General features: G+C 67.7%; 57 protein-coding genes and 2 tRNA genes (2 of these 59 running past the window's edge). 40 read left to right on the top strand and 19 right to left on the bottom strand.

The annotated features are described in order from the left end of the window. From SPI01S_RS05360 to SPI01S_RS05340, 5 genes are all read left to right on the top strand, one after another. A protein-coding gene (locus SPI01S_RS05360) for a FadR/GntR family transcriptional regulator (protein ID WP_066719304.1) crosses the window boundary here: on the top strand, positions 1 to 463 show its 3' portion. The gene continues 308 nt to the left of window position 1, outside the view; only the last 463 of its 771 coding nucleotides appear in the window; its start codon lies off the left edge, out of view; the stop codon is at positions 461 to 463. A 95-nt stretch (positions 464 to 558) separates the two neighbouring features. Next, on the top strand, positions 559 to 969 hold the full coding sequence (locus tag SPI01S_RS05355) for an acyl-CoA thioesterase (RefSeq protein WP_066719353.1): 411 nt from the start codon (positions 559 to 561) through the stop codon (positions 967 to 969). A gap of 31 nt (positions 970 to 1000) precedes the next feature. After that, on the top strand, positions 1001 to 1678 hold the full coding sequence (locus SPI01S_RS05350; RefSeq protein ID WP_066719301.1) for a hypothetical protein: 678 nt from the start codon (positions 1001 to 1003) through the stop codon (positions 1676 to 1678). 64 nt (positions 1679 to 1742) lie between these two features. Then, positions 1743 to 2705 (top strand): bile acid:sodium symporter family protein, encoded by a 963-nt coding sequence (locus tag SPI01S_RS05345; protein ID WP_066719298.1) that lies wholly within the window; start codon positions 1743 to 1745, stop codon positions 2703 to 2705. Beyond that, a complete protein-coding gene (locus SPI01S_RS05340) occupies positions 2705 to 3679 on the top strand; it encodes an NAD-dependent epimerase/dehydratase family protein (protein ID WP_066719296.1) in 975 nt (324 codons plus the stop codon). Before SPI01S_RS05345 ends, SPI01S_RS05340 begins: the two co-directional genes overlap by 1 nt. An 11-nt stretch (positions 3680 to 3690) precedes the next feature. Here SPI01S_RS05340 and SPI01S_RS05335 read toward each other — a convergent pair whose 3' ends face one another. Then, positions 3691 to 4029 (bottom strand): hypothetical protein, encoded by a 339-nt coding sequence (locus SPI01S_RS05335; RefSeq protein ID WP_066719294.1) that lies wholly within the window; start codon positions 4027 to 4029, stop codon positions 3691 to 3693. 271 nt (positions 4030 to 4300) lie between these two features. Between SPI01S_RS05335 and leuC the strand changes: the two genes are divergently transcribed. The 4 genes from leuC to SPI01S_RS05320 all read left to right on the top strand — a co-directional run bounded on the left by leuC (position 4301) and on the right by SPI01S_RS05320 (position 7595). Then, a complete protein-coding gene (gene leuC / locus SPI01S_RS05330; protein WP_066719291.1) occupies positions 4301 to 5743 on the top strand; it encodes a 3-isopropylmalate dehydratase large subunit in 1443 nt (480 codons plus the stop codon). A gap of 20 nt (positions 5744 to 5763) precedes the next feature. Then, complete coding sequence (locus SPI01S_RS22135; protein WP_157084572.1) at positions 5764 to 5904, top strand: hypothetical protein; 141 nt, start codon at positions 5764 to 5766, stop codon at positions 5902 to 5904. 97 nt (positions 5905 to 6001) lie between these two features. Beyond that, on the top strand, positions 6002 to 6631 hold the full coding sequence (leuD, locus tag SPI01S_RS05325) for a 3-isopropylmalate dehydratase small subunit (protein WP_066719289.1): 630 nt from the start codon (positions 6002 to 6004) through the stop codon (positions 6629 to 6631). Further along, entirely contained in the window at positions 6594 to 7595 is a 1002-nt protein-coding gene (locus tag SPI01S_RS05320) for an NADPH:quinone oxidoreductase family protein (RefSeq protein ID WP_174539076.1), read from the top strand. Before leuD ends, SPI01S_RS05320 begins: the two co-directional genes overlap by 38 nt. Here the strand turns inward: SPI01S_RS05320 and SPI01S_RS05315 are convergent. Further along, positions 7592 to 8758 carry an alpha/beta fold hydrolase gene (locus tag SPI01S_RS05315; RefSeq protein ID WP_245653486.1) on the bottom strand — a complete coding sequence of 389 codons (1167 nt, stop codon included), beginning with the start codon at positions 8756 to 8758 and terminating at the stop codon, positions 7592 to 7594. The genes SPI01S_RS05320 and SPI01S_RS05315 overlap by 4 nt on opposite strands. Before the next feature lie 129 nt (positions 8759 to 8887). On the opposite strand from SPI01S_RS05315, the gene SPI01S_RS22130 reads away from it, so the two are divergent. The 14 genes from SPI01S_RS22130 to SPI01S_RS05250 all read left to right on the top strand — a co-directional run bounded on the left by SPI01S_RS22130 (position 8888) and on the right by SPI01S_RS05250 (position 20010). Next, entirely contained in the window at positions 8888 to 9040 is a 153-nt protein-coding gene (locus SPI01S_RS22130; RefSeq protein ID WP_157084571.1) for a hypothetical protein, read from the top strand. Between the two features lie 105 nt (positions 9041 to 9145). After that, entirely contained in the window at positions 9146 to 9469 is a 324-nt protein-coding gene (locus tag SPI01S_RS05310) for a DUF1476 domain-containing protein (RefSeq protein WP_066719345.1), read from the top strand. Position 9470: 1 nt separating this feature from the next. Then, positions 9471 to 9710, top strand: coding sequence for a BolA/IbaG family iron-sulfur metabolism protein (locus SPI01S_RS05305; protein WP_066719286.1), 240 nt, complete (start codon positions 9471 to 9473; stop codon positions 9708 to 9710). A gap of 3 nt (positions 9711 to 9713) precedes the next feature. After that, positions 9714 to 10046, top strand: a complete 333-nt coding sequence (gene grxD / locus SPI01S_RS05300; RefSeq protein WP_066719283.1) for a Grx4 family monothiol glutaredoxin — start codon at positions 9714 to 9716, stop codon at positions 10044 to 10046. A gap of 215 nt (positions 10047 to 10261) precedes the next feature. Beyond that, positions 10262 to 11314, top strand: a complete 1053-nt coding sequence (locus SPI01S_RS05295) for an acyltransferase family protein (protein WP_066719279.1) — start codon at positions 10262 to 10264, stop codon at positions 11312 to 11314. Between the two features lie 416 nt (positions 11315 to 11730). Next, positions 11731 to 12099 (top strand): BlaI/MecI/CopY family transcriptional regulator, encoded by a 369-nt coding sequence (locus SPI01S_RS05290; RefSeq protein WP_066719270.1) that lies wholly within the window; start codon positions 11731 to 11733, stop codon positions 12097 to 12099. Then, positions 12096 to 13751 (top strand): M56 family metallopeptidase, encoded by a 1656-nt coding sequence (locus SPI01S_RS05285; RefSeq protein WP_066719268.1) that lies wholly within the window; start codon positions 12096 to 12098, stop codon positions 13749 to 13751. The genes SPI01S_RS05290 and SPI01S_RS05285 overlap by 4 nt, the downstream gene beginning before the upstream one ends. Positions 13752 to 13873: 122 nt before the next feature. Beyond that, entirely contained in the window at positions 13874 to 14740 is an 867-nt protein-coding gene (locus SPI01S_RS05280) for an MBL fold metallo-hydrolase (RefSeq protein WP_084253272.1), read from the top strand. A 163-nt stretch (positions 14741 to 14903) separates the two neighbouring features. Continuing rightward, positions 14904 to 15587 (top strand): hypothetical protein, encoded by a 684-nt coding sequence (locus tag SPI01S_RS05275; RefSeq protein WP_245653485.1) that lies wholly within the window; start codon positions 14904 to 14906, stop codon positions 15585 to 15587. A 51-nt stretch (positions 15588 to 15638) separates the two neighbouring features. Then, complete coding sequence (gene nadA, locus SPI01S_RS05270; RefSeq protein WP_066719261.1) at positions 15639 to 16640, top strand: quinolinate synthase NadA; 1002 nt, start codon at positions 15639 to 15641, stop codon at positions 16638 to 16640. A 412-nt stretch (positions 16641 to 17052) separates the two neighbouring features. Continuing rightward, on the top strand, positions 17053 to 18015 hold the full coding sequence (locus tag SPI01S_RS05265) for a helix-turn-helix domain-containing protein (RefSeq protein ID WP_245653484.1): 963 nt from the start codon (positions 17053 to 17055) through the stop codon (positions 18013 to 18015). A gap of 32 nt (positions 18016 to 18047) precedes the next feature. After that, complete coding sequence (gene nadC / locus SPI01S_RS05260; RefSeq protein ID WP_066719259.1) at positions 18048 to 18893, top strand: carboxylating nicotinate-nucleotide diphosphorylase; 846 nt, start codon at positions 18048 to 18050, stop codon at positions 18891 to 18893. A gap of 11 nt (positions 18894 to 18904) precedes the next feature. After that, the gene (locus SPI01S_RS05255; protein ID WP_066719256.1) at positions 18905 to 19621 is read left to right on the top strand and encodes a ribonuclease T2 family protein; all 717 of its coding nucleotides are present in this window, start codon (positions 18905 to 18907) and stop codon (positions 19619 to 19621) included. Further along, a complete protein-coding gene (locus tag SPI01S_RS05250) occupies positions 19618 to 20010 on the top strand; it encodes a putative quinol monooxygenase (protein ID WP_066719253.1) in 393 nt (130 codons plus the stop codon). Before SPI01S_RS05255 ends, SPI01S_RS05250 begins: the two co-directional genes overlap by 4 nt. A gap of 150 nt (positions 20011 to 20160) precedes the next feature. On the opposite strand, the gene SPI01S_RS05245 is transcribed toward SPI01S_RS05250, so the two are convergent. Together SPI01S_RS05245 and SPI01S_RS05240 are read right to left on the bottom strand one after the other, a co-directional pair. Further along, positions 20161 to 20580 (bottom strand): DUF4112 domain-containing protein, encoded by a 420-nt coding sequence (locus SPI01S_RS05245; protein WP_066719251.1) that lies wholly within the window; start codon positions 20578 to 20580, stop codon positions 20161 to 20163. An 8-nt stretch (positions 20581 to 20588) separates the two neighbouring features. Further along, positions 20589 to 22049 carry an ABC transporter substrate-binding protein gene (locus SPI01S_RS05240; protein WP_066719250.1) on the bottom strand — a complete coding sequence of 487 codons (1461 nt, stop codon included), beginning with the start codon at positions 22047 to 22049 and terminating at the stop codon, positions 20589 to 20591. A 100-nt stretch (positions 22050 to 22149) separates the two neighbouring features. On the opposite strand from SPI01S_RS05240, the gene SPI01S_RS05235 reads away from it, so the two are divergent. Continuing rightward, positions 22150 to 22653, top strand: coding sequence for an NUDIX domain-containing protein (locus tag SPI01S_RS05235; protein ID WP_066719248.1), 504 nt, complete (start codon positions 22150 to 22152; stop codon positions 22651 to 22653). A 12-nt stretch (positions 22654 to 22665) separates the two neighbouring features. Here SPI01S_RS05235 and SPI01S_RS05230 read toward each other — a convergent pair. From SPI01S_RS05230 to aroA, 5 genes are all read right to left on the bottom strand, one after another. Beyond that, positions 22666 to 22752 (bottom strand) — tRNA-Leu (locus tag SPI01S_RS05230). Between the two features lie 47 nt (positions 22753 to 22799). Beyond that, positions 22800 to 23078, bottom strand: a complete 279-nt coding sequence (locus SPI01S_RS05225) for an integration host factor subunit beta (RefSeq protein ID WP_066719245.1) — start codon at positions 23076 to 23078, stop codon at positions 22800 to 22802. A 179-nt stretch (positions 23079 to 23257) separates the two neighbouring features. Next, positions 23258 to 24970 carry a 30S ribosomal protein S1 gene (gene rpsA, locus SPI01S_RS05220; RefSeq protein WP_066719243.1) on the bottom strand — a complete coding sequence of 571 codons (1713 nt, stop codon included), beginning with the start codon at positions 24968 to 24970 and terminating at the stop codon, positions 23258 to 23260. Between the two features lie 284 nt (positions 24971 to 25254). Continuing rightward, the gene (gene cmk / locus SPI01S_RS05215; protein ID WP_066719240.1) at positions 25255 to 25884 is read right to left on the bottom strand and encodes a (d)CMP kinase; all 630 of its coding nucleotides are present in this window, start codon (positions 25882 to 25884) and stop codon (positions 25255 to 25257) included. 59 nt (positions 25885 to 25943) lie between these two features. Continuing rightward, on the bottom strand, positions 25944 to 27272 hold the full coding sequence (aroA, locus tag SPI01S_RS05210) for a 3-phosphoshikimate 1-carboxyvinyltransferase (RefSeq protein WP_066719237.1): 1329 nt from the start codon (positions 27270 to 27272) through the stop codon (positions 25944 to 25946). A 104-nt stretch (positions 27273 to 27376) separates the two neighbouring features. Here aroA and SPI01S_RS05205 point away from each other — a divergent pair, with 104 nt between their 5' ends. Together SPI01S_RS05205 and SPI01S_RS05200 are read left to right on the top strand one after the other, a co-directional pair. Further along, positions 27377 to 27703 (top strand): TIGR02300 family protein, encoded by a 327-nt coding sequence (locus SPI01S_RS05205; protein WP_066719235.1) that lies wholly within the window; start codon positions 27377 to 27379, stop codon positions 27701 to 27703. Positions 27704 to 27784: 81 nt separating this feature from the next. Next, positions 27785 to 27860, top strand: a tRNA-Ala gene (locus SPI01S_RS05200). 204 nt (positions 27861 to 28064) lie between these two features. Here SPI01S_RS05200 and SPI01S_RS05195 read toward each other — a convergent pair. Continuing rightward, entirely contained in the window at positions 28065 to 29744 is a 1680-nt protein-coding gene (locus SPI01S_RS05195; RefSeq protein WP_157084570.1) for a hypothetical protein, read from the bottom strand. Positions 29745 to 30332: 588 nt separating this feature from the next. On the opposite strand from SPI01S_RS05195, the gene SPI01S_RS05190 reads away from it, so the two are divergent. Together SPI01S_RS05190 and SPI01S_RS05185 are read left to right on the top strand one after the other, a co-directional pair. Next, positions 30333 to 31199, top strand: coding sequence for an alpha/beta fold hydrolase (locus tag SPI01S_RS05190; protein WP_066719338.1), 867 nt, complete (start codon positions 30333 to 30335; stop codon positions 31197 to 31199). Between the two features lie 126 nt (positions 31200 to 31325). Next, positions 31326 to 31742 (top strand): flagellar basal body rod protein FlgC, encoded by a 417-nt coding sequence (locus SPI01S_RS05185; RefSeq protein ID WP_066719227.1) that lies wholly within the window; start codon positions 31326 to 31328, stop codon positions 31740 to 31742. 40 nt (positions 31743 to 31782) lie between these two features. Here the strand turns inward: SPI01S_RS05185 and SPI01S_RS05180 are convergent, their stop codons facing one another. Then, positions 31783 to 32208, bottom strand: coding sequence for an organic hydroperoxide resistance protein (locus tag SPI01S_RS05180; RefSeq protein WP_066719224.1), 426 nt, complete (start codon positions 32206 to 32208; stop codon positions 31783 to 31785). A 140-nt stretch (positions 32209 to 32348) separates the two neighbouring features. On the opposite strand from SPI01S_RS05180, the gene SPI01S_RS05175 reads away from it, so the two are divergent. The 3 genes from SPI01S_RS05175 (at position 32349) to SPI01S_RS05165 (ending at position 36484) form a co-directional block, all read left to right on the top strand. Further along, positions 32349 to 32780 carry a MarR family winged helix-turn-helix transcriptional regulator gene (locus SPI01S_RS05175; RefSeq protein ID WP_066719221.1) on the top strand — a complete coding sequence of 144 codons (432 nt, stop codon included), beginning with the start codon at positions 32349 to 32351 and terminating at the stop codon, positions 32778 to 32780. 259 nt (positions 32781 to 33039) lie between these two features. After that, positions 33040 to 34650 carry an NAD(P)/FAD-dependent oxidoreductase gene (locus SPI01S_RS05170; protein WP_066719210.1) on the top strand — a complete coding sequence of 537 codons (1611 nt, stop codon included), beginning with the start codon at positions 33040 to 33042 and terminating at the stop codon, positions 34648 to 34650. A 70-nt stretch (positions 34651 to 34720) separates the two neighbouring features. Further along, positions 34721 to 36484, top strand: coding sequence for a putative bifunctional diguanylate cyclase/phosphodiesterase (locus SPI01S_RS05165; protein WP_066719208.1), 1764 nt, complete (start codon positions 34721 to 34723; stop codon positions 36482 to 36484). Positions 36485 to 36524: 40 nt separating this feature from the next. Here the strand turns inward: SPI01S_RS05165 and SPI01S_RS05160 are convergent, their stop codons facing one another. Beyond that, on the bottom strand, positions 36525 to 38303 hold the full coding sequence (locus SPI01S_RS05160) for an ABC transporter transmembrane domain-containing protein (RefSeq protein ID WP_066719206.1): 1779 nt from the start codon (positions 38301 to 38303) through the stop codon (positions 36525 to 36527). A 153-nt stretch (positions 38304 to 38456) separates the two neighbouring features. Between SPI01S_RS05160 and SPI01S_RS05155 the strand changes: the two genes are divergently transcribed. Beyond that, a complete protein-coding gene (locus tag SPI01S_RS05155) occupies positions 38457 to 39689 on the top strand; it encodes a polyhydroxyalkanoate depolymerase (RefSeq protein WP_066719203.1) in 1233 nt (410 codons plus the stop codon). A gap of 214 nt (positions 39690 to 39903) precedes the next feature. Here SPI01S_RS05155 and SPI01S_RS05150 read toward each other — a convergent pair whose 3' ends face one another. Then, positions 39904 to 42837, bottom strand: coding sequence for an L-glutamate gamma-semialdehyde dehydrogenase (locus tag SPI01S_RS05150; protein WP_084253276.1), 2934 nt, complete (start codon positions 42835 to 42837; stop codon positions 39904 to 39906). 130 nt (positions 42838 to 42967) lie between these two features. Between SPI01S_RS05150 and SPI01S_RS05145 the strand changes: the two genes are divergently transcribed. From SPI01S_RS05145 to SPI01S_RS05120, 6 genes are all read left to right on the top strand, one after another. Continuing rightward, positions 42968 to 43426, top strand: a complete 459-nt coding sequence (locus SPI01S_RS05145) for a MaoC family dehydratase (protein ID WP_373278304.1) — start codon at positions 42968 to 42970, stop codon at positions 43424 to 43426. 99 nt (positions 43427 to 43525) lie between these two features. Further along, complete coding sequence (locus tag SPI01S_RS05140) at positions 43526 to 44701, top strand: acetyl-CoA C-acyltransferase (RefSeq protein ID WP_066719195.1); 1176 nt, start codon at positions 43526 to 43528, stop codon at positions 44699 to 44701. Positions 44702 to 44741: 40 nt separating this feature from the next. Then, the gene (locus SPI01S_RS05135) at positions 44742 to 45233 is read left to right on the top strand and encodes a DUF805 domain-containing protein (protein WP_066719184.1); all 492 of its coding nucleotides are present in this window, start codon (positions 44742 to 44744) and stop codon (positions 45231 to 45233) included. A gap of 115 nt (positions 45234 to 45348) precedes the next feature. Further along, positions 45349 to 46299 (top strand): glucokinase, encoded by a 951-nt coding sequence (locus SPI01S_RS05130; RefSeq protein ID WP_066719181.1) that lies wholly within the window; start codon positions 45349 to 45351, stop codon positions 46297 to 46299. Positions 46300 to 46345: 46 nt separating this feature from the next. Further along, positions 46346 to 46825 (top strand): pyridoxamine 5'-phosphate oxidase family protein, encoded by a 480-nt coding sequence (locus tag SPI01S_RS05125; RefSeq protein ID WP_066719177.1) that lies wholly within the window; start codon positions 46346 to 46348, stop codon positions 46823 to 46825. Between the two features lie 67 nt (positions 46826 to 46892). Beyond that, positions 46893 to 47261, top strand: a complete 369-nt coding sequence (locus SPI01S_RS05120) for a YkvA family protein (RefSeq protein ID WP_066719175.1) — start codon at positions 46893 to 46895, stop codon at positions 47259 to 47261. A gap of 77 nt (positions 47262 to 47338) precedes the next feature. Here the strand turns inward: SPI01S_RS05120 and SPI01S_RS05115 are convergent, their stop codons facing one another. After that, a complete protein-coding gene (locus SPI01S_RS05115; protein WP_066719172.1) occupies positions 47339 to 47728 on the bottom strand; it encodes a winged helix-turn-helix transcriptional regulator in 390 nt (129 codons plus the stop codon). 91 nt (positions 47729 to 47819) lie between these two features. On the opposite strand from SPI01S_RS05115, the gene SPI01S_RS05110 reads away from it, so the two are divergent. Further along, positions 47820 to 48668 carry an NAD(P)H-binding protein gene (locus tag SPI01S_RS05110; RefSeq protein WP_066719169.1) on the top strand — a complete coding sequence of 283 codons (849 nt, stop codon included), beginning with the start codon at positions 47820 to 47822 and terminating at the stop codon, positions 48666 to 48668. A 124-nt stretch (positions 48669 to 48792) separates the two neighbouring features. On the opposite strand, the gene purL is transcribed toward SPI01S_RS05110, so the two are convergent. Then, entirely contained in the window at positions 48793 to 51009 is a 2217-nt protein-coding gene (purL, locus tag SPI01S_RS05105) for a phosphoribosylformylglycinamidine synthase subunit PurL (protein WP_066719167.1), read from the bottom strand. A 98-nt stretch (positions 51010 to 51107) separates the two neighbouring features. Between purL and SPI01S_RS05100 the strand changes: the two genes are divergently transcribed. Continuing rightward, entirely contained in the window at positions 51108 to 51482 is a 375-nt protein-coding gene (locus tag SPI01S_RS05100; RefSeq protein WP_066719163.1) for a PAS domain-containing protein, read from the top strand. A gap of 5 nt (positions 51483 to 51487) precedes the next feature. Here SPI01S_RS05100 and SPI01S_RS05095 read toward each other — a convergent pair whose 3' ends face one another. The 4 genes from SPI01S_RS05095 to SPI01S_RS05080 all read right to left on the bottom strand — a co-directional run. After that, entirely contained in the window at positions 51488 to 52189 is a 702-nt protein-coding gene (locus SPI01S_RS05095) for an LrgB family protein (RefSeq protein WP_066719159.1), read from the bottom strand. Next, on the bottom strand, positions 52186 to 52536 hold the full coding sequence (locus SPI01S_RS05090) for a CidA/LrgA family protein (protein ID WP_066719156.1): 351 nt from the start codon (positions 52534 to 52536) through the stop codon (positions 52186 to 52188). The genes SPI01S_RS05095 and SPI01S_RS05090 overlap by 4 nt, the downstream gene beginning before the upstream one ends. A gap of 122 nt (positions 52537 to 52658) precedes the next feature. Beyond that, positions 52659 to 53825, bottom strand: a complete 1167-nt coding sequence (locus SPI01S_RS05085; protein ID WP_066719148.1) for a mechanosensitive ion channel family protein — start codon at positions 53823 to 53825, stop codon at positions 52659 to 52661. Between the two features lie 9 nt (positions 53826 to 53834). Continuing rightward, a protein-coding gene (locus SPI01S_RS05080; RefSeq protein WP_066719145.1) for a DNA topoisomerase IB crosses the window boundary here: on the bottom strand, positions 53835 to 54759 show its 3' portion. Its footprint extends 92 nt past the window's final position; the window shows 925 of its 1017 coding nt (coding positions 93-1017); the start codon falls outside the window, past its right edge; the stop codon is at positions 53835 to 53837.

The raw sequence follows: 54759 nt of genomic DNA, 5'->3' as shown, positions 1-54759 counted from the left end.
CGAGGCGGCGGCGCTGGCGGCGGTGTCGATCACCCCCGAGCAGCTGGCCGAACTCGATCAGATCGCTGCGGAAATGGCCGATCCCGCGATCGGCAACGCGACGCTGTTCGATGCCGACCACCGCTTCCACATCGCGGTGGCCAATGCGACGGGCAATGCGGCGATCCGCAGCGTGGTGGAATATCTGTGGGAGCTGCGCACCCGCTCGCCGCTCTGCGCCAACATGTTCGATCGCGCGCGTCGCAACGGCGTGAACCCGCGCTATGACGAGCACCGCCCGATCCTCGACGCCCTCCATGCGCGCGATCCGCACGGCGCCCGCGCGGCGATGCGGCGGCACCTGCGCGGCGTGGTCGACGACTTGCTCGAAGCGACCGAGCTGGAGCTGCTGGAGCGCGCCCGGCACGAACTCGATGCCCGGCGCGACACGCTGGCAAAGCGGCTGGAAATCGGCCCGGCCTGACGGTCTGCCGCTACGGCATCCCCGCTTCGCATGTTTATCGCCGATTCGGTGGCCGGTGAGTCGCTTGTTGGGCGCGGTTGGTCTATGATGCCCGGGTGAGCAACACCGCGATTCCTTTCGAATTCCGGGTCGACGTCGCCCAGGACGACATCGACTTCATGGGACATGTGAACAACGCCTCCTACCTGAAATGGGTGCAGGCGGCGGTGGTGAGCCACTGGCAGGCGCTGGCCCCGGTGGAGGCGGTGGCCGAGCATCTGTGGGTCGCGCTCAAGCACGAGATCACCTATCGCCGCCCGGCCTTCCTGGAGGACGACGTGGTCGCCACCGTGCTGCTGGAAAAGGTGCAGGGCGCGCGGGCGTTCTACGAGACGATCATCCGCCGCGGCTCCGAGGTGCTGGCCGAGGTGAAGTCGAGCTGGTGCTGCCTCGATGCCGAGACCAAGCGGCCGGCGCGGCTCGCCAAGGACGTGATCGACCATTTCTTCATCAAGGTGGCTGATTGACGGAAACATTTCAGACGCATAGCGTCTGACGATGTTGTCCGCGTTCCGCCGCCGCTATCTCGACCTGCTGGGGTCGATCTACATCTATAACGAGCATCGCGGCTATACGAGCATCGATCGGGTGCTGGAGGCAGTGCGTGTTCGTTCGCCCGACGATCATGCGCTGATCGCCGCGATCGAGAAACACCGCGCCGACGAACGCAAGCACTACCAGATGTTCAAGCGCTGGTTCGAGCTGCAGGGGCGGATGCCGCTGACGGTCGACCGGACCTGCGGACATATCGACCGCTTCGTCGAGATCATGTTCCGTCGCACCATCGATGCACTGGATACGCAGAAGCTGATCGAGGACGATGCCCAGTTCGAGAAGCTGTGCCGGGTGATCTCGCTCACCGAGCGGCGCGGCCACCGCCAGGTCCATGTCCTGCTGAACCATCCGGCCGTGCTGGGCGACAAGGTGCTCACCCGCATCTTCCGCATCATCGAGAAGGACGAGCCGAGCCACTGGGCGCCCTATGATGGCTGGCTGCGCGCGAACGGCAAGCGCGAACCCCGCTGGTGGGAGCGCGCGGTCGACAGCTTCATCCATTCCGAGCTGCTGTTCGTGAAGCTGCCCTTCCTGTTCCTCAACCCATTCGTGCGGCGGCGCACCGACTGGGCGGACGCGGGCGAAGGATTGCATCCGGTGCAGGCGTTGGCTGCGGCCTGAACGCTTGCGCGCACGCACGGTCGCGCGCATTGGCGCGCGCAGTTTCCATGGTGCGAGTACCCGCATGGCTGCCCTTCGTCGCTGGATCGATCCCTATCTGCTGCTGCTGCTGGGCACGGTGGGGCTGGCCGCGCTGTTCCCCGCACGCGGCATCTGGGCGAGCATTTCGGACGAGGCGGTGACGATCGCGGTGGCGCTGCTGTTCTTCCTCTACGGCGCGCGGCTGGCACCCGCGGCGATCTGGGCGGGGCTCACCAACTGGCGGCTGCAACTGACGGTGTTTCTCAGCACCTTCCTGGTCTTCCCGCTGCTGGGCATCGGCGCCTATGCGATGGCCGGCCAGTTGCTGCCGGGGGGCATCGCGCTCGGCATCCTGTTCCTGTGCCTGCTGCCCTCCACCGTGCAGTCGTCGATCGCCTTCACCTCGATCGCGCGCGGCAATGTGCCTGCCGCCCTGTGCAGCGCCTCGCTGTCCAACCTGATCGGGGTGATCATCACCCCGCTGCTCGCCGCGCTGTTGCTGCCGCACGGCAGCGGCGCGGGCTTCTCGCTGGCGCAGCTCGAATCGATCGCGATGCAGATCCTGCTGCCGTTCGCGGCGGGGCAGGCGGCGCGGCCGCTGATCGGCGCCTTCATCCTCAAGCACCGCACGCTGACCATGGTGGTCGATCGCGGGTCGATCCTGCTCGTCGTCTATGCGGCGTTCAGCGAGGGCATGGTCGCGGGCGTGTGGAGCCGGGTGTCGCTCACCGATCTCGCGCTGGTGCTGGCGTTCAACGCGGCGCTGCTCGGCATCGTGATCGCGGTGACGATGATCGGCAGCCGCAAGCTGGGCTTCTCGACCGAGGACGAGATCGCCATCGTCTTCTGCGGCTCGAAGAAGAGCATGGCGAGCGGCATCCCGATGGCGACGATCCTGTTCCCCGGCGGCGCGGTGAGCCTGATCGTGCTGCCGCTGATGATCTTTCACCAGCTCCAGCTGTTCGTCTGCGCGGTGCTGGCGCGGAAATATGGGGCGCGGCCCTGATGCGGGTGCTGCTCACCGGGTCGTCGGGCTGGCTGGGGCGCTTCCTCGCGCCGATGCTGCGACAGGCGGGGCACGCGGTGATCGGGCTCGACATGGCGCCGGGCACGGACACGCAGGTGCTGGGATCGGTCGCCGATCGGGCGCTGGTCGAGCGGGTGTTCGCCGAGCACGGCATCGAGGCGGTGATCCACGCCGGCGGCCTGCACAAGCCGGACATCGTACGCTATCCGGCGCAGAACTTCCTCGACGTCAACGTCGCCGGCACGCTGAACCTGCTCGAATGCGCGAAGGCGGCGGGGCACGACCGGTTCGTCTTTACCTCCACCACCTCGCTGATGATCAGCCAGGCGATCCGCGACGAGGGCGGCGACGCGGCGGTGTGGCTCGACGAGGCCGGCGGCTCGCTCGCGCCGCGCAACATCTACGGCGTCACCAAGCTCGCCGCCGAGGGGCTGTGCCGGATCGCCTGGGCGGAGCATGGTCTGGCGACGATCGTGCTGCGCACCAGCCGCTTCTTCCCCGAGGACGACGATACCCACGCCGTCCCCTCGGGCGAGAACCTAAAGGCCAACGAACTGCTCCACCGCCGGCTGACGGTGGAAGATGCGGCGCGCGCGCATCTGGTGGCGCTGGAGCAGGCGCCCGCGGTGGGCCACGGCGTGTTCGTGATCTCCGCACCAACCCCGTTCGCGCGGGCGGATTGCGCCGAACTGAAGCGCGAGGCGGCGGCGGTGATCGCGCGGACCTTTCCCGATGCGGCGGCGCTCTACGCCGCGCGCGGCTGGACGCTGCCCGCCAGCATCGGCCGGGTCTATGATGCCGGGCTCGCCGAGCGCGTGCTGGGCTTCCGCTGCGAGACGGACTTCGCCGCGGTGCTGGCCGCGCTGCGGGACGGCGCACCGCTGCCGTTCGCGCACGATCCGGCCTATGTCTCGCCCAAGGAACGTGGCGGCGGGCAAGGGATCGGTCGCTGACGAACCGCCGGTCAGTGGCCGCGCGACATGACGAACAGGTACAAGAACATGCCGAGGCCGACCGAGAGCAGCAGCGGCGCTGCGTGGCGATACCGGTTGATGTCCTTGCGGATCGGTTTGCCGGTGAAGCGAGCGTCCACGATGCTGCCGGTGGCGTAGAAGGAAGCAAATCCCGCCAGCCCGATCACGAGGAAAGTGAGCACCAGCGGCAGCAGCGATCGCGCCGCCAGCTTGTCGGCGAGCGCCGCCACGCCCCCCAGCGAGAACAGGCACAGCGCGGTGAGGTGCTTGAAGTAATCGTACAGCAGGGTGGCGCCGTCATGGTTGGTCGAGGTTTCTTCTTCGTCCATTGCTCTGCCCCAAAAGCACCTTGTGCAGCAGCTATGCGGCCTTGGAGGCAAGGTTCGCAAGAATAAGCTCGAACGGGACCATCCGGACCCGATCCGCAGATGTTTCGGCGCGGGCGAGTCCGCGTGTTATTCGAGCGGAGGACTGGATGTAGACGATCTTGGATGCGACGCGCCGGCGATGCTCAACCCCATCCCCGCTAGATGCGACGATCGGCAGCAGAAAATGTCTCCAAAGCTTGCATATGCGCACGATTCGATTAAAGCGCCGGCCATGTCGCGTGAACCCCGCACCCTGTACGAGAAGATCTGGGCCGACCATGTCGTCGAGCGCCGGGACGATGGCACCTGCCTGATCTATATCGATCGGCACCTCGTCCACGAAGTCACCAGCCCGCAGGCCTTTGCCGGCCTCCGCGCGGCGGATCGCAAGGTGCGCCGCCCCGATCTTACCCTCGCGGTGCCCGATCACAATCTGCCGACCACCCCGCGCGTCGATGCCGCCGGCAACGCGCTGCCGATCGCCGATCCGGCCAGCGCCGGCCAGCTCTCCGCGCTGCGCGGCAATGTCGCCGAATTCGGCGTGCCCTATATCGACGCGCTCGATGCGCGGCAGGGGATCGTCCATGTCGTCGGGCCCGAGCAGGGCTTCACGCTGCCCGGCGCGACGCTGGTCTGCGGCGACAGCCACACCTCGGCGCATGGCGCGCTGGGGGCGCTGGCGTTCGGCATCGGCACCAGCGAGGTCGAGCATGTGCTCGCCACCCAGACGCTGCTGCTCAAGCAGTCGAAGACGATGGAAGTCCGCGTCGACGGCAAACTCGGCCACGGCGTCAGCGCCAAGGACGTGGTGCTGGCGATCATCGGCAAGATCGGCGCGGCCGGCGGCACCGGCTATGTCATCGAATTCACCGGCGAGGTGATCCGCGACCTTTCGATCGAGGGGCGGCTGACGATCTCCAACATGTCGATCGAGGGCGGTGCGCGCTCGGGCCTGATCGCGCCGGACCAGAAGACGTTCGATTACCTGAAGGGCCGCCCGATGGCGCCGACCGGCGAGGCGTGGGACCGCGCCGTCGCCTATTGGAAGACGCTGCCGACCGATCAGGGTGCCGTCTACGACAAGGTGGTGACGCTCGACGCGGCCGACATCGCGCCGTCGCTCACCTGGGGCACCAGCCCCGAGGACGTGGTGCCGATCACCGGCTTCGTGCCTGATCCGGAGAGCTTTGCCGATCCCTCGAAGCGGGCCGCCGCGCAGCGCTCGCTCGACTATATGGGCCTCACCCCCGGCACCGCGATGCAGGACATTCCGGTCGAGCACATCTTCATCGGATCGTGCACCAACAGCCGGATCGAGGATCTGCGCGCCGCCGCCGCGGTGGTGAAGGGTCGCAAGGTCGCCGATCGCATTCGCCAGGCGCTGATCGTGCCCGGTTCGGGGCTGGTCAAGCGACAGGCCGAGGCCGAGGGGCTCGACCGCATCTTCGTCGAGGCGGGCTTCCAGTGGCGCGAGCCGGGCTGCTCGATGTGCCTGGCGATGAATCCGGATAAGGTTCCCGCCGGAGAACGTTGTGCTTCCACTTCGAATCGCAATTTCGTAGGACGCCAGGGGCCGGGTTCCCGTACCCACCTCGTCTCGCCCGCGATGGCGGCGGCGGCGGCGGTGACCGGGCACCTGACCGACGTTCGCGAGTTGATGGCGAACAACGCGTAACGGATAAGGGGAGAGACGCCGTGAAAAAGGCGCTCGTCGCATTGATTGCCGGAACGATTCTGAGCGGGGTCGCCGCTGCCTATGCGGGTGCCTACCCGCGGCCGGAGACGCCGATCAAGACCATACCGGCGCTCGAACGGGTCGTCGCCGCACCGCGCTGAGCGGGCGGCCGATTGCCGGAAACTGGGATGGCCGCCGGCCATTCGTTAGGAAAGCTGTGCCCATGCATCTGAACACCGTGTCGGCGGAGCGCCGCTGATGGAGCCGATCCAGCAGGTTTCGGGGCGCGCCTACCCCTGGGGCGCCAAGAACATCGATACGGATATCATCATCCCCGCGCATTGGCTGAAGACCACGACGCGCGAGGGGCTGGGCAAGGGCGCCTTCGAGAGCGTGCGCGCGGAGCCGGGCAATCTGTTCGACGATCCGCGCTATGCGGGTGCGCCGATCCTGGTGGCGGGCGAGAATTTCGGCTGCGGCTCCAGCCGCGAGCATGCCGCCTGGGCGCTGGCCGATATGGGCATCCAGGCGGTGATCGCGCCGAGTTTCTCGGACATCTTCTCGGGCAACGCGTTCAAGAACGGCATCGTCACCGTGGTGCTGCCCCAGGAGGCGATCGACCGGCTGGTCCAGGTAGCGACCGCCAACAATATCACCGTCGACCTCGAGACGATGACCGTCACCACCGACTTCCAGGACCGCTTCGCCTTCGAGCTCGACCCGTTCCGCCGCGACTGCCTGATGCAGGGGCTGGACGAGATCGGCATGACACTGGCACAAGATACCGCGATTTCGAAATTCGAATCCGCGGTTGCGCATGAACGCCCGTGGATCGCTGCAGGAGGCGGACATGAAGGCGTTGCTGTCGAAGGCATCGGGCGGACCTGAAACTCTAAGCCTTGAGGACGTGCCCGATCCCGTTCCGGGCAAGGGCCAGGTGCTGGTTGGTGTGCGCGCCTGCGCGATCAACTATCCCGACGTGCTGATCATCGAGGACCGCTACCAGTTCAAGCCGCCCCGGCCGTTCGCGCCGGGCGGCGAGATCGCCGGCGTGGTCGAAGCCGTGGGCGAGGGCGTCACCGACTGGGCGCCGGGCGACCGGGTGATCGCCGTGCCGGGCCATGGCGGGCTGGTCGAGAAACTGGTGCTGAGCCCGGCGCAGCTCTACCGCCTGCCCGAGGGCCGCAGCTTCGAGGAAGGTGCGGCGCTTCTGCTCACCTATGCGACGACGATTCATGCGCTGCTCGATCGGGGCAAGCTGAAGGCCGGCCAGACCCTGCTGGTGCTGGGTGCTGCGGGCGGCGTCGGCCTCGCGGCGATCGAGCTGGGCAAGGCGTTCGGCGCGACGGTGGTGGCAGCGGTTTCCTCCGAGGAAAAGGCCGAGGCCGCGCGCGCGGCAGGGGCGGATGCGACGCTCGTCTATCCGCGCGGGCCGCTCGACAAGGATGCCTCGAAGGCGCTGGCCGAGGCGTTCAAGGCGGCGGTCGGCCCCAAGGGCGCGGACGTGGTCTATGATCCGGTCGGCGGCGACTATGCCGAGCCGGCGCTGCGCGCGATCGGCTGGGAGGGGCGCTATCTGGTGGTGGGCTTCCCGGCGGGCATCCCGAAACTGCCGCTCAACCTCACCCTGCTCAAGAGCTGCGACGTGTGCGGCGTGTTCTGGGGCGCCTTCGCCGCGCGCGACCCGCAGGCGAACCGCGCGCATGTCGACACGCTGTTCCGGCTGTGGCGCGAAGGCAGGATCGCACCGCGGGTGACCGAGGTGTTTCCGTTTGCCGAGGGCGGCGCGGCGATCGCCAAGATGGCGGCGCGCGCGGTGATCGGGAAGGTGGTGGTGCGGGTAGCGGCCTAGGACGTCCGGCAATAGGGCGCCGCGGCCGCGGAGGGGGCGAAGGCCGGCGTGCGCGCCGCTGCAATCGGCCGCACCGCCAGTAGCGCCGCCAGCGTCCGGCCTTGCTCCTCGATCATCGGCAGGTGGCCCGAATTCTCGAACCAGCAGAGCATCTTGGCCGGTGCGTGCAGGCGCTTGAGCCAATCCGCAGCGATCGAGGACGGCGTGGTGCTGTCGTACCGCCCGAGCAACAGCACCATCGGCACCTCCAGCCGGGTGAGCTGGGTGAACGATATGTCGGCGAGGCGCGGCCACATCGTCGTCGCGGTGAACGCGCTGCCCTTGCCCCAGTCGGCGCGGTCCTGCGGCGTGTAGAGCGGGGACAATTTGGTGGAAGCGAAGTAGAAGTCGGCATCGGGGCGCTGCCCGGCGAGGGACCCGTAGCGGTTCGCCCATTTGCGCCAGGCGTCGGCCTGTTCGATCGTGAACGGTCCGCTATTCGGATAGGGTTGCAGCGCGGTGATCGCGCGCACCGCGTCTTCGTCGCCGCGTTCGCGCGCGCGCTGGAGCGTGTGCGCCATGCCGACCCGCTCGTTCTCGCGAAAGTCGATCAGCTGGCCCATGCCGATATAGGCGTGGAGCAGGTCGGGCCGCTTCTGCGCCACCGCCAGCCCGACGGCCGAACCGAAGCTGTGGCCGAGCACGAACACCTTGCGCTTCCCCAGCCGGGCGCGCAGCTGTGCGATCAGTTCGATCGCGTCGTCGCGATACCGCTCGAAGGTCAGCGTCTCGGCGATCTTCGCGGCATCGTTGAGCGCGTAGGATCGTCCGGCGCCGCGCTGGTCCCACTGCACGACGGTGAAGAAATCCTCCCATGGCCGCTGGAAGCTCCACGCCATCGGCATTTCGACCGAGCCGGGGCCGCCATGGATGTAGAGCAGCACCGGGTTCGCCTTGTCGGCACCGCGGATGTTCACGACCTGCCGGGCGCCGCCGATGTCGAGGACCAGCGTTTCGTCGATGCCGTTCGGCGTCACGATCTTCTGCACGTCGGCGATGATGGCGCGTGCCGGTTCGAGCCCGTCGGCAGATGCGGCTGCAGGGCGCGCCGACATCATCGATTGCGGCTGCGCGATGGCCGGACTGCACGCGGCGATCGCCATGAATAGCGTGATCTTGCTCACGTTTTCCTTCATTGCAACCTCTCGGTCGGACGGGCAAAGCCAGTTGGCCTAGGCGCAGTGGCAAAGGTCCGTTGGTGTTCTGATCCAGGAGAGATTGCATTTCCTGGTCCGCACTTGCAACGTGTCGCCATGGCGGACGTGATCGAACTCGTATTCCAGTGCTTTTGGGAAGGCGGCGTCGAGTTCTTCTACCGGCGATGGGGATGGCCGGGTGCGATCGCTGCGATACTCGCGCCTTTCGTGATTGTTGGCGGCGTGATCGCGGTCTTTCGAGACTCTTGATCCCGGCAGCAAGGCGGTGCTCGCCCTCGCCATCCGGAACCTCCCCCGTTGCCAGCGTGGCCCCGCCCTCCTATCTCGGAGCCGAGTTTAGGTAAGGGGCTTATGATGACCACATTCGACGATCGCGAGCGGGCGTTCGAGGCGAAGTACGTGCGCGACGAGGATATGGCGTTCCGTATCACCGCGCGCCGCAACAAGCTGCTCGGCCAATGGGCCGCCGCCAAGATGGGCCTCACGCCCGAAGAGACCGACGCCTATGCCAAGGCCGTCGTCCAGGCCGATTTCGAGGAAGCCGGTGACGAGGACGTGATCCGCAAGCTGCTCGGCGACATGCTCGCCGCCAATGTCGAGATCGACGACGCCACCGTGCGCCGCGCGATCGAGGAGCAGACCGTCGAGGCCCGCCGCCAGCTGATGGAATCCAAGTAACATGCCGATGCCCGCTGCCGAGATCGAGGCGCTGATCCGCGCCGGCATTCCCGATGCCCAGATCGAGATCACCGATCTGGCCGGCGATGGCGACCACTATGCAGCGCGCGTCGCCGCCCCCATGTTCCGGGGCATGCCGCGCGTGCGGCAACACCAGGCCGTCTATGCGGCGCTGGGTGGACGGATGGGCGGCGTGCTCCACGCGCTCCAGCTGACCACCGAAGCGACGCCCGAGGAGTAAGCAATGACCGACGATACCCAGGCCCGCATCCAGCAGCTGGTCGAGAGCAACGACGTGCTGCTGTTCATGAAGGGCAGCCCCCTGTTCCCGCAGTGCGGCTTTTCCAGCCGCGCGATCGCGATCCTGAACCATCTCGGCGTCGAGTTCGAAAGCGTCGACGTGCTGCAGGACCAGGGCATCCGCCAGGGCATCAAGGCCTTTTCCGACTGGCCGACCATCCCCCAGCTCTATGTGAAGGGCGAATTCGTCGGCGGTTCGGACATCATGATGGAAATGTACGAAAGCGGCGAGCTGACCCAGCTGATGGCCGACAAGGGCGTCGCGGCAGCAGCCTGACGCGCGTTTCGTACGGAAATAGGGGAAGGGCTCTCGCGGTGGCGGGAGCCCTTTGTCGTTGATGCGGGATCGGGCGACGCTTTGCTCCCGAACCGGAGCCGAGCACGCGGGGAACTTTGCGCTGCGGGCGATCGATTGCTCCGTTGTCGATGCAGTCCGACTCGATACCGCGCTGAACTTGCGTCAAGCCTTCGGTACGGATCGGGGGCGAAACGATGATGACAGCGATCGGCCAGACGGGCGCGACCATGTGGTCGATCCAATATCTTCGCGCGGCTGCTGCCGTCGGCGTTGTCGCATTTCATCAACTTCAGATGCGACACTGGGTGTTTTTGATCGGAGAACATGGTGTCGACCTGTTTTTCGTGATCAGCGGGTTCATCATGGTCGCGTTGACCGACGCCCGGCACACCACCGCCAGGACGTTCGTTCTCGATCGCATTGCGCGCATCGTGCCGCCTTATTGGCTGGCAACGGCCTGCGCCTTCCTGTTCACGGCGGTCGACCCGCGCTTCTACCATGGCTCGACCGATCTGGCGCTGCTGGCGAAATCGCTGGCGTTTATCCCGTCGATCAACCCGTTCGGCCAGATTCAGCCGACTCTGTATCTGGGTTGGACGCTCAACTATGAAATGTTCTTCTACGCGGTTTTCGCGCTGACGCTGCTGATGCCGCGCGGCCGCTTGATCCTGCTCACTACCTTGTTTGCCTTGCTCGTCCTGATCGGTGCGCTGCTGCGCCCGACGGGTGCCATGGAAACCGTCTACACCGATCCATTGCTCCTCGAATTTGCCGCGGGCGCCATCCTAGGGTGGCTGTTCGGCGCGCGGATGAACCGGGCGGCGGTGCCGCTTCAAGCACTGGTCGCGCTTGCCGTAGCGCTCGCGCTCGCGGCCCTGAGCTTCTGGTCTCCGCGTCTCGCCTTCGGCGCGGGGGCGGTTGCCCTGATCGCGATTGGGCTGTTTGTGGAACGGGCCGGGCATATGCCGCGCATTGCGTGGCTCAAGCGGATCGGCGACGCGTCATTCGCCATCTATCTTTTCCAGCAATTCGCGTTCGTGGGCACCAGCAAGGCCTTGAACGCGCTTTTCGCGGTCCTCCTGCATCGCGCTGCGCCGCAACTGCTGATCCAGCTTCTCGGCATCGCTGCTGCCATCGTGCTGGGCGTGCTGCTGTTCACCTATCTCGAACGTCCGATGACCAAGGCGGTCAAACGATGGCTGCGCGGTTTTTCGAGCGGGCCCGTGGCACTGCGGGCCCCGTCCTGACCACTGCCGCAATGCGGTTGGGGAAAATGGCGCCGCGACCTGCCGGGCAGCGCTGCACGCGCGAGCAATGTTCGCATGGTCCCGCCGAACGATCGTGCGTGGTCGGTGGGGCGAGAACCCGGTGCGGGTGGGTCGATGGCCATGCCGGTGAACCATCGACCCACCCGGAAGCGTCTTTGGGGAACGCTGGAGCGTCTTTGGGGGACGCTTTGGGTGCCTTTCTCGTTGCAGGGCGCGTGCCAGAATCGAGCGTGCGCGGATTTCTGCGGCATGCGACGATCAATGGCCGTTAACCCTCTGCCCGGTGTGTAAACGCTGCCGACGCTTCGGCGCACCTGAACCGCGTTCATCCGCCATTCAGCGCATTGACTACAGACGTAATCGGAGCGATTACACGCGTAGTCAGTGAGGGTGTGATGACCGAGCGAATCAGCGAAGCGGAGCATGCGGTGATGGAGGTGCTTTGGGAAGAGTCTCCGCTTACCGCGCAGGAGGTTGCCGAACGCGTCCCCGAGGATCGCGGCTGGAGCGCCAACACGGTCAAGACGCTGCTCGGGCGGCTGCTCGCCAAGAACGTCATCGGGCATGAAGAGGAAGGGCGGCGCTATCGCTATCGCCCGCTCGTCGCCCGGGGCGATTATGTGGTGGGCGAGTCGCGCAAACTGATCGACCGGCTGTTCGGCGGCCGGCTGACGCCGCTGGTGGCGCATCTGGCGGAACGCGATGCCATCACCGACCAGGATATCGCCGAGATCGAAGCTCTCCTGAAGGAGCTGAAGCAATGATCGGCTGGTGGATCGAAACCCTGCTCGCGAGCACGCTGCTGATGCTGCTCGCGCTCTCCCTTCGTGGACCGGTGCGCCGGGCGTTCGGGCCGCAGCTGGCCTATGCGCTATGGGTGCTGCCGGCGGCGCGGATGCTGCTGCCGCCCTTGCCGGGGCAGTGGCAGCTGAGCCAATGGCTGGCGCCGCTTACCCGCAAGGCGGCCGAGGCGCCGGCGGTGGCGATGGGGGTGCTCAACCCCGAGAAGCTGCCGACGAGCGTCGACCAGGGCGTGGTGCTCACCGTCGATCTCAGCGCCGGCGGCCATCACCTGCCCGCCGCGCTGGTCGCGCCGACGCCGGTTGCCGAGGGGCTGAACGTGACGCTGCTCCTGCTGGCGCTGTGGGGCGCGGGCGCGCTGCTGTTCCTGGCCTATCACCTCGTCGCGCACCGCCGCTTCTGCCGGCACCTGCTGTCGCGGGCGCGGGTGGATCGTACCGTGGCCGAGGGCCGGGTACGGGTGATCGAGACCGATGCCGCGCACGGGCCGCTCGCCTTCGGCATCTTCCGCAAGTACGTCGCGTTTCCGCGCGATTTTTCCGAGCGCTACGACGAGGTCGAACGCGATCTCGCGCTCGCCCACGAGCTGGGGCACCATCTGCGCGGCGACCTGATCGCCAATTGGGCCGCGCTGATCGTGCTGGCGCTCCACTGGTTCAATCCGGTCGCCTGGCGGGCGTTCCGCGCCTTCCGTGCCGACCAGGAAATGGCCTGCGATGCCCTGGTGCTCGCCGGCCGCGCCCAGGCACTGCGCCATGCCTATGGCCGTGCGATCGTCAAGTCCGCGCATGGGGGCGCGGTCTCGGCGGCTTGTCACCTTCACACCATAAACGACGTCAAAGGGAGGTTACGCATGCTCTCGATCCACCGGAAGCTTTCCCCCATCCGCATTGGCGCGGGGCTGGCCGGCATCACCACCGTATCGCTGGCCGCGCTGGCGCTGACCGCCTCGGGCAGCCAGGCCGCCGAGCGGCTCCGCGCAGGCATGGATGCCGCGATCCAGGTACAGGACGTACCGCCGCCGCCGCCCGTCGCGCCGGTCGCACCCGTCGCACCCGCGGCTGCAGCGGCGCCGGCAGCTCCCGCTGCGGCCCGCGCGCCGGCGGCCCCGGCAGCTCCTGCGGCGCCCGAAGGCCCGAACGGCAAGCACCATGTCGTCCGGATCGATCGCTCCACGACCGACGGAAGCGCCATCAAGAAGATGGTGATCATCCAGCGCGACGGAAAGCGCCAGGAAATCGACATGCCGGACATGGTCGCGATCCAGGCCAGCATCCCGGAGATCCGCAACGGCACCTGCGGCAAGGGTAGCGCGTCCACCGTGGAACAGCGCAGCGAAGGCAAGAAGCAGGTGATGATCCTCTGCACCGACCGGATCGCCGCGATGAGCAGCGAAGCCGCGCAGATGGCGGCGCACGGCAGGGCCATGGCGATGAACAGCAAGCAGATGGCGATGAACAGCGCGCTGATGAGCCTGCAGCACGCCCGCCGTACCATCGAGGTGCAGTCGAGCCTTAGCCCCGCGCAGCGCGCGGAGGCGCTGAAGGGCATCGACGAGGCGCTCGCCGAACTGCGAGAGGACGCCAAGGACGCCAAGGACGACAGCGACAATTAAGCGTAGCGCGCCGCTGCAGTTTGCCCCGCAGCGGCGTTCTCGGCGGGGCCGGCCTACTCCTTCGGGGCCGGTCCCGCTCCCCTGTGCTTGCCTCGGCGCGCGGAATGCCCAAATGCGGCTGTATGACCGATGACGCGCCCACGGGCCTTGCGATCGCGCTCGAACCGCTGGTGACGCGGGTGCTCGCGAACAATCCCTCGCCCTTCACCCATTTGGGGACGCAGACCTATCTGGTCGGCACCACCGACCTGGCGGTGATCGATCCCGGGCCCGACGATGCGGAGCACCTTGCGGCGCTGCTCGCGGCGATCGGCGGGCGGCCGGTGCGGGCGATCCTGTGCACCCATACCCACCGCGACCACAGCCCCGCCGCACCTGCACTGAAGGCGGCGACCGGGGCGCCGATCATCGGTTGTGCGCCGCTGGTGCTGGACGATGCCGGCCCCCGCGCCGATGCCTCCTTCGATGCGGGCTATGCGCCGGATCGGGTGCTGGCGGACGGCGAACAGGTGGCGGGGCAGGGCTGGACGCTCACCGCGGTCGCGACGCCGGGTCATACCTCCAACCATCTCTGCTTCGCGCTGGAGGAAAGCGGCGCGCTGTTCACCGGCGACCATGTGATGGGCTGGTCCACCACGGTGGTGGCGCCGCCGGACGGCAACATGGCGGCCTATATGGCCAGCCTGGAGACGCTGCTGGGGCGCGAGCAGGACCGCATCTATTACCCGGCGCATGGCGATGCGATCGAGCGGCCCCAGCGCTTCGTGCGGGGGCTGGCCGGGCATCGCAAGCAGCGCGAGGGCCAGATCCTGCGGCTGCTGGCCGAGGGCGTCGACGCGGTGCCGGCGATGGTGGCGCGCATGTATGTGGGGCTCGATCCGCGGCTCCACGGGGCGGCGGGGCGATCGGTGCTGGCGCATCTGCTCGATCTGGAGACTCGGGGCCGCGTGGTCGCGGACGGCAACGATTGGCGCCTGCAGGCAGAGTAGCGCTCAGGAAGAGAAGCAGTATCGCCGGCGATTGGTTCCGGACCAGGCCGAATACTGCTATGGTCCAGCCCTGTCGGAGGGGTGGGCGATGGCGACGACTTTGCAAGCTGTGCCGCATATGCACCGGGAAGATACAGGATTCTTCCGAGTAATGGCGTTCGTGATGGCGGCTATCATCGTCGCTGGATTCTCGCTGAACATCGTTGCCGGGCGATCGAGCTTCGCGGTGCCGGCGATCTTTCATCTGCATGCCTTCGTCTTTTTCGGCTGGGTGGCGCTGTACGTCGCGCAGAACCTGCTGATCGGCCGTGGCGCGCTCGCGCTGCACCGCCGGCTCGGCTGGGTCGCGATACTGTGGGTCCCGCTGATGGTGGTGCTGGGCACGCTGATGACGGTGCTTTCCGTCCAGCACGGGGCGCCGTTCTTCTTCGACGTGCGCGAGTTTCTGTTCAGCAACCCTGCGCAGCTGCTGCTGTTCGCCGGGCTGGTCGCCGCGGCGCTGGTCCTGCGCCGACGGACCGCCTGGCACCGCCGGCTGATGTTCTGCGGCATGGCGATCCTGACCGGGCCCGGCTTCGGGCGGCTGCTGCCGATGCCGCTGCTGGCACCCTATGCATGGTGGGCGGCGCTCGCGGCGGTCACGCTGCTGCCGGTGATCGGCATGGTTGCCGACCAGCGCCGCACCGGCCGCGTCCATCCCGCCTGGCTCTGGGGGATCGGCCTGTTCGTGGGGGTGCAGCTGGCTGCCGATGCCGTCGCGTTCAGCCCGGTCGGCACGGCAGTGGCGCGCAGCGTGACGGCAGGCACCGCCGGCGCGCACCGGCCGATTACGCCGTACTTCCCTTGATCCCGCGGCCCGACCGGGCCATGTGGCGGGCGTACAATGGGAGTTTCGGGAATGGACGCGCGCAACGGCATCGGCGGCAGCCTCAGCGGACTGGATCTCCGCGCCGAGATCGAGCGGCTGCGCAAGGAGCGCAACGCGGTGATCCTCGCGCATTACTACCAAAAGCCCGAACTCCAGGACCTCGCCGATTTCGTCGGCGACAGCCTCGACCTCAGCCGCAAGGCGGCGGAGACCGACGCGGACGTGATCGCTTTCTGCGGCGTGCGCTTCATGGCGGAGACCGCCAAGATCCTCTCGCCCGACAAGATCGTCGTGCTGCCCGACATGGACGCCGGCTGCAGCCTGGAGGACAGCTGCCCGCCCGACCAGTTCGCCGCGTTCCGCGCCAAGCACCCCGATCACATCGCGCTGACCTATATCAACTGCTCGACCGAGGTGAAGGCGCTGAGCGACATCATCGTCACCAGCAGCTCGGCGGAGAAGATCCTGGCGCAGATCCCGGCGGACCAGAAGATCATCTTCGGTCCCGACCGCAACCTGGGCGGCTATCTCCAGCGCAAGACCGGTCGCGAGATGCTGCTGTGGCCGGGCGTGTGCATCGTCCACGAAGCGTTCAGCGAAACCGAGCTGCTGAAGCTCAAGGCCGAGCATCCCGGCGCGCCGATCGCCGCGCATCCGGAATGCCCGGCCTATATCCTCGACCATGCCGATTACGTCGGATCTACGAAGGGCATCCTCGATTTCTCCAAGACGATGCCCGGCGACACGCTGATCGTCGCGACCGAGCCGCACATCATCCACCAGATGCAGAAGGCGATGCCGGAGAAGAACTTCATCGGCGCGCCGGGCGCCGACGGCAACTGCAACTGCAACATCTGCCCGTACATGGCGCTGAACACGCTGGAGAAGCTGTACCTCGCGCTGCGGGACCTCACGCCGAAGATCGAGATCGAGGAGGGCCTGCGTGTCCAGGCCAAGAAGAGCCTCGACCGCATGCTCGAACTGGCGAGCGGCACGGTCGGGCAGGGGGATCTGGGCCCGGTGCCGGCCTGATCGCGCAGGAGCGGACCTCCGGACACCCGCGCTGCGAGCGGCGGCGCGATCGTCGCGGTCCCGAGATCGGGGATCCGGCGGCACCGCACCACGGCCGGCGCGATCGACGCTGGCGGCTGTCGTCGCCGCTAGGCGGCAGTCGCTGGTCCGCGTGCAATCCGCCAGCGCGTCCAGCAACATAGCCAAAGCTTCGCAGGGCCTTCCCCGCCAGACGACGGCACCCTCCCAGCTTCCCGGCCGCGTTTCGGGCAGCACCCGATGCCCCATTCTGATACGGCGCCCTCAGGAACGTCGACCAGCGCATTGATCTGGGCTAGTAACGATTCGAAGATTTCAGGGTACTCATTCTGAGTGGGGAGAATGGGGACTTGTGTTATTTTTCCCGCCGGGGCCGTTTTTGTTGATGCAGGACATGATCCGATCCGCGCCCGTCAGCGACCGCAAGCATGCCGCGATGCCCCTCGGACGGCTGATCGGCCGCCTTACGGCCGAGCTGGAAACCACCATGGTGGCCGCCGGCGTCCGCGCGCTCGACGGGGATCTGGATCGTGCCATCATCTTCATGGTGGTGGCCCGCGCCAGCGAGATGCTCTCCCCGCACGGGGCGGGCCATGCCGGGGGCGAGGGGCGGGCCGCGAAGGCGATCAGCATCAATGCGCTCGCCGCATCGCTGGGACGCCCCTTCGAGACCATGCGCCGCCATATCCATGCCTTGTGCGGGGCGGGCCTGTGCGAGCGGGGCCCCGCCGGCGTCACCGTGCCCGAGGCGGTCCATGGCCGGCCCGAGGTTGCCGCGCTGTTTCGCGGCAACCATGATGCGCTGGTGCGCATGGTGGAAGACATGCGCAGCTTCGGCGTGGGGCTGCCGGAGACGCGTGCGCATATCGCCTATGACTGGCACACCGGGCTCGCCGCCGCGCACGACGTGCTGCTGACCGGCATCGAGTTCCACGCGCACCGCTACCAATCCTGGACGGACATGGTGCTGGCCAATGCGATCCTGTGCGCCAATGCCCGGCCGCTCACGCAGAATCGCGAACTGGCGCTGGCCTATGCCGAATTCGGTTCCGCGCCGCCCGATGGCCTGTTGCAGCCCGTCTCCACGGGCTCGATCGCGCGCGTGCTGGGCTTGCCGCCCTCTACCGCGCATCGCCGCGTCGCCGCGATGATCCAATCGGGCATCCTGGTTCGCCGCGCCCGCGGCGTGGTGCTGGCCGAGAAAGGGCTGTCCGATCCCGAGCGGATCGAGGAAAGCCGCACGAGCATGCTCCATGTGCGCCAGATCCTGGTCCGGCTCGCGGCCGGCGGCTTCCGCTTCGACGATCCTGCCGCCAGCTATTGCGATCGGCGCCCCAAGCCGCTGCAGATCGCGTAGACGCGCGCGCCCGGGGATTCTACAGCCCGGTCATGACCTTGCTGCTCCCCGGTTTCGACTGCGACTCGTTCGTACGCGCCACGCTGGCCGAGGATCTCGGACCCGGTGGCGACATTACCGCGGCGGCGGTGATCCCGGTGGAGGCGCGGTTCGAAGGCGTGATGGACAGCCGCGATCCGATCACCGTCGCAGGACTGCCGATCGCCGAGGCGTTCTTCCGCGCGCTCGATCCCGGGGTGGAGATCGAGCGGCTGGCCGAAGAGGGCGCGCAGGCGGCACCGGGCGCCGCACTGCTGCGGCTGCGCGGCAAGGCGCGGGCGATGCTCACGGCCGAGCGTTCGGCGCTCAACACCGTCCAGCACCTCAGCGGCATCGCGACGATGACGCGGGCATATGTCGAAGCGATCGCCGGCACCGGTGCGACGCTGCTCGACACCCGCAAGACGCTGCCCGGACTGCGCGTGCTGGAGAAATATGCCACGCGCATGGGCGGGGCGACCAATCATCGCATGGGCCTGTGGGATGCGGCGATGATCAAGGACAACCATGTCGCCGTGGCCGGATCGGTGGAAGCGGCGGTGGCGCGTGCGGTTGCCGCCGGGATCGCGCGGATCATCGTCGAGGTCGACCGGATCGACCAGATCGAGCCGGCGCTGCGTGCGGGCGCGACGCATCTGTTGCTCGACAACATGGCCCCGCCGGTGCTGCGCGAGGCGGTGGCGCTGGTGGCAGGGCGAGTGCCGACCGAGGCCTCGGGCGGCGTCCGCCTCTATACGATTCGGGCGATCGCCGAGACCGGCGTGACCTATGTCAGTGTCGGCCGGCTGACCCAGTCGGCCCCGGCGGCCGATATCGGATTGGATTTCGCGAGCGTTTGAGGGAGGTGGGCATGAAGGCGATTCTGGGAAGCGCCGCGCTGGTGGCGGCACTGCTGCCGGGCGTCGCGCTGGCACAGGCACAGATGTGCATGGCACCCCGCAAGGTCGAGCGGCCGCTGCCCGACCTGCCCAGCGCGAAGGAGCCGCGCCGCGTGCTGCCGATCAGCAGCTACACGCTGGCGCTGACCTGGTCGCCCGGCTTCTGCCGGGCGCATGGCGACGAATCGGGCAAGACCTTCCAGTGCGGCGGGGAGAACCGTTTCGGCTTCACGCTGCACGGCCTCTGGCCCGATGCGCCGGGCAAGACCTGGCCGCAATATTGCAAGGCCACGCCGATCCTGCCGCCCGCGCTGATCCGCAAGACGATGTGCGCGACGCCCTCCGAACAGCTGATCCAGCACGAATGGGCCAAGCACGGCACCTGCATGCAGACGACGCCCGCCGCCTATTTCCAGCGCTCGACGAGCCTCTACCGCGCGATCCGCTTCCCCGACATGGAGGCACTGTCGCGCGCCTCGTCCACGGTGGGCGACTTCAAGCGAGCCTTCGCCGCCAGCAACCGCGCGATCCCGGCAAGCGCGATCCGTGTGACGACGACGCGGGAGGGCTGGCTGGACGAGCTGTGGCTCTGCCTCGACACCCGCTTCCGCTATCACCGCTGCGAGGCGGGGACCGGCGGCGCGCCCGACGATGCGCCGCTGAAGATCTGGCGCGGAGGCAGGGCATGACCCTCGAACGGCGCAGCTTCCTCGCCGGCGCGGCTGCCTTGGGAGTCGCAGGGTCGCCCGCCGCTGCAGCACCGGCGGCAGGCATGATGTACGGCCTGATCGGCAAGATGACGGCGAAGCCCGGCCAGCGCGACGCGCTTGCGGCGATTCTGATCGAGGGCACTGCGGCGATGCCCGGATGCCGCAGCTATGTGGTGGCGAATGATGCGACCGATGGCGATGTGCTGTGGATCACCGAGCTGTGGGAATCGAAGGACGCACATGCCGGCTCCCTTGCGCTGCCCGCAGTGCGCGCCGCCATCGCCAAGGGACGGCCGATGATCGCGGCGATGCAGATGGTCGCGGAGACGGTTCCCGTGGGTGGCGTAGGCCCAGACGCGCGGGGGTGACGTACCTCTCCTTGAACTCCGCTCCTTGGGGAGGGTTGGGGAGGCGCACGGGCCAATAGCCTTTATCGAGCTGATCGTTCACGGTCGACGGCGGGGAAAATCTGGCAAACAAAGCCGAGAGCGTTTCCACCGAAGCGAAAACGCCCTGGCTCAGCCGTCGATCACCCGGCTGGCCGGGTGGTGCTTGTCCAGGTAGCGCTTGATCAGCCGCACGTTGCGCGTGTTCGATCGGAAGAAGAAGTCGGGCACCGCACCGACGAACGGAATCATCCCCAGCGCCCAGTCGACCCCGATATTGCCTGCCATGCGCGCGATCGTCCGCTTCGGCATGCCCAGGTTGCGCGCTTCCCAGGCGAGATAGGCGCCCATCGCGGCCGCGATGCTGGGACCCACCGCCGGCACGAAATCCAGCAGCACGTCCAGCCCGACCTTCCGGCGGGTGCCGGGAATCGTCACCATGCCTTCCAGCAGATGCTCCATCGCCTCGATCCGCTGGCGTACCGCGGCGGCATCGGTGCCGATGGGCAGCCGCTGCGTGAAACCATCGTTCAGTCGTGTCGCCCGTGCCATCCCTGACCTCATTGCTTGCGCAGGTGATTCAACGGGTGCCAGGCGCGCGCGTTCCCCTGCCAGTTCGACAGGCGCAACGCGACGATGGACCAGCGGAGCGGCTGCGCCAGCGGGATGAAGGCAACGTCGCTTGCCAGCATCGCATCGGCTTCGGCGATGCGATGCGTGCGGTTGTAGAGATCGGGCGCGTCGCGCGCGGCGGCAACCAGGGTCGCGGCGTCGTCCGAGCAGGCCCTGCAGGCATTGGCGAGATACCAGCGCCCGCTGTCATAGGGGGCGACGGCGTCGACGAGTTCCAGGTCCGCGCGCGGATCACCGAGGCCGACGCGGTGCGGGGTCAGGCCGATCGCGATCATCGCCGAGGCGAGGTGCCCCCATAACAGGGTCGCACCCGCGCCGGTGGGGAGGGCAAGCGTGATTTCCACCGGCCCGCGATGCACGCTCTGCCACTCGCGCACGCGCTGGCCGGCGAGCGCACGCCGCTGGTCGGGAGCGACGGTCATCCAGCTGCCGGGGGCGGGCGGGGCCGCCGAGTCCATCTGCACCGGCAGGATCGTCTCGGCGGGCGCCCAATCCGGTGCGATCGCCGAGGTGAGCGCGCCGCGATCGATCGCCATGGCGATGGCCGCCCGGTTCTGCGGGGTCGAAAGAAAGCCGTCGCGGCGCAGGACAACAAGCCCGAACAGGCCCACCGCCGAATCGATCCGGACATTTTCCGGCGCGATGCCCGCCGCCGCCACGATCGGCCAGTCAACCAGCGTGCCACCGAGCACCAGATCGGACGCGCCGTCGCGGAAGCGCGCGATGGCGGCGGCGGCGCGCTCGCCGCGCAGCCGCACGAACGCCTCTGGCGCCGGCGTTGCCTTGGGATCGTCACCCGGCTCCTCGGCAGGACGCAACAGCAGGCCGTCCCGCTTGCCGGGGACGATGCGGAACGGCCCGGATCCGGCGAAGGTGGGTGCGCGGAACACCGCCATTTCGGGTTGCGCAAACAGGTTGAGCAGATCGGGGCGCGGGCTCTTCAGGCGCACTTCGATCACCTGCGGCGTCATCTCGACGATCTCGTCGATCACCGCGAGATAGGGCGCGAGCCGGCTCTGGCTGTTGGCCGCGACGGCCCGGCGCAGCACCCGCACGATCTCGCCCGCGGTGACGGGCTGGCCGTCGGGCCAGGTCGCCTCGCCGAGGCGGAAGATATAGCTGCGCGCATCGTCGAACACGTTCCAGCGCTCGGCCAGCGCGGGCTCGATCTGGCCGTTGCGGTCGAACCGCACCAGCCCCTGCGCGGTGGCGGCGAGGGCGACGGCCTGGGCATGGTCTATGGCCGTCGTGCTGGGATCCACCAGCAGCCTGTCGCTGCCGATCGCGCTGACCACCACCGGCGCATTGTCCTTGCGCTGGCCTTCCGGCCCGCCGCACGCGGCGACGGTGAGCAGCAGGGCGATCACGGGCAGGCGCGGGCGTGGCATCGGCGGGTCCCAGTCGGCGGAAACCAAGCTCTATGGGAGCGGGCACGTGCTGCCAACCCCGTGGGTTCCGCGCGCATGCGGCCGTGCGTATGACGGGACGATGGTACTTGCCCGTTTCCGCTCGCATCCCGTTGCCGCTGCCGGGATTGCCGCCGCCCTGCGCGGCTATCTGATGGTGCGGACCATCGGCTGGTTCGTCACGCGGCCGCAGACGCGCGGCGTGCGGGCGATCGCGATGACGCCGGAGGGGCAGGTGGTGCTCGTCCGGCACAGCTATATCGATGGCTGGCATCTGCCGGGCGGCGGGCACGAACGCGGCGAGACCGCCGAGGCGGCGGCGCTGCGCGAACTGCGCGAAGAAGTGGGAATGGTGTCGCACGGGTCGATCCGCGTGCTGGGAACGCTGCAGCATCGTCCCAATTTCCGCCGCGACACGGTAACGCTTGCGCTGGTCGAGCAGGTCGCGTTCGTCTTCCGGCCGTCGCTGGAGATCGTGGAGGCGCGCGCCTTCGATCTGGATGCGCTGCCGCCGACGGCCACCAAGGGGACCGCACAGCGCCTCGCCGAATGGCGAGAGGGCCGTGCGATCCCCGAAAGGTGGTAACGCCGGCAAGATTGGTGCGGACGGCGGGACTCGAACCCGCACGCCCCGAGGGGCAGAAGATTTTAAGTCTCCGGCGTCTACCGGTTCCGCCACGTCCGCGTGCGCGGCAGGCAAGACGCTGCCGCACGTCGCGTGTCAAGAACGCATCACATGTTGAGGCGGATGCGCATCTCCTTGCCCGGCTTGAAATAGGGAACGCGCTTGGCGTCCACCTCCACGGACTCGCCGGTCCGCGGATTACGACCCACCCGCGCATCGCGCGCGCGCGTCGAAAAAGCACCGAAGCCGCGCAATTCCACGCGACCATCTTCACTCAGCCGGCCGACGATCTCGTCGAAGAAGATCGATACGATCTTTTCGACTTCCCGGACCGAGAGGCCGGGGTTTTCCTGTACCAGCAATTGAACCAACTCAGACCGGATCATCCGGGCCCCTCCCTTGGCGAACGCGCCCAAATGGCCGCGAAACGGCTATCCCCAAGGAAACTCTAGCGCTTTTTCACAATCTGCATCAACCAGAAGATGTGGTTCATGCGGTCATAAAATCAAAAAAGAAGGGCCCGGGACCGCTTTCGCGGCGCCCGGACCCATCTTGGTCGCTCGAATTAGTTGTTCTGGCTGCGGGCCTTGAGCGCCTCACCCAGAATGTCGCCCAGCGACGCGCCCGAGTCGGACGAGCCATACTGCTGCACGGCCTGCTTCTCTTCGGCGATCTGCATCGCCTTGACCGAGAAGGTCGGCTTCTTCGAACGGTCGAAACCGGTCACCATGGCGTCGAACTTCTGGCCGACCTGGAAACGCTCCGGACGCTGCTCGTCGCGGTCGCGGCCGAGATCAGTGCGCTTGATGAAGCCGGTCGCGCCGTCGTCGCCAACCTGCACTTCGAGGCCCGCGTCGCGGACTTCGAGGACGGTGACGGTGACGATCGAGTTCTTGCCCAGACGATCCGCACCACCGGTCGAACCGGCAGCGGCGACACCGCCACGCTCGAGCTGCTTCATGCCGAGCGAGATGCGCTCCTTGTCGGCTTCGACAGCGAGAACGATCGCGGTGACGGTCTCACCCTTGCGGTGCAGGGCCAGCGCGTCTTCACCCGAAATGCCCCAGGCGATGTCGGACATGTGGACCATGCCGTCGACGTCGTTGTCCAGGCCGATGAACAGGCCGAACTCGGTGGCGTTCTTGACTTCGCCCTCGACGGTCGAACCGACCGGGTGCTCTTCGGCGAACTTCTCCCACGGGTTCTGCTGGGCCTGCTTGAGGCCGAGCGAGATGCGGCGCTTTTCCTGATCGACCTCGAGGACGACCACATCGACTTCCTGCGAGGTCGACACGATCTTGCCCGGGTGGACGTTCTTCTTGGTCCAGCTCATCTCCGACACGTGGACCAGGCCTTCGATGCCCGGCTCCAGCTCGACGAACGCGCCGTATTCGGTGATATTGGTCACGCGGCCCGAGAGCTTCGCGCCGACCGGGTACTTCACGCTCGCGCCATCCCACGGATCGCTCTCGAGCTGCTTCATGCCCAGCGAGATGCGCTGCGTATCACGGTTGATGCGGATGATCTGAACGCGGACGGTGTCGCCGATGTTCAGGACTTCCGACGGATGGTTGACGCGCTTGTAGCTGAGGTCGGTGACGTGCAGCAGGCCGTCGATGCCGCCTAGGTCGACGAACGCACCGTAATCGGTGATGTTCTTCACGACGCCGTCGATCACCTGGCCCTCGGCGAGGCTCTGGATCAGGCCCGAGCGCTGCTCGGCGCGGGTTTCCTCGAGCACCGCGCGACGCGACACGACGATGTTGCCGCGCTTGCGGTCCATCTTGAGGATCTGGAAGGGCTGGGCGATGTCCATCAGCGGGGTGACGTCGCGCACCGGACGGATGTCGACCTGGCTGCCCGGCAGGAAGGCCACGGCGCCGTTCAGGTCGACGGTGAAGCCACCCTTCACGCGGCCGAAGATCACGCCTTCGACGCGGGTGTTCTGGGCGAATTCCGCCTCGAGCTTGTCCCAGGCGGCTTCGCGGCGGGCGCGGTCGCGGCTGAGCATCGCTTCGCCGTTGGCGTTCTCGACGCGGTCGACATAGACTTCGACTTCGTCGCCGACCTTGAGGTCCGCCTTCTGGCCGGGGGCTGCGAATTCGCGCAGCGGCACGCGGCCTTCGGACTTGAGACCCACGTCGATGACGGCGAGGTCATTCTCGATGCCGGTGACGGTGCCGATCACGACGCGGCCTTCAAAGCCGTCCGCCTGACCGAAGGTTTCGTCGAGCAGTGCCGCGAAATCGTCGCGGGAGGGGTTTGCCGTAGTGGCCATAGAAAAGAGGTTCCTAACGTTCGTTTTTCCGGCCAGCCGGTTGGATCCGGCGGTCTTCAGGGCCAGAAACGCCGCGGCGGCCGAATACCGTTCGCGACATCCGTCGGGAGGGTTCAGGTGGAGGACGGCCGAGACGCGCCGAGACGCGAAAAGGGCGCATGGAAGCAATGCTCCAGCGCCATCCCCCACAAGCACTCGCCCGCAGGATGCGCGCGCCTTACTGCGGACGGGGTGCGAAAGCAAGGTTTTCGGGTGTTCTGACGCCTCTCCGGTACGGGGAGGCGTTAGCGGTTCCCCGCTCGCCGCCGCTCGACGATCTCGATCGCCCGCTGTACCGCCGCGTCGATCGACAGGAAGCTGGTATCCAGCGTCACCGCGTCGTCCGCCTGCACCAGCGGCGCCTCGCTGCGCTTGGAGTCGCGCTCGTCGCGGGCGCGGATGTCGGCCAGCACCTTGTCGAGGCTGACGTTGATGCCGTTCTTGCGCAACTCGAGATGACGGCGCTGGGCGCGGATCATCGGCGTGGCCTTGACGAACAGCTTCACCTCGGCGTCCGGCGCGATCACGGTGCCGATGTCACGGCCGTCGAGCAGGGCACCGCCGGGCTGCTGGGCAAAGCGCTTCTGACGCGCGAGCAACGCCGCGCGCACCAGCGGATGCGCCGAGACGATCGACGCGGTCTGGCCGACCTCGTCGGTGCGCAGCGCGGGATCGGCGAGCAGCGCGTCCTCGAACCCGCAGGCGGCGACGGCATCGGCTTCCCTGGCCGGATCGAGCCCTTCGCGCAGTACCGTGGCGGCGACGGCGCGATAGAGCAGGCCGGTATCAAGATGCGGCAAGTTGTAATGGCGGGCGAGGGCGCGCGCGATGGTGCCCTTGCCCGAAGCTGCCGGGCCGTCGACTGCGATAATCATGCGGTCCACTCGCCAGCATCGCTGCGAAGGTCAAGCGCTTTGCCGCGAAATCGTGCCATTTAGCCGGCGGTCAGCGCGTCCAGCGTCGGGAAGAAGTTGGGATAGCTGGTCGCCACCGGTGCGACGTCGTCGATCGCGACCGGCTGCTCGGCGGCGAGCGCGGCCACCGTCATGCTCATCGCGATGCGGTGGTCGAGCCTGGTCGCGACCGAACCTCCCCCGGCCAGCGGCCTGCCGCCGGATCCCTGGATGGCGAGGCCGTCCTCAAATTCCTCGGTCACCACCCCGCAGGCCTCGAGCGCGGTCCGCATCGTGCTGATCCGGTCCGATTCCTTGACGCGCAGCTCGTGCGCACCGCGCGCGACGGTGCGGCCCTCGGCCATCGACGCGGCGACGAACAGCACCGGATATTCGTCGATCATACTCGGCGCGAGATCGGCGGGAACCTCGATCGCCCTGAGCGGCGCGTGGCGGACGACGAGATCGGCGACCGGCTCGCCGCCGACGGTGCGGGCATTGGTCTCGGCGATATCGGCGCCCATCAGTCGCAGCGCGGTGATCAGGCCGGTCCGCGTCGGGTTCATGCAGACATTGGCGATGGTGATCTCCGACCCAGGCACGATCGACGCCGCGACCATCCAGAAGCCGGCGGAGGAGGGGTCGCCCGGCACGACGATGTGCTGGGGCTTGAGCTCCGCCTCGCCGGTGATGCTGATGACCTTGCCGTCCGGGCCGTCCTCCACGGTCAGCTCGGCGCCGAAGCCGCGCAGCATCCGCTCGCTATGGTCGCGGGTGGGGACGGGCTCGATCACGCGGGTGATGCCGGGGGTATTGAGCCCGGCGAGCAGGATCGCCGACTTCACCTGCGCCGAGGCGACGGGGAGCGTGTATTCGATCGGCACTGCCGGGCACATGCCGCGCAGCATCAGCGGCAGGCGGCCGCCGGGGCTGGCGGTGATTTCCGCGCCCATCCGGCTGAGCGGCTCGATCACCCGGCCCATCGGCCGGCTCGAGAGCGAGGCGTCGCCGGTGAAGGTGGCGGTGATGCCATGGCTGGCGACCAGGCCCATCAGCAGCCGGGTGGAGGTGCCGCTATTGCCCATGTCGAGCGCCTGGGCCGGTTGCTGCAGCCCGCCGACACCGACGCCGTGAACGCGCCACGTGCCGTCGTCACCCCGTTCGACCTGTGCGCCCATCGCCCGCATCGCGGCGGCGGTGGCGAGCACGTCTTCGCCCTCCAGCAGGCCCTCGATCCGGCTTTCCCCCACGGCAAGGGCGGAAAACATGATCGCGCGGTGGCTGATCGACTTGTCGCCGGGGACGGTGACGGTGCCGCGCAGCGGACCGCGGGCGGCGAGGGTGAGAGGGCGGGGATCGGTGTTCGACATGGGCGCGGCTTTGACAGGCGGCTTGCAGCATGGCAAGGCGCGCCCCACTTTCCGGGATCACATCCCGAAATCTCCGAACACAGCGAAAGGCGAAGAGGCAACACATGGTGAAGCCGGAATGGGGCACCAAGCGCAGCTGCCCGAAGTGCGGTACGCGCTTCTATGATCTGACCAAGGACGAACCGGTCACCTGCATCAACTGCGGCTTCGCCTGGGAGCCCGAGCCCATCCTGAAGTCGAAGCAGCCGCTGCCGTTCGAGGCAGTGAAGGCCAACACCGACAAGCCGGAAGCGGAAGATTCCGATCTGGTGGGCGATGACGATCTGGACATCGGCGCGGACGACGAGGAGCCCTCGCCGGACGACGACGTCGATCTGGGCGGCGATGACGACCTGGGCGTCGAGACCGTCAGCGACGAGGACGAGCAGTAAGTCGAAAAAATTTGGCAAGCGCGAAAAAGGCGCTTGCCAACCCGGCGAGGCCCTTATAGAGGGGCCGCCTTCCCGGGGAATGGGGCCGTAGCTCAGCTGGGAGAGCGTCGCAATGGCATTGCGAAGGTCAGGGGTTCGATCCCCCTCGGCTCCACCATTTCCCCCCGTATTCCGCACTTGCTGCGATGGGCCTGGAAGCCCGATCTCCCGAAATCATCGGGGTTGAAGCGCGCCGCTGGGGGCGCCGTACGCGCAAGCGACGCTGCGCCGCCCGCCTGCGATATTTCCTGACATCGTCGGATGCGGCTGGCGCCCGGAATTGGGGTGCGCCCGATCTCGCGACCGGACGCACCGCTGCTGATTACGGCTTTGCGACCGCGGTCGCAGCCGCCTGCTCCTGCGGCAGGATGTCGGCATATTGCACGCTCAGTCGATCGTAGATCGGATCGACCGCCATCTCCCGCCATTCGGCTCCCGCCAGCTCCGGGGGAAGCGGCTTGTCGTCGCACACCAGCCACACACGAAGCGCGCCGTCGCGGCCGGCATAACTGGCGTCATATTGCGTCCGCAGCTCGCGTTCGTACGTGCGGCGGGTTTCCAGCAGAAATCGGCCGCAGCCCTTTTCCTTCGCAAGCAGCGCTGCGTTCATCAGCGCGATTTCCTCGACGGTCGCCGCAGACGCCAGCTTGTGAGAGAAATGAATGTCCCAGCGCTGGCCGCCCGGAAGCTCTACCCGCGTCGCACCCGCGGTGGGGCCGAACTGGAAAAAGCCGGTCCTGGGGCCGCTCGACTTTGGCTGCGTTTCCGGTGTTTCCGGGCGGGGCATCAGCTGCAGGAGGGCGGAGGGGCTGGTACGGTCGGGCAGCGCCCCGGCGCTGATCGCGCGCATGCTGGCGATCTCCGCACGTCCAGCATCATTGTCCAGTGCCGGAGACTGGGACAGCACGTCGGCGATCGTCAGCGAGGCCTGCGGTACGGCCTTGACCAGCTGGTTGATCACTTCTTCCTTCGACAGCGTGCGGGCATTTCCGCGCAGCGCGATCAGCTTTCGCCAATTCTGCAGCCCGTTCCGTGCCTCTGCGAGGCTCGTGGCATATCGTTGATAGGCCGCCACCTCGCTTGCCACCTGCTGCTTGGATTTGCCCATGCCCAGAAAGCTCGGCGACCATTCGGCGGGCGGGGGGAGTGCTGCTTCGCGCGCGATCTCTGATTCGAGCTGCGCCAGGCGGGCTTCCGCTTCGCTCGTCTTGCCGATCGCAGCCTCGGCATAGGCCGTTATGCCGGCAATCAGCTGGCGGATGCCGATGGTCTGGTTCTTGTCGAGACTACCGACCTCCTGCCAGCTGCCTTGCGCGGACGGGGTGGTCATCGTGAGGCCGCTCCCGAGCTTCACGACGTCGCTCATCCGCCCCTGGCCCAGTGCAGCCATCATTGCGGGGGCGAGGCGGGAAGGGTCGAGGCCGCCACCCCGGAGCGCGTTGCTGATCCGGACATCGGTAACCGTCATCTTGCCGGACGCCTCTGCGGACATCGTGCGCAGCATATCGGCGAGCCGTTGTACGGAAGGTGCGTAGGGACGTGCCGCCGCGACGTCCGCGATCAGCGGCTCCGCGGCATCGACATTTCCGAGCTTGATCAAGGCATAGGCGCGTATCGACTTCTCTTCGATGGCGAAGCTGCGGGCGCGCAGCGGCGCCGGCACGTCGAGGCTGAGGTTGCGCGCGGAATCGAGCACCGGCAGCGCGTCTCCCGGTCGGCCCGCGGCGACCAGGTGCATGGCCTTGGCGACCAGGAGGTGATGTCGCCGCAGGGTGAATTCCGGGCGCAGCAAGGGGCTGGCGAGCGCGACGTCGCACGCGACCACGCCTGCCGCCCCCAGCGGCAGCTTTTCGTTCGGATGGAAATCGTAGGTGCCGGTTCCCACGCCCAACAGGACGCTGCCATGGATGTAATTGTCCGTAGCCTTGTCGGGCGTCAGATAGCCATCGCACGGCGCGAAGCTCGCCTTTTCCGTAGGCGGCTTCGCGGCGGGCGCGGGCATGGGCGGCACCAGCAAGGGCAGCGCGGGCGGCGCCGGGATCGGCGGCGGGAGGAGTTGCGCCGGTGGTGTCTGCTGGGCATGTGCGGAGGCTGCGGTCAGCAGCGCGGAAGCACCGAGCAGCCAGAAGGCCGCGATTGCGCGCCGGTGCCGTGGCGCGTTACCGGCGCTGCGATGCCGCGGCGGACGGACGGTTGGTTGGGGGAAAACGGCGTCCGGGGCGGAGACCGTCGCGTGATGTGGAAAATGGCGATCCTGCATGCCGCATTTATAGTAGAAACCCCTGGCAAGCGGCTGGATCGCAAATCAGAACAACGTGCGTGGGGGCGTCTCGCCCGGCTGCATCTTCGCAGCGCCACCCCATGCTTAGGAAACGCCTCCCTATACCAGCGTTCGATGTTGCCGCCGTATCGAACCTGCGATGACCGGCCCTGACCAATCGGGCGCGCCGCGCCTTTCGAATTGGCATGGATCTGGAGGAGTGCGGGGATGAACGGGTTCGAACAGATGCTGGGCGTGACGCGCCGGGAAATGCTCGAGGGCGCGCTGGCGATGGGCGCCGTGGCGGCATTGGCGCCGGCGGCGCAGGCGATGCCGCAGGACCAGGCCGCGCATGGAGCTGCGGGCGGCGCGACGCTCACGCTCAAGGACGGCACGTCGATTTTCTACAAGGACTGGGGCCCCAAGACCGCCCAGCCGATCGTGTTCCACCATGGCTGGCCGCTGAGCGCGGACGACTGGGACGCGCAGATGCTGTATTTCCTGGCCAAGGGCTACCGGGTGATCGCGCACGACCGCCGTGGCCATGGTCGCTCGACCCAGACCGATGCCGGCAACGACATGGCGACCTATGCGTCGGACGTGCTCGAGCTGGCCGAGGCGCTGGACCTGAAGAATGCCGTGCACATCGGCCATTCGACCGGCGGCGGCGAGGTTGCGGCCTATGTCGCGCGGTCGAAGCCGGGTCGGGTCGCCAAGGCGGTACTGGTCGGCGCGATCCCGCCGCTGATGCTCAAGACCGCGAACAACCCCGGCGGCCTGCCGATCGAAGTGTTCGACGGCTTCCGCGCGGCGCTCGCCGCCAACCGCGCGCAATTCTATCTCGATGTGCCGAGCGGGCCGTTCTACGGCTTCAACCGGCCGGGCGCGAAGGTCTCGCCGGGCGTGATCCAGAATTGGTGGCGCGAGGGCATGATCGGCGGCGCCAAGGCGCAGTATGACTGCATCAAGGCGTTCTCGGAAACCGACCAGACCGACGATCTGAAGAAGATCCAGGTGCCGGTGCTGTTCCTGCACGGCGACGACGACCAGATCGTGCCGATCGCCGATTCCGCGATGCTGGCGGTGAAGCTGGTCAAGAAGGGCGAGCTGAAGGTCTACAAGGGCTTCCCGCACGGCATGCTGACCACGCATGCCGAGGTGCTGAACCCCGATCTGCTGGCGTTCATCCGCAAGTGATCCACTGAAAGGGCCGCGCCTGTCACAACGCCGGCGCGGCCCTTTCCTTGCTTGGTGCGCGGTTAAGCATGTTCCGCAACCACTCGTTTACACCCGGCTGCGACACTGGCGCATCGGAGTAGCGCCATGATCGCCACCAACATCGCCCTTACGGGGGTTCAGGCCAGCGTCGCGCGCATCAATGTCAGCGCGCAGAACGTCGCCAACGTCAATACGACCGGCGAGACCGCAAAGGCGGTCACGGCGGCGACCGCGATCGGCAAGACGGTCAACCATGCCTATCAGCCGATCGCGCTGTACCAGGCGGCGGCCGCCTCGGGTGGCGTCAATGCCAAGCCGGTGCCGGCGGTGCCGGGCACGGGGCCGCGCTACGATCCGGAATCGCAGGATGCCGACGAGGACGGGAACATCGAGGCGCCCGACGTCGATTTCGCGAGCGAGGATGTCGAGCAGCGCAAGGCGCTGTTCTCGTTCCGCGCGAACCTGTCGGTGATCAAGGCCGACGACCAGATGATGGGTTCGCTGCTGGACATGCGCGTATAAGCGTACGGCCCTCTCCCCGAAGGGAGAGGGCGTGCGAGCGTCAGGCCAGGGTCAGGCCGACATTCACATTGCCGCGGGTGGCGTTCGAGTAGGGGCAGACCTGGTGTGCGGCGTCGACCAGCTTCTGCGCTTCCTCGCGGTCCATGCCGGGCAGGTCGACCAGCAGATCGGCGGTGATGCCGAAGCCGCCTTCCGAACGCGGGCCGATGCCCACCGTCGCGGTGACCGTCACATCGGCCGGGACCTTGATCTTCATGCCGGCGCCGACCGCCTTGAGCGCGCCGATGAAGCACGCCGAATAGCCCGCCGCGAACAGCTGCTCCGGATTGGTGCCGTCGCCGCCGGCGCCGCCCAGTTCCTTCGGCGTCGACAGCTTCACTGCCAGCACGCCGTCCTCCGAACGTGCGCTGCCGTCGCGGCCGCCGGTTGCAGTTGCCTTGGTGGTGTACTTCACATCGACCCACATCGGGTGTCTCCTTTCAGTGCTGCGATAATCGTTATCGCGATAAATAGTAGATAGGCGAGGCTGCGCCCCTTGTCCAGTGGATTCGTTATCGCGATATAAGATTTGTCCCGCCGCAGTCCGGCGGAGAGGAGTTTCTGCCCATGCCTGCCCCGCTTCCGCTCGACGGCCAGCTCTGCTTTTCGCTCTACAGCGCGAGCATGGCGATCACGCGCGTCTACAAGCCGATCCTCGATCGGCTGGGGATCACCTATCCGCAATATCTGGTGCTCCACGCGCTGTGGGAGAAGGACGGCCGCACGGTGGGCGCAATCGGCGAGCGGCTGGCGCTCGAATCGAGCACGATCACGCCGCTGGTGAAGCGGCTGGAGGCGGCCGGCATGCTCGCCCGCAAGCGCAACCCCGAGGACGAGCGGCAGGTGCAGGTGTTCCTCACCGACCAGGGTCGCACGATCCGCGAGGAATGCGGCTGCCTGGGCGAGGCGGTGCTGGAGAAGACCGACCTGACGCTCGAGCGGCTGGCAACCCTCAACCGCGAGGCGCAGGCGCTGCGCGACTCGCTGGCGCGCGCCTGACCCTCCGCACCAATCCCGGTTTGCCGTGTGACGGGCTGACGCTAATACCGCTTCGCGTTGCGCGGGACTCGCTCTCCACGTCGTCATCCCGGCGAAAGCCGGATCCATTCGCCGCTCGGCCGCAGATAATGCCGAGATGGAGACCCCAATGGATCCCGGCTTTCGCCGGGATGACGGGCGGGGTTACGGGTTTCCATCGACGCAGCCTAGTATAAGGGGGCATCTTTGCCCCCCCCAATCTGCTGGAACCCGAGTTTCGATGCTGCGCCTGTCCGGACTTTCCCTGCCCCTCGACCATCCCGCCGATGCGCTCGCGCCTGCGATCGCGGCGCGGCTGGGCGTGGCACCGGCGGACGTGCGCGGCTTCACCGTGTTCAAGCGCGGCAACGACGCCCGGCGGCGGAGCGCGATCCTGCTGGTCTATACTGTCGATGTCGATCTGGCGGACAAGGCGGAGGTGCTGGCGCGGTTCGCCGGCGACAAGGACGTGCGGGCGACGCCCGACATGGCCTACCGCCCGCCGGTCCATGCGCCCGAGGGCTGGAACGGCCTGCGCCCGGTGGTGATCGGCGCGGGGCCGTGCGGGCTGTTCGCCGGGCTGATCCTCGCGCAGATGGGCTTCCGCCCGATCATCCTCGATCGCGGCAAGATCGTGCGCGAGCGGACCAAGGATACCTGGGGCCTGTGGCGCCGCTCCGAGCTCAACCCGGATTCAAACGTGCAGTTCGGCGAGGGCGGGGCGGGGACCTTCTCCGACGGCAAGCTCTATTGCCGGGTGAAGGATCCGCGCTTCCTGGGCCGCAAGGTGCTGGAGGAGTTCGTCAAGGCCGGCGCGCCCGACGACATATTGTGGCAGGCGCATCCGCATATCGGCACCTTCCGGCTCGTCACCATGGTGGAGAGCATGCGCCGCACCATCGAGGAACTGGGCGGCGAATATCGCTGGCAGACCCGCGTCGATGCGATCGAGCTCGATGGCGAGCGCAAGATGCGCGGCCTGCACCTCCACGACGGCAGCTTCCTCGAGGCCGACCATGTCGTGCTCGCGGTCGGTCACAGCGCGCGGCCGACCTTCGAGATGCTGCATCGCATGGGCGTGCATCTGGAGGCCAAGCCCTTTTCGATCGGCGTGCGGATCGAACATCCGCAAAGCTGGATCGACCAGGCACGCTTCGGCAACTGCGCCAAGCATCCGGACCTGGGCGCGGCGGCCTATGCGCTGTCGCACCACTGCGCCAATGGCCGCACCGTCTACAGCTTCTGCATGTGCCCGGGCGGCCGCGTGGTGGCGGCGACCTCCGAGGAGGGCCGTGTGGTCACGAACGGCATGAGCCAATATTCGCGCGCCGAGTTCAACGCCAATTCGGGGCTGGTCGTGGCGATCGATCCGGCGCGGGACTATCCGGACGGGCCGCTCGCCGGGCTCGACCTCCAGCGCAAATGGGAGGATGCGGCCTATATCGCCGGAGGCTCCAACTACAACGCGCCGGCCCAGCTCGTCGGCGACCTGCTTGCCGGGCGACCCTCGACCGCGCTGGGGCAGGTGGTGCCGAGCTACAAGCCGGGCGTGACGCCCACCGACCTGTCGGCCTGCCTGCCGGACTTCGTGATCGAGGCGTTTCGCGAGGCGCTGCCGGTGTTCGGCCGCCAGATCGCCCGCTACGATCACCCCGAGGCGGTGATGACCGGCGTGGAGACGCGCACCTCCTCGCCGCTGCGGATCACCCGCGGGGCGGATCTGCAGAGCCTCAACACGCCCCGGCTGTTCCCGGCGGGCGAGGGCGCGGGCTATGCCGGCGGCATCCTTTCCGCCGCGATCGACGGCATCAAGGTTGCCGAGGCCGTAGCCAGGAGCATGACCGAGGGCTGACCTTAACATTCTGAGGTCGGACGAAATCGTAACCCTTCGCCGCTATAATGATGGGCGAAAGGGAACGATTGTGCAGAATTATCGCGAAGCCGCGCGGCTGGACGCGCTGCATCAGCTCAAGCTGCTTGACACGCCCCCGAGCGCGCATTTCGATCGCATTACCCGCATGGCGGCACAGATTTTCGGCCTGCCGGTCGCAGCGGTCTCGCTGACCGACAGGGATCGGCAATGGTTCAAGTCGCGCGTCGGCATCGATCATTGCAGCATCCCGCGCGAAAAGGCGCCCTGTGCGGAAGTGGCGGAACTGCGCGGCGTGGTGGTGATCGAGGACTTCGCTACCCATCCTTGCTATGCCGACAGCCTGCTCGCCCACAACGGTACCCGCTTCTACGCGGGGGCACCGCTGGTCACCAGCGACGGCTATGGCCTGGGCGCGCTGTGTGTGCTGGGTACCGAGCCCCGCGTCGCAACCGCGGACGAACTGGCGGCCTTGGGCGATCTCGCCGCGATGGTGATGGCGCAGATCGAACTGCAGCACGCCTTCGGCCGCATCGACCCGATCAGCGGCCTGCCGACGCGCGCGCAGTTCCGCGACGACCTCGCCGATCTGGCCCGCGATCATCCGGGCCAGTCCCGCATTGCCGTGGTCGCCGATCTGGCGCGGGACGACCAGATCGCGAAGATCGTCGGCGTGGTGGGCGCCGGCCGGCTGGACGAGATGGTCCGCGAGGCATCGCGCGCGATCCAGGGCGCGCTCGGCGCGGACCGCACCGCCTATCATGTCGGCACCACCCAGTTCGCCTTCTTCTCGCCGCCCGACATCGACGTGCAGGCCTATGTCGATGTGCTCGAACAGGGCTTTGCGGCGATTCGCGCGACCTCCAGCGCGCGCTTCGTGACGAGCGTGGCGATTGGCCTCCGCCCGTTCCGGCTGGGCGAGGTGTCGCCGGAGGACGTGCTGCGCGGCGCGGCAAGCGCGGCCCAGGATGCACGACGCAACGACGGGGCGATCGCCGTCTATTCCCCTGCGCGCGACAGCGAGATGCGGCGGCGCTACGACCTGCTGCAGGATTTCGGCGCGGCGCTCGAAGCGGGCGACCAGCTGCGGCTCGTGTACCAGCCGCGCGTCGATCTGGGCTCGGGGCGCTGCGTCGGTGCGGAAACGCTGCTGCGCTGGCGGCACCCGGCGCTGGGCGAGGTGTCGCCCGCCGAATTCATTCCGATCATCGAGCAGACGGCGCTGGCGCGCCCTGTCACCCAATGGGTGCTGGAGCATGCGCTCGATCAGCTTGCCGCCTGGCAGCCCGCGGGGCTGAACCTGACGCTGTCGATCAACATCTCCGCTGCCAATCTGATGGAGACCGATCTCATCCAGCGCATCCAGCTGGCGCTGCTGGCGCGGCAGCTCCGCGCCGAGCAGCTGGAGATCGAGCTTACCGAAAGCGCGATGATGGCGCAGCCGGAAAAGGCGCTGGCGATGCTCCGCGAGCTTTCCGCCGCGGGCATCGCGCTGGCGATCGACGATTTCGGCACCGGCCACAGCAGCCTCGCCTATCTGCAGCAGGTGCCTGCGCATGTGGTGAAGATCGACCAGGCCTTTGTGCGGGAGCTGAGCGGGGCCTGGGGCGCCGATTATGTGCTGGTGGAGACCATGGTCGGCCTGATCCACAAGCTCGGCCGCCGTGTGGTGGTGGAAGGCGTGGAAACCGAGGCCGCCGCCACCCTCCTCGCCGGCATGGGGTGCGAGGAGGCGCAGGGCTATTGGTTCGCCCGGCCGCTGGAGCCGGGTGCATTCGTCGAATGGATCGCGGCGCGAAAGGCGCTGGCCGCCTGAGTCTTTCCTCCCGTCCCACGCGGTGGGAGGACAGACGCGATCAGGCGCTTTCGCTGAACTGCAGCGCCGCCAGCCGGGCATAGAGGCCGCCCTTGGCGACCAGCTCGGCATGCGTCCCCGTTTCGACGATCCTGCCCGCTTCCATCACGATGATCCGCTCGGCCGCGCGGACGGTGGCGAGGCGGTGGGCGATCACCAGCGTGGTGCGACCCTGCATCAGATGCTCGAGCGCATCCTGCACCAGCTTCTCGCTCTCGGCGTCGAGCGCGCTGGTCGCTTCGTCGAGCAGCAGGATCGGCGCGTCGCGGAGCAGTGCGCGCGCGATGGCGAGCCGCTGGCGCTGCCCGCCCGAAAGGCGTGCGCCGCCTTCGCCGAGAAAGGTGTCGAGCCCCTCCGGCAGCGCGCGCAGGAATTCGGCGGCGTTGGCGGCCTCGGCCGCGGCCCAGATCGCGTCGTCGCTCGCCTCCCAGGCGCCGTAGCGCAGATTGTCGCGGGCGCTGGCGCCGAAGATCACCGTTTCCTGCGGCACCATCGCCATGCGGGCGCGGACCTCCGCCGGATCGGCCCGGGGGATGGCGACGCCGTCGATGCGGATCTCTCCCGCCTCGGGATCATAGAAGCGCTGGAGCAACTGGAAGAGCGTCGACTTGCCGGCACCCGAGGGGCCGACCACGGCAACCGTCTCGCCGGGCGCCACGAACAGCGAGAAGTCCTGCAGCGCGGATACTTCCGGGCGCGTCGGATAGCGGAAGGTGACGGCATCGAACGCGATTGCGCCTTCGGCGGGGCTGGGCAGCGCTACCGGGTTGGCGGGTGCTGCGATGTCGGGCTCCTGCTGGAGCAGCTCGGCAAGGCGGCTGGCGGCGCCCGAGGCGCGCAGCAGGTCGCCGTACACCTCCGTCAGCGCGCCGAACGACCCGGTGACGAGGCCGGCGGTGATCACGAAGGCGGTGATCGCGCCGCCGCTGATCTGCCCGGCGGCGACGCCGGACACCGCATCCCACATGATCAGCGTGATTGCGGTGAAGAGCAGGCCGATCACCAGCGCCGTCATCACCGCGCGCAGGGCGAAGCGCTTCTGCGCGGCGGCGAAGCTGCGGACCACCGCGTCCCGGAAGCGCTGGCCCTCGCGCCGTTCCTGCCCGAAGGCCTGGACGATTCGCATCGCACCCAGCGTCTCCGAGGCGATCGCGCCGATATCCGCGACGCGGTCCTGGCTGTTGCGCGAATATTGCCGCACGCGCCCGCCCAGCCAGACGATCGGCAGCACGGTGAGCGGCATCCCCACGATCAGATAGGCGGCGATCTTGGGCGCCAGCACGAACAGGTAGATGACGCCGCCGATGCCGGTCAGCAGATTGCGCAGCGCGATCGAGACGGTCGAGCCCACCACCTGCTCGACCAGCGCGGTATCCGAGGTGAGTCGCGAGGCGATCTCCGAGGGGCGGTTTTCCTCGAACCATTTCGGCGGCAGGCGCAGCAGGTTGCGGTGCACGGCGATGCGCAGGTCCGCCACCGTCCGCTCCGCCACCCAGGAAATGAAGAAGAACCGGATCGCCGTCGCGACCGACAGCACGAGGATGACCGCCAGCAGGCCTTCGAAATAGACGCCGATCCGGCTGGTATCGACGCCCTTGGCGAAGCCGTTGTCGACGATCTTCTGGAACGTCCGCGGTATCCACAGCGTCGCCAGCGACGACGTGACCAGCGCGATGGACGCGATGACGATCTGCAGTGGATAGCGGCGGGTGAACTGCCAGATGACGAGCAGGCTGCTGAGCTTGCGGCGCGGCGCCGGCGGCGGGGTCGTGTCGGCCATGGCAACGCGCGTAGCGCGGTTCGCGGGGCAGGGGAACTACCTCCGGATGTCTCTGTTCCGTATAGCTGCGACGTTGCGGCGCACAACGCCCCCGTCTATATGAGTGGTAAGACAACCCCCGCTGCAGGGATCGGGGCACGGGGAAGGAATTTTATGCTGTACGACGCTTACGAATTCCAACGTTCTATGCTGGCCGGGGCGAGTGCTCTGGCCAATTTCGGTGCGGGCTTGCTCAACAATCCTGCCAACCCCTTCGCCTATTTCGGCGGCGGTCCGGTGATGGCCTCGGCGCTGGAAGTGTTCGCGCACGCCTCCGCGCCGCGCGGCAAGCCCGATTTCGGGCTCGATTTCACCGAGATCGACGGCCGCCAGGTGGCGGTGCGCGAGGAAATCGTGCTGCGCAAGCCGTTCGGCCAGCTCAAGCGCTTCGTGCGCCAGGGTGTCGAAGGCGGGCCGAAGCTGCTGATCGTCGCGCCGATGTCCGGCCATTATGCCACGCTGCTGCGCGGCACGGTGCAGCGGATGCTGCCGGTGGCGGACGTGTACATCACCGACTGGCGCGACGCGAAGCTGGTGCCGACCAGCGAGGGCCGCTTCGACCTCGACGATTATGTCGATTACATCATCGACTTCCTGGCGCATATCGGCGCCGAAGGTACTGCCCGCCCGCACATGCTGGCGGTGTGCCAGCCCTCGGTGCCCTGCTACGCCGCCGCCGCGGTGATGAGCGCGGACCAGCATCCGAACCGTCCGGCGACGCTCACCATGATGGGCGGCCCGATCGACACGCGCGAGGCGCCGACCGCGGTCAACACGCTGGCGACGGAACGGCCGTTCAGCTGGTTCGAGAACAATGTGATCGCCACCGTGCCGCGCACCTATTCGGGTTCGGGGCGTCGCGTATATCCGGGCTTCCTCCAACTCGCCGGCTTCATGACGATGAACCTCGGCAACCACCTCATCTCGCATTGGGAGATGTTCAAGCATCTCGTCCAGGGGGATGACGAGAGCGCCGATGCGACGATGAAGTTCTACGAGGAGTATCGCTCGGTCTGCGACATGACCGCCGAATTCTACCTCCAGACGATCGACGTGGTGTTCCAGACGCATGCGCTGCCCAAGGGCGAGATGCTGCATCGTGGCCGCCGGGTCGATCCGGCTGCGATCAAGGATATCGGCATCCTCGCGATCGAAGGGGAGCGCGACGACATCTCGGGCATCGGCCAGACCAAGGCCGCGCTGACCATCGCGACCGAACTGCCGGAAGCGTTCAAGCAGTACCATCTCGCCGAGGGTGTCGGCCATTACGGCATCTTCAACGGATCGAAGTGGCGCAACCGCATCGCGCCGGTCGTCGAGCAGTGGATGGCCACGCACGGCGGGTGACCTGCCGCCCCTTTTCCGTGTGAGAAGGGGCATCCCACCATCATCACCAACCGACAACGTCATCCCCGCGAAGGCGGGGATCGATTGGGGTCGCCATTTCCGCTCCATCTGCGAGTGTGCAGGCTGATGGATTCCCGCCTTCGCGGGAATGACGATCGGTGCTTGAAACGCTCCGCCTCCATCCTCCCGTCGCAGGAGGATGGAGGCCGCGCCCTCACATCCCGCCTTCGTCCAGGCTGAGCAGCGTCGCATTGCCGCCGGCGCTGGTGGTATCCACCGACACCGCCCGCTCCGCGCAGAAGCGGTGCAGATAGTGCGGTCCGCCGGCCTTGGGCCCGGTGCCCGACAGGCCCTCGCCGCCGAACGGCTGCGAGCCCACCACCGCGCCGATCATCGAGCGGTTGATATACAGATTGCCCACCCGCGCCTCCGCCTCGACCAGCTCGGCCGAGCGGGCGATGCGGCTGTGCAGGCCCATCGTCAGGCCGAAGCCCTTGGCGTTGACCCGCGCCACCGTCTCGGCGAGCGTGCCCGCCTTCCAGGTGGCGACGTGGAGGATCGGGCCGAACCATTCGCGGGACAGATCCTCGGGGCGATCGATGCGGATCATCGTCGGCGGCACGAACAGGCCGGTGGCGGGCACCGGCACGGTCTTGATCCACTGCGCCTTGACGCTGTCACGATAGGCCATCAGCTTGTCATAGGCGGCCTGGTCGATCACCGGGCCGACATCGGTGCGCGGGTCCGCCGGATCGCCAAGGATCAGCAGCTCCATCGCGCCGCGCAGCATCTCGATCACGCCCTCGGCGATCTCCTCCTGGAGCAGCAGCAGGCGCAGCGCCGAGCAGCGCTGGCCGGCCGAGCGGAACGCCGAGGTCAGCACGTCGGCCACCACCTGTTCGGGCAGCGCGGTCGAATCGACGATCATCGCGTTGATGCCGCCGGTTTCGGCGATCAGCGGTACCAGCGGGCGGTCCTCGCCTTCGAGCAGCGCGGCGGCGATCTTCTTGGCGGTGGGGGTGGAGCCGGTGAAGGCGACGCCGGCGATGCGCGGATCGGACGTGAGCGCGGCGCCCACTTCGGGTCCGCCGGTCACCAGCACCAGCGCATCCTCCGGCACGCCGGCCTGATGGGCGAGGCGCACGGCGGCGCGGGCGATCTCGGGCGTCTGTGGGGCGGGCTTGGCGACGACGGCGTTACCGGCAACCAGCGCGGCCGCGGTCTGGCCGAGGAAGATCGCCAGCGGGAAGTTCCACGGCGCGATCGTCGCCCAGACGCCGCGGCCTTCCATGCGCAGCTCGTTGCGCTCGCCCGTCGGCCCGGGAAGGGTGATCGGGGCGAGCCCGGTGCGGGCCTGGAGCGCGTAGTAGCGGCAGAAATCGGCTGCCTCGCGCACTTCGCCGAGCGCGTCGGGGATCGTCTTGAAGGCTTCCTTCACCGCCAGCGCCATCAGCTCGACGCGGTTCTCCTCGAGCAGATCGGCGAGGCGTTCGAGGATCGCGGCGCGGGTGGCGAGCGGGGTGGCGGCCCAGCCGGGGAAGGCGGCCGAGGCGCGATCGATGGCCGCGCGCACGTCGACCGGTGCGGTCGCACCGGCGGCGGGCAGGGGCTTTGCCGCGATCGCCATCGCGGTATCCGCAAGGATCGTGCGTTCGGCGAGATCGATCCCGCCCGAATTCTTCCATGCGCCGAACAATTCGACCGGCAGCGGGATGCTCGGGTGGCGGGTGCCGCCCACCGCCGCGATCTTCTCGACCGGATCGGCGAGCAGTTCGGCTTCGCTGAGCTGCTCGTCGGCGAGCTGGTGGACGAAGCTCGAGTTCGCGCCATTCTCCAGCAGGCGGCGGACGAGGTACGCCAGCAGGTCACGGTGGCCGCCGACCGGCGCGTAGATGCGGCAGTGATGGCCCTGTTCGTTCACCAGCCGCTCGTACAGCCCTTCGCCCATGCCGTGCAGGCGCTGGAACTCGAAGTCGCGGGCATCGCCGGCCCAGTCGAGGATGGTGGCGACGGTCAGCGCGTTATGGCTGGCAAAGGCCGGCACGATGTTCTTCGCCGCGAGCATGTCGCGCGCGCAGGCGAGGTAGGACACGTCGGTCGCCGCCTTGCGGGTGAACAGGGGGTAGTCGGACAGGCCTTCCACCTGGGTGCGCTTGATCTCGCTGTCCCAATAGGCGCCCTTGACCAGCCGGACGTGCATCGGCCGGCCGAGATCGTCGGCCCAGCCGATCACCGCGCGGGCGCGCTTGCCGTACGCCTGCACCGCCATGCCGAAGCCGTTCCAGCCGCGCAGTTCGGGCCGGCGCGCTACCGAGCCGATGATGTCGAGGCTCATTTCCAGCCGCTCGCTCTCCTCGGCGTCGACGGTGAGCGGGATGCCCTGCGCCGCCGATTCCGAGGCGAGCTGCGCCAGCATGTCGGTGAGCTCGGGCACGCAGCGGTCATATTGCGCGACTTCGTAGCGGGGGTGGAGCGCGGAGAGCTTCACCGAGATCGAATGGCCCGCCTTGGGATCGCGGCCGACCGCGCGGATCGCCTCGAAATAGGCCTGGAAATAGCGCTCGGCATCGGCCTTGGTCCGCGCCGCCTCGCCCAGCATGTCGAAGCTGGCGGTGAAGCCCTTGTTCTCGGGCTTCTTCATGCGCTTCGAGGCTTCGTCGATGGTGCGGCCCATCACGAACACTTCGCCCATCCGCTTCATCGCGGCGCCCACTGCCTGGCGGACGAACGGCTCGCCGGCGCGCGAGATAAGACGGCGCAGCGCCCCGGTCTTCTCGTCGCCGACCAGCGCGCGGCCGAGCATCAGGCCCCAGGTCGCCGAGTTGACCAGCACCGAGTTCGACTTGCCCGAATGCGCCTTCCAGTCGGCATCGCCGAGCTTGTCGGCGATCAGCAGGTCGGCGGTCTCGGGATCGGGCACGCGCAGGAACGCCTCGGCCAGGCTGAGCAGGGCGACGCCCTCGGACGAGTTCAGCCGGTACTCCTGCAGGAACTGGTTCACCCAGCCGCGATTCTGTGCCGCCCGCAGGTCCGCCAGCAGCGCGAGGGCATGATCCATCACCCGTTCGCGCGAATCGGGGGTGAGTCGCGCCCGTTCCAGAAGCGGTTTTAGAACATCGGGTTCGGCCGCGCGGTGCAGTTTGGCCATCATTTCGCGGTGGTGTGACGGTACGGCAGTCGGCATTTTCCAGTTTCCGGTCGGCTAAAGCTTGCAGGGAGGCCGGTGGCCCCCTTAGATATGGCGAGCCTATGAAAGATAATTACGCGAGAGGATAGTCTTGGCAGCGTCCGTCACCCCGCAGGAGATGGCCGAACGGGTCGGCGTCGAGCATGTCTCGGACTGGGTGGAGGTCACCCAGGCGATGATCGACCAGTTCGCGGAAGCGACGGGCGATCACCAGTTCATCCATGTCGATCCGGTGCGCGCGGCCGAGACGCCGTTCGGCGGCACGATCGCGCATGGCTTCCTCTCGCTCTCGCTGATGCCGATGCTGGCCGCGCGCACCGATGCGCCGGCCATCGCAGGCGGGCGGATGGGCGTAAACTATGGGGGGAACAAGGTCCGGTTCCTCACGCCGGTCCGCTCGGGCAAGCGGGTGCGCGGGCGGTTCACCCTCAAGAAGTTCGTCGAGCGGCAGCCCGGCGTCTGGGAGCAGGTGCAGGAATATCGGCTCGAGATCGAAGGCGAGGAAAAGCCGGCGGTGATCGCCGAGTGGATCGCGCTGGTATATGTCTAGGCTCGGCCGTCATGCCAGCGCACGCTGGCATCTCGTCGAGGGGAATACTGAAAGAGACCCCAGCTTTCGCTGGGGTGACGCCTTGGAGGAAAGAAGCAAATGCGCTCCGCAGTCATCGTTTCCACCGCCCGTACGGGCATCGGCCGGGCCTATCGCGGGGCGTTCAACGCCACGCCGGCGCCGACGCTGGGCGCGCACGCGATCCGCGCCGCGGTCGAGCGGGCGGGCATCGAGCCGGGCCAGGTCGACGACGTGGTGTTCGGCGCCGCGCTCCAGCAGGGCAGCCAGGCGCCCAACATCGCCCGCCTCGCGCTGATGCGCGCGGGCCTGCCGGTGGAAGTGCCGGGCATGTCGATCGATCGCCAGTGCGCCTCGGGCCTGATGGCAATCGCCACCGCCGCCAAGCAGATCGTCGTCGACAATATGGACATCACGCTGGGCGGCGGCGTGGAATCGATCAGCCTCGTCCAGACCCCGCAGATGCGCGTCGAGCCCGATCGCGAGCTGATCGCGCTGCATAACGACACCTATATGCCGATGCTCCAGACCGCCGAAGTGGTCGCCGCGCGCTACGGCATCGGCCGCGATGCGTGCGACGCCTATGCCTTCCAGTCGCAGCAGCGCACCGCCGCCGCGCAGGCCGCCGGCAAGTTCGACGACGAGATCGTCTCGGTCACCGCGACGATGAACGTCGTCAACAAGGAGACCAAGGAAGTCTCCCAGAAGGAAATCACCCTCGCCAAGGACGAGGGCAACCGCCCCGAAACCACGCTGGAAGGCCTGCAGGCGCTCCAGACGGTGCTGCCGAACGGCACCGTCACCGCCGGCAATGCGAGCCAGCTGTCCGACGGTTCCTCGGCGGCGGTGCTGATGGAGGAGAAGCTGGCGGAGCAGCGCGGCCTTACCCCGCTCGGCCGCTACATCGGCATGGCGGTGGCGGGCACCAAGCCCGACGAAATGGGCATCGGCCCGGTCTACGCCATCCCCAAGCTGCTCGAGCGCTTCAACCTGAAGATGGACGATATCGGCCTGTGGGAGCTCAACGAGGCATTCGCGGTGCAGGTGCTCTATTGCCGCGACAAGCTCGGCATTCCCAATGAGCTGCTCAACGTCAACGGCGGCGCGATCTCGATCGGTCACCCGTACGGCATGTCGGGCGCGCGGATGACCGGCCATGCGCTGATCGAAGGCAAGCGCCGCGGCGCCAAATATGTCGTCGTCACCATGTGCATCGGTGGCGGCATGGGCGCTGCGGGTCTTTTCGAGACTCTCTAAGGGGTTGACCGGAGGGTGCAGGCCGCTGCACCCTCCCGCCATGACAGCAGCCAGCTATAGCGACGGGGTGTCGCTGCGCACCGGCCTTCGTGCCATCGGCCAGAGTTTCGTGTTCCGCGGCCGCTCGACCCGCAGCGAACTGACCAGCGCGCTGATCCTGATCGCGATCGGCGAGGTGCTGCTGTTCCTCGGCTTCCACTTCTTCCATCCGCCGACCCCGCTCAACGTCACCCTGTTCTGGCGCCGCGTGGCGGTGGAAGAGGCGCTGGCGCTGGCGCTGTTCGTGCCGCTGATCGGGCTGATCGTGCGGCGGCTGCACGATGTCGGGCTGCCGGCGATCCCGGGGCTGCTGCTCGCGCTGATCGGCGTGGCCGGCGACCTGGACCGCACCCAGGTCGCGATCGGCCTGTATCCGGGCGTGCCCCTGCTGCCCACTGCGGGCCATGTCGCGCTCGCAATCCTGGCGGTCGCGCTCTACTGGTCGCCCGCAATCGGCGCGAACCGGTTCGGCATGGACCCACGAACCGCCTGAAAAATATAGGGTCTCAGCGGCAATAAACTGCGCTTAGTTGTTGCTCCGGTAACCATTGTTAGCGATACCGCCTGCGCGAGCTTCGACAAGAAGCTGCGGGGAGAGCGAGGATCTGATGGAAGAAGGCGTTGCGCTGGTTGCCGATATAGGCCGGCAATCGGTTCGCTTCGGACTGGCCGGCGGCGCCGAAGGTGCGGAGCCGCGCGACATCAAGCGCTTTTCCAACAGCGACCATCAGACCTTCACCAGTGCATTGGTGGCATATCTTGCCAGCGTCGGCCTGCGCGATGCGCGGCTGCCGAGCGTACTCGCCGTCGCAGGAGCGGTGCGCGGCGACCTGATCAACCTTACCGGCAGCCGCTGGTATATCTCGCTCGCTGGCGTGGAGGCGGTGCTGCGCCGAAAGCCCATCGCGCTGAACGAGTGCGCGGCCAATGCCCTCGCGCTCACCCGGCTGCCGACGACAGCGTTTACCGCGCTGCCCGGCGCGACCTCGCGGCCGATCTCGCCGGGCGGCAATTATGCGGTGATCGGCGTCGGAACGGGGCTCGGCGTCGCCGCGCTGATCAGTGCCGACGGGCGGCATGTGCCGGTGCAGAGCGAGGCAGGGCATATCGGCTTCGCGCCACAGAGCGGCGACGAGGAGCGGTTCGCGACCTTCTGCAGGGCGCGGGGCGGGCTGGTCGAGGTGGAGACGCTGCTCAGCGCCAACGGGCTGCTGCTCGCCTATGAGGCGCTGTCGGGCGGCAAGCGCCTGCCGGCGCCGGAGGACGTGACGCGCAATACCGGCCGCGACCCGATCGCCGCGGCAGTGGTGCGCATGTTCGTCGATCATCTCGGCGCGTTCGTCGGCGATCTGGCGCTCACCTTCGATGCGTGGGACGGCGTGTACCTTACCGGCGCCATCGCCCGTGCGCTGGAGCCGCAGCTGAAGGAGCCCGGCTTCCGCCGCCGCATGGAGGCGCGCACCGCATTCCGCCGCCAACTTTCCGAAACACCGGTAGCGCTGGTCAATCGCAGCGACCTCGAGCTGATCGGCGCGGCGGCGGCGATCCGGAACGCCTGAGCGGACCTGCACGTTACCCGGGTACATCCAACTCCGGGAGACGATCATGGCCGACACGGTCGAACTGAAGAAGCATTTCTGGTCCAAGCTGGCGGACAGCCCCTATATGATGGCCGGCCTGCAGGACGGGCAGCACAGCGAGCCGCTGACCGCGCAGCTCGACGAGGATCAGGTCGACACGATCTTCTTCTTCGTCGGCAAGGACAACCGCATGGCCAAGGGCGGCCCGGCGATGCTGCAGTTCGTATCGAAGGGGCATGATTTCTTCGCCTGCCTCTCCGGCACCGCGCGCGTCGACAACGATTTCGCCATGATCGACAAGCTGTGGAACAGCCAGGTGGAAGCCTGGTTTCCGGGCGGCAAGCAGGACCCGAACCTCGCGCTGCTCCGCGTCGACATCGACGATGCCGAGCTGTGGGAAACCGACATGTCGATCACCGGCAAGGTGAAGATGCTGTTCGGCGGCAAGATCAAGTCGGACGAGACCGGCAGCCACGCGAAGGTGGAAACCACCGCCGAGCGTTGAGCCGAGATTGACCAGCTTCGCGCGCAAGCGCGATTGACCGGGCGGCGCGGCTGCGCGATCCAGGGCCATGGGTCCATCGCTCGCACACCGCGTCCGCACCGAGGCGCATGCCGTATGGCTCGCCATCCGCGATCCGCGTACGCCGCTGGCGGCGCGGATCGTCGGCCTTCTGGTCGCGGCCTATGCGCTGTCGCCGATCGACCTGATCCCTGATTTCATCCCCGTGCTCGGCCTGGTGGACGACGCCATCCTGATCCCGCTCGGCGTGTGGCTGTTCGAGCGGCTGATTCCTGCCGAGCAGTTCGCCGAGCATCGCGCGCACGCCGAGGCGGCGAGTGACCGGCCGGTGAGCTGGGGCGGGATCGCCATCGTGCTCGGGGTTTGGGCGCTGCTGGCATGGGGCGTGTGGGGCTGGCTGGTGACGAAGTACGATTGAGCGCGTCCGCGCGGGGAGGGGCCGGTCACGGCGCGCGCCCCCGCTGCACGGCGCCGCATGCCGCCGCCTGCCGGGGGTCAGGCAGCAGCTTCCAGCGACGAAGGCATCAGCGCACCCAGATTCGCCTGGATCCATTCCACCAGATCCTCGACCTTCGCCGCCGCGTCCTGGCCCAGCGGCGTGAGGCTGTATTCCACGTGCGGCGGCACCACGGGAAAGCTCCGGCGCTCCACCAGCCGATGTGTTTCCAGCTGCTGGAGCGTCTGGGCCAGCATCCGCTCGCTGACGCCGTTCACCCGGCGGCGCAGTTCGCTGAACCGGCGGGTGCCGTCGCGCAGCGCGACGAGCACGAGCAGACCCCAGCTGCTGGTGATGCGCTTGAGCACCGTGCGCGATGGGCAGTCGGATGCGAACACGTCGCCGCGGTCCATCATCGCGGCGAGGGTGCGGGGTGGGGCTCCGGACATTTTTGATACTTACCTTGGTGTGCGTACTTACGATTCGTAAGTGGGTCGCTAGATCCCTGTCGTCAATCCACCGCAGACAAGGAAAATCCTTATGTACGCCGTTACCGGAGCCTCGGGCCAGCTTGGCCGCCTCGTTGTCGAATCGCTGCTGGCCAAGGTGACGCCCGGCGAGATCGTCGCGCTGGTCCGCAACCCTGAAAGCGTGGCGGATTTCGCCGCCAAGGGCGTCGTGGTCCGCGCGTTCGACTATGATGCGCCCGAGACGCTGGCGCCCGGCCTTGCCGGCGTGACGCGGCTGCTGCTGATCTCGGGCAATGCCGTCGGCAGCCGGGTACCCCAGCACAAGGCAGTGATCGACGCGGCCGGGCAGGCCGGCGTGGCGCTGATCGCCTATAGCAGCATCCTGCGTGCCGACCGCTCGCCGATGCAGCTGGCCGTCGAGCACAAGGCGACCGAGGACCTGCTGGCGGCAAGCGGCATCCCGGCCGCGCTGCTGCGCAACGGTTGGTACACCGAGAATTATCTGATGAGTGCGGGCCCGGCGATCGCGCACGGCGTGCTGATCGGCAGCGCGGGCGCGGGCGTGGTGTCGAGCGCAGCGCGCGCCGATTATGCCGAGGCGGCCGCAGTGGTGCTGACGCGCGGCGCGGCGGGCACGTTCGAACTCGCGGGCGACACCGGCTTCACCCACGCCGAGCTGGCAGCGGCGCTGGCCGAGGCTGCGGGCAAGCCGGTCGCGTACCAGGATATGCCGGAGGCCGAATATGCCAAGGCGCTGGAAGGTGCCGGGCTGCCTGCTCCGTTCGCGGCGATCCTGGCGGATAGCGACGCCCGCGCGGGCGAGGGCGCGCTGTTCGACGATTCGCGCACGCTGTCCGGGTTGATCGGCCGGCCGACCACGCCGTGGCGCGAGACGATCGCGGCAGGCGTGCAGGGGTGATCCGGCATGGCCCCGGTATTCCCTTGCAAGGAATACCGGGGCCATCATCGGCGCTGCCGTTCGGCCGGTGCAGCGCTGCCGGTTCGTCGTGGTCGGGGCCGGGCCGGTGCGGCCCGGCGGCCGATCAGTTGGCGTCGGCGGTGCCCATCAGCGCCGGGAAGAAGCCTTCGTGCGCGGTGCGCAGATCGTCGAGGCTGACGCAGAAGTCGCCTTCCTCCAGCTCGAAGATGATGCGGTTGGCGATGGTGCGGCCGATCGGATCGGCGGCGAGGCCGGCCTTGTCGGCGGCGACCAGGAAGTCGGCCAGCGCCTCGTCCTTCACCGTCACCACGTACAGGCCCTGGTCCTCGCCGAACCAGCTGCCGGCGACACCAAAGGGCTGGGGCTGGTCGAGGATCGCGCCGATGTTCGATGCCAGCGCCATTTCGGCGACGGCGACAGCGAGGCCGCCGTCCGACACGTCATGGCAGGCGGTGATCGCGCCGCCGGTGATCGCCGAGCGGATGAACGCGCCGGTGCGGCGCTCCATCATCAGGTCGACGGGCGGGGGCGGGCCTTCCTCGCGGCCGCAGATCTCGCGCAGCCAGATCGACTGGCCGAGATGGCCGCCGCGCTCGCCGACCGCGATGATCACGTCGCCGGTGCCCTTGAAGGCGATGGTGCAGTTCTTCTGCCAGTCCTTGAGCAGGCCGATCGCGCCGATCGCCGGGGTCGGCAGGATCGCCGAGCCGCCGCCGGTGGCTTTGCTCTCGTTGTAGAGGCTGACATTGCCCGAGACGATCGGGAAGTCGAGCGCGCGGCACGCCTCGCTCATGCCTTCGAGCGCGCCGACGATCTGGCCCATGATCTCGGGGCGCTGCGGGTTGGCGAAGTTGAGGCAGTTGGTCACCGCCAGCGGGGTCGCGCCCACTGCGGAGAGGTTGCGCCACGCTTCCGCGATCGCCTGCTTGCCGCCTTCGACCGGGTCCGCGAAGCAATAGCGCGGGGTGCAATCGGTGGTGATCGCCAGGCCCTTGTCGGTGCCGTGGACGCGGACGACCGCGGCGTCGCCGCCGGGGCGCTGCACGGTGTCGCCGCCGACCATGTGGTCATATTGCTCCCAGATCCAGCGGCGGCTGGCGATGTCCGGCGAACCCATCAGCTTGACGAGATCGGCGGCGGGATCGGTGCATTCGGGCACGTTCTGCAGCTCGGGCTGCTTGGGCGTGGGGACGTGCGGGCGATCGTAGAGCGGCGCGTCGTCGGCCAGCGGGGCGAGCGGGATGTCGCACACGACATCGCCCTTCCACTTGAGCACCATGCGGCCGGTGTCCGTCACATGGCCGATCACTGCGAAATCGAGCTCCCACTTGCGGAAGATCGCCTCGGCGAAATCCTCGCGGCCGGGCTTGAGCACCATCAGCATGCGCTCCTGGGACTCGGAGAGCATCATCTCGTACGGCGTCATGCCGGTTTCGCGCTGGGGCACGTCGTCCATGATCAGCTCGATGCCGACGCCGCCCTTGGACGCCATCTCGACGCTCGAGGAGGTGAGGCCGGCGGCGCCCATGTCCTGGATCGCGACGATCGCGTCCGAGGCCATCAGCTCGAGGCAGGCCTCGATCAGCAGCTTCTCGGTGAAGGGATCGCCGACCTGGACGGTGGGGCGCTTCTCTTCCGAATCCTCGCCGAAATCGGCCGAGGCCATGGTGGCGCCGTGGATGCCGTCGCGGCCGGTCTTGGAGCCGACATAGACGATCGAATTGCCGACGCCGGATGCTGCCGAGTAGAAGATCTTGTCGGTATCGGCGATGCCGACGGTCATCGCGTTGACCAGGATGTTGCCGTCATAGGCCGGGTGGAAGTTCACCTCGCCGCCCACCGTCGGCACGCCGACGCAATTGCCATAGCCGCCGATGCCGTGGACGACGCCGGCGATCAGGTGCTTCATCTTGGGATGGTCGGGCCGGCCGAAGCGCAGCGCATTCATGTTGGCGATCGGGCGCGCGCCCATGGTGAACACGTCGCGCAGGATGCCGCCGACGCCGGTCGCAGCACCCTGATAGGGCTCGATATACGACGGGTGGTTGTGGCTCTCCATCTTGAAGATCGCCGCCTGGCCGTCGCCGATATCGACGACGCCGGCATTCTCGCCGGGGCCGCAGATGACCTGCGGGCCGGTGGTCGGCAGCTTCTTCAGGTGGATGCGGCTGGACTTGTAGCTGCAATGCTCGGACCACATCACCGAGAAGATGCCGAGTTCGGTCAGGTTGGGCTCGCGACCGAGCGCCTTCAGGACGCGGTCATATTCTTCGGGCGACAGGCCGTGTTCGGCCACGATCTCGGGCGTGATCTGGGTCATGGGCGGACCCCTTAGCGGGGTGTTGCGCGCGCGTCACCCCGGGAGTTGCAGGGCGACAGGCAATGCTGCGTTAACACGCATCCTGCTAAGGGAGCATCATGCCTATCCTGCCTCTTTTTGGCCAAGGGCTGCACAGCGACGATGCGCTAACCCCGCTGCCGGCCGCCTGGGAATGTGACCTTGAAACCAACGCGCTGCGCTGGTCGCCGGGGGTGTATGATCTGTTCGGCTTTCCTTGCGGTGTCGCGGTAACGCGCGACGAGGCGGTGGGGATGTACACGCCGGAGTCGGCAGCCCTGCTGGAGACAGTGCGCAGCCGGGCAATCGTCGAGGCGAGCAGCTTCACCATCGACGTGACGATCCGCCGCCGCGACGGCGCGCTGCGGCGCATGCGGCTGACGGCGGACGTGGAGTGCGAGGCCGGCCGCCCGGTGCGGCTCTACGGCACCAAGCAGGATGTGACGGACGAGTAGTCTGCCTACAGCACCGCCCACAGCGTGAGCAGCAGCGCGGTCATCGCGGCGTTGAGCGCCATGCCGATGCCGGCGAAGGTACCGCCCAGCTCGGAGACCTGGAAGGCGCGGGCCATGCCGATGCCATGGGCGGAAAGGCCCGCCGCGAAGCCTCTCACGCGATAATCCTCGATCCGCAGCGCGTTGAGCAGCGGCGTGACGATCATCGCGCCGAACACGCCGGCGATCAGCACCACCACCGCCGCCAGCGCCGGGATGCCGCCGAGCTGCTGCGCCAGCGCCATCGCCACGGGCGTCGTCACCGCGCGCGGGGCGACGGTGGCGAGGATCTGCGCGCTGCCGCCGAACGCCCAGACGATGCCGGTGACGCTGACGATCGCCGTCAGCGATCCGGCGAACAGCGCGAGCAGCAGGGGGCCGGCCGCGCGGCGGACCAGCGCGCGGTTGCGCCATAGCGGCAGCGCCAGGCCCACCGTCGCCGGGCCGAGCAGGAAGCTGAGCATCGCGGTGTTCTGCGCATAGACCGGGTAGGGCGTCCGCGTCGCCAGCAGCACCGCGATCAGCACCGGCGTGGCGGTCAGCACCGGATGGCAGAGCGGATGGCGGTTGCTGCGCTTCGACAGGCGATCGGCGCCCTCGAACACCAGCAGCGTGGCCGCAAGCCAGAGCAGAGGCGTCGCCTGGAGTGTGGACCATAGCGTGTTCATGCGTCGCGCTCCTGCCGGTTCAGGGCCCAGCGGAAGACGAGCGCGGTCACCGCCGTGGTCAGCACCGTCGAGGCGAGCGTGGCGACGACGATCGCGACACCGTTCTTCGCGAGAACCGGCCCCTGCTCGATCAGGCCCACCGCCGCGGGCACGAACATCACCGAGAGATGCGCGGTCAGCCACGCCGAGACCTGCACCAGCGTCGGCCGCTCGCCCGGGCGGAGCAGCAGCCAGCCGAGCAGCAGGAACATGCCGATCACGGCGCCGGGCAGCGGCAGGCCGGTGAGCAGGTGGAGTCCCTCGCCGAGTAGCTGGCAGAGGAGCAGGGTGGCGATGGCGGCGATCATGGCCGGGTGCCATGCCATGCTTGCGCGGCGAGGTACACTGCGTCGGGCCGGGGCATGGGCTCCGGCATCGTCGCATCCGCACAGAAGCCCCGCCCGCCGCATCCCTGCGCCGGGCGTGGGGCTCAGCGCTCGCCGTCTTCCTTGTCCATCCGCACCACCGGCTGGACGTCCGGATAGGGCATGATGATCCTGCCGTCGGGGGCGGCGGTGAAGGTCGTCTGCGTGGGGTAGGGAATCGCGATGCCCTCTTCCGCCAGCTTGCGGACGATGCCGATCAGGATGCGATCCCGGGTGGGATGGCCCACGTCCCAGCTGCCGGTGTGGACCTCGGCGATCAGCTCATAGTCGATCGAGCTCGCGCCGAAGCCGGAAAAGCCGTTGCGCACCGCCGTCGCCCCATTGGCTTCGACGATTTCCTTGAAGATTTCCGGCAGCCGTTCGAGCTTCTCGGGCGGCGTCTCGTACGCCACGCCGATCTTGAACGGCAGGCGAATGCGCGTGCGATCGGTGAGGTTCTGCAGCTCCTTGTCGAGCAGCTGCCGGTTCGAGATGACATGCAGCTCGCCGTCGAACGAGCGGACGCGGGTGGATTTGAGGCCGATGCCCTCCACCGTGCCGCTGGTCTGGTCGAACTTGATGTTGTCACCGACGCGGAAGGGGCGGTCGAACAGGATCGACAGCGCCGCGATCAGATCCCCGAAGATGCCCTGCGCCGCCAGACCGATGGCGATGCCGCCGACGCCGAGGCCGGCGATCAGGCCGGTCACGTTGACGCCGAGATTGCCGAGCACCGTCACCAGCGCAATCGCGAACAGCGCGATCGAGATGAGCAGCCGGATGATGCCGACCGCGCTCGCCAGGCTCTCGCTGGGCTTGTCCCCGCGCGTACGATGTTCGATCAGGCCGAAGATCACTTCGCGGATCCAGATCGCGACCTGGAACGTCGCCGCGATGGTGAACAGGAAGGTGATCGTCTTGTCGAGCAGCGGCGGCGTCTGGGCGTAGTTCACCACCAGCCGGGTCGCCGTCATCACGATGAAGAAGTTGTTGGTGCGCGCGATCGTGCGGCCGAAGATCGTGTACCAGTTCGTATCGACACCGTCGCTGTTGCGGCACAGCCGCATGCCCCAGGAGCGCAGCGTGTGGAGCAGCAACACGATTCCCACCGCGATCCCGGTGGCGACCAGGATGCTCAGCCAGTGATCGGCGATCCACTCCGGCGTATCGCCGACAAAGGTCTTGAGCTGGGTTTCGAAATGGGTGGGCTTGGTGCGGGCGGTGATCAGCATCGGGTCTCGTCAGGCTGCCTTGGCTGGCTGTTCGGCCGGATCGGTCTCCAGAAAGACGATCAGGCCGCGTTCGTAGCGGTCGAGGTACTGTGTCGTGCGGGGCAGGCGCAACCCGGCGCGGAACAGCGCCTGCGCCGGCTTGTCGCGCGCCAGCTCGATCAGCCGCGGATGGACATAGGATTTGCGGGCAATGGCGGGGGTGTTGCCCAGCGCCTCGGTCACGGGTTCCAGCAGGGTCTTGAGGCCCACATACTCCCTGGACTGCGCCAGCGTGCGATAGGCGATCACGCTCGCGCCCCAGGTGCGGAAATGCTTGGCGCTGAACGGCGCGTCCATCGCCTCGCGGATATAGGCGTTGACGTCGCTGGAAGTGACCGGGTGCGCTTCGCCGGCATCGTCGATCCAGCGGAACAGGTTCTGGCCGGGCAGGTCCTGGCAGCGCTTGACGAAGCGGCTGAGCGACTTGTCCGACACGGTCATCACCCGCAGCTTGCCGGACTTGGCCCGGAACTGGAGCTTGAGCGCGCCGCCCTGCACCTTCACGTGGCGCTTGCGCAGCGTGGTGGCGCCGAAGCTCTTGTTCTCCTGCGCATAGGCCTCGTTGCCGACGCGGATCGAGCCGAGGTCGAGCAGCCGGATCACGGCGGCGACGGCTTTGTCCTTGCACAGCCCGCGCAGCCGCAGATCGGCTTCCACCTTGCGGCGCAGGCGCGGCAGGCGTTCGCCGAAATTGGCGCAGCGGTCGTATTTCGCCGCTTCCTGGGCCTCGCGGAAGCCGTTGTGGTAGCGATATTGCTTGCGGCCCTTCACGTCATAGCCGGTCGCCTGGATATGGCCGTTCGGATCCGGGCAGAACCAGGCATTCTCATAGGCTGGCGGCAGGCCGATGGCGTTCAGCCGGTCGATTGCGTCGCGATCGGTGATGCGGTTTCCC

Origin of the sequence: Sphingomonas pituitosa NBRC 102491 (assembly GCF_001598435.1) — a bacterium.
In the GTDB taxonomy this organism is placed as follows: domain Bacteria; phylum Pseudomonadota; class Alphaproteobacteria; order Sphingomonadales; family Sphingomonadaceae; genus Sphingomonas; species Sphingomonas pituitosa.
This window is presented reverse-complemented; position numbering and strand designations above follow the sequence as displayed.

Bases quoted from the DNA above. Each gene is read 5' to 3' on its own strand.
- SPI01S_RS05350 (WP_066719301.1), top strand. From the start codon at position 1,001: ATGTTGTCCGCGTTCCGCCGCCGCTATCTCGACCTGCTGGGGTCGATC.
- SPI01S_RS05345 (WP_066719298.1), top strand. From the start codon at position 1,743: ATGGCTGCCCTTCGTCGCTGGATCGATCCCTATCTGCTGCTGCTGCTG.
- SPI01S_RS05340 (WP_066719296.1), top strand. From the start codon at position 2,705: ATGCGGGTGCTGCTCACCGGGTCGTCGGGCTGGCTGGGGCGCTTCCTC.
- SPI01S_RS05335 (WP_066719294.1), bottom strand. From the start codon at position 4,029: ATGGACGAAGAAGAAACCTCGACCAACCATGACGGCGCCACCCTGCTG.
- leuC (WP_066719291.1), top strand. From the start codon at position 4,301: ATGTCGCGTGAACCCCGCACCCTGTACGAGAAGATCTGGGCCGACCAT.
- leuD (WP_066719289.1), top strand. From the start codon at position 6,002: ATGGAGCCGATCCAGCAGGTTTCGGGGCGCGCCTACCCCTGGGGCGCC.
- SPI01S_RS05320 (WP_174539076.1), top strand. From the start codon at position 6,594: ATGAAGGCGTTGCTGTCGAAGGCATCGGGCGGACCTGAAACTCTAAGC.
- SPI01S_RS22130 (WP_157084571.1), top strand. From the start codon at position 8,888: ATGGCGGACGTGATCGAACTCGTATTCCAGTGCTTTTGGGAAGGCGGC.
- SPI01S_RS05310 (WP_066719345.1), top strand. From the start codon at position 9,146: ATGACCACATTCGACGATCGCGAGCGGGCGTTCGAGGCGAAGTACGTG.
- SPI01S_RS05305 (WP_066719286.1), top strand. From the start codon at position 9,471: ATGCCGATGCCCGCTGCCGAGATCGAGGCGCTGATCCGCGCCGGCATT.
- grxD (WP_066719283.1), top strand. From the start codon at position 9,714: ATGACCGACGATACCCAGGCCCGCATCCAGCAGCTGGTCGAGAGCAAC.
- SPI01S_RS05295 (WP_066719279.1), top strand. From the start codon at position 10,262: ATGATGACAGCGATCGGCCAGACGGGCGCGACCATGTGGTCGATCCAA.
- SPI01S_RS05290 (WP_066719270.1), top strand. From the start codon at position 11,731: ATGACCGAGCGAATCAGCGAAGCGGAGCATGCGGTGATGGAGGTGCTT.
- SPI01S_RS05285 (WP_066719268.1), top strand. From the start codon at position 12,096: ATGATCGGCTGGTGGATCGAAACCCTGCTCGCGAGCACGCTGCTGATG.
- SPI01S_RS05280 (WP_084253272.1), top strand. From the start codon at position 13,874: ATGACCGATGACGCGCCCACGGGCCTTGCGATCGCGCTCGAACCGCTG.
- SPI01S_RS05275 (WP_245653485.1), top strand. From the start codon at position 14,904: ATGGCGGCTATCATCGTCGCTGGATTCTCGCTGAACATCGTTGCCGGG.
- nadA (WP_066719261.1), top strand. From the start codon at position 15,639: ATGGACGCGCGCAACGGCATCGGCGGCAGCCTCAGCGGACTGGATCTC.
- SPI01S_RS05265 (WP_245653484.1), top strand. From the start codon at position 17,053: ATGATCCGATCCGCGCCCGTCAGCGACCGCAAGCATGCCGCGATGCCC.
- nadC (WP_066719259.1), top strand. From the start codon at position 18,048: ATGACCTTGCTGCTCCCCGGTTTCGACTGCGACTCGTTCGTACGCGCC.
- SPI01S_RS05255 (WP_066719256.1), top strand. From the start codon at position 18,905: ATGAAGGCGATTCTGGGAAGCGCCGCGCTGGTGGCGGCACTGCTGCCG.
- SPI01S_RS05250 (WP_066719253.1), top strand. From the start codon at position 19,618: ATGACCCTCGAACGGCGCAGCTTCCTCGCCGGCGCGGCTGCCTTGGGA.
- SPI01S_RS05245 (WP_066719251.1), bottom strand. From the start codon at position 20,580: ATGGCACGGGCGACACGACTGAACGATGGTTTCACGCAGCGGCTGCCC.
- SPI01S_RS05240 (WP_066719250.1), bottom strand. From the start codon at position 22,049: ATGCCACGCCCGCGCCTGCCCGTGATCGCCCTGCTGCTCACCGTCGCC.
- SPI01S_RS05235 (WP_066719248.1), top strand. From the start codon at position 22,150: ATGGTACTTGCCCGTTTCCGCTCGCATCCCGTTGCCGCTGCCGGGATT.
- SPI01S_RS05225 (WP_066719245.1), bottom strand. From the start codon at position 23,078: ATGATCCGGTCTGAGTTGGTTCAATTGCTGGTACAGGAAAACCCCGGC.
- rpsA (WP_066719243.1), bottom strand. From the start codon at position 24,970: ATGGCCACTACGGCAAACCCCTCCCGCGACGATTTCGCGGCACTGCTC.
- cmk (WP_066719240.1), bottom strand. From the start codon at position 25,884: ATGATTATCGCAGTCGACGGCCCGGCAGCTTCGGGCAAGGGCACCATC.
- aroA (WP_066719237.1), bottom strand. From the start codon at position 27,272: ATGTCGAACACCGATCCCCGCCCTCTCACCCTCGCCGCCCGCGGTCCG.
- SPI01S_RS05205 (WP_066719235.1), top strand. From the start codon at position 27,377: ATGGTGAAGCCGGAATGGGGCACCAAGCGCAGCTGCCCGAAGTGCGGT.
- SPI01S_RS05195 (WP_157084570.1), bottom strand. From the start codon at position 29,744: ATGCCCGCGCCCGCCGCGAAGCCGCCTACGGAAAAGGCGAGCTTCGCG.
- SPI01S_RS05190 (WP_066719338.1), top strand. From the start codon at position 30,333: ATGCCGCAGGACCAGGCCGCGCATGGAGCTGCGGGCGGCGCGACGCTC.
- SPI01S_RS05185 (WP_066719227.1), top strand. From the start codon at position 31,326: ATGATCGCCACCAACATCGCCCTTACGGGGGTTCAGGCCAGCGTCGCG.
- SPI01S_RS05180 (WP_066719224.1), bottom strand. From the start codon at position 32,208: ATGTGGGTCGATGTGAAGTACACCACCAAGGCAACTGCAACCGGCGGC.
- SPI01S_RS05175 (WP_066719221.1), top strand. From the start codon at position 32,349: ATGCCTGCCCCGCTTCCGCTCGACGGCCAGCTCTGCTTTTCGCTCTAC.
- SPI01S_RS05170 (WP_066719210.1), top strand. From the start codon at position 33,040: ATGCTGCGCCTGTCCGGACTTTCCCTGCCCCTCGACCATCCCGCCGAT.
- SPI01S_RS05160 (WP_066719206.1), bottom strand. From the start codon at position 38,303: ATGGCCGACACGACCCCGCCGCCGGCGCCGCGCCGCAAGCTCAGCAGC.
- SPI01S_RS05155 (WP_066719203.1), top strand. From the start codon at position 38,457: ATGCTGTACGACGCTTACGAATTCCAACGTTCTATGCTGGCCGGGGCG.
- SPI01S_RS05150 (WP_084253276.1), bottom strand. From the start codon at position 42,837: ATGGCCAAACTGCACCGCGCGGCCGAACCCGATGTTCTAAAACCGCTT.
- SPI01S_RS05140 (WP_066719195.1), top strand. From the start codon at position 43,526: ATGCGCTCCGCAGTCATCGTTTCCACCGCCCGTACGGGCATCGGCCGG.
- SPI01S_RS05135 (WP_066719184.1), top strand. From the start codon at position 44,742: ATGACAGCAGCCAGCTATAGCGACGGGGTGTCGCTGCGCACCGGCCTT.
- SPI01S_RS05130 (WP_066719181.1), top strand. From the start codon at position 45,349: ATGGAAGAAGGCGTTGCGCTGGTTGCCGATATAGGCCGGCAATCGGTT.
- SPI01S_RS05125 (WP_066719177.1), top strand. From the start codon at position 46,346: ATGGCCGACACGGTCGAACTGAAGAAGCATTTCTGGTCCAAGCTGGCG.
- SPI01S_RS05120 (WP_066719175.1), top strand. From the start codon at position 46,893: ATGGGTCCATCGCTCGCACACCGCGTCCGCACCGAGGCGCATGCCGTA.
- SPI01S_RS05115 (WP_066719172.1), bottom strand. From the start codon at position 47,728: ATGTCCGGAGCCCCACCCCGCACCCTCGCCGCGATGATGGACCGCGGC.
- SPI01S_RS05110 (WP_066719169.1), top strand. From the start codon at position 47,820: ATGTACGCCGTTACCGGAGCCTCGGGCCAGCTTGGCCGCCTCGTTGTC.
- purL (WP_066719167.1), bottom strand. From the start codon at position 51,009: ATGACCCAGATCACGCCCGAGATCGTGGCCGAACACGGCCTGTCGCCC.
- SPI01S_RS05100 (WP_066719163.1), top strand. From the start codon at position 51,108: ATGCCTATCCTGCCTCTTTTTGGCCAAGGGCTGCACAGCGACGATGCG.
- SPI01S_RS05095 (WP_066719159.1), bottom strand. From the start codon at position 52,189: ATGAACACGCTATGGTCCACACTCCAGGCGACGCCTCTGCTCTGGCTT.
- SPI01S_RS05090 (WP_066719156.1), bottom strand. From the start codon at position 52,536: ATGATCGCCGCCATCGCCACCCTGCTCCTCTGCCAGCTACTCGGCGAG.
- SPI01S_RS05085 (WP_066719148.1), bottom strand. From the start codon at position 53,825: ATGCTGATCACCGCCCGCACCAAGCCCACCCATTTCGAAACCCAGCTC.